Genomic DNA, 57,671 nt, shown 5'->3' with positions numbered 1-57,671 from the left:
GCGCGATGAACGTCCCGAGCCAGCTCTTGTAGGGGCGTTTGTCCGCCGAAAAGCGCGTGTCGCGGGCAATGCGGTAGGTGCAGTCCTGCGGACGAAGGCCCCGGACCGAAGGATCGAACGAGGCGACGCCCTCGATCAGTTCCGCCGTGAAGTCCGCCCACAGGCCCTTGACATGCGTCCACTCCGCCCGGTGGGCGTCGAACCACTCGCGGTCGTTGTTGTCGGACAACCGGCGCAGGAAATCGAGCACCTCCTCCATACGCATCCTACCAGGCAAAAAGCGGATAGTTCGCCATCAGCGCGTTCACGTCCCGGCGAACGGCGGCGATGTTCTCCTCGTTCTCCGGATCGTTCAGAACCCGGTCGATCAGTCCGACGATGTAGTCCATCTGCTCCTCTTTCAGACCGCGCGTCGTGATGGCCGGCGTACCGAAGCGGAGACCCGACGTCTGGAACGGCGAGCGCGTGTCGAACGGAACCATGTTCTTGTTCGTCGTGATGTCGGCGGCCACGAGGCACTTCTCGGCCAGCTTGCCCGTCAGCTCGGGGAACTTCGTCCGCAGGTCGACCAGCATCAGGTGGTTGTCCGTACCGCCCGAAACGATCTTGTACCCGCGTTTCGTGAAGGCGGCAGCCATGGCGGCGGCGTTCTTCTGGACCTGACGCTGGTACTCCCTGTATTCGGGTTGCAGCGCCTCGCCGAACGCAACGGCCTTCGCGGCGATCACGTGTTCCAGCGGTCCGCCCTGGATGCCCGGGAAGACGGCCGAATTGAGGATCTGCGACATCATCTTCACCGCACCCTTCGGCGTCGTCTGTCCCCACGGGTTCTCGAAGTCCTTACCCATGAGGATGATGCCGCCGCGCGGCCCGCGCAGCGTCTTGTGCGTCGTCGAGGTGACGATGTGGGCGTATTTAACCGGGTTTTCGAGCAGCCCCGCGGCGATCAGTCCCGCCGTGTGCGCCATGTCGACCATCAGCAGCGCGCCCACCTTGTCGGCGATCTCGCGCATGCGCTTGTAGTCCCACTCGCGCGAGTAGGCCGAAGCGCCGCCGACGATCAGCTTCGGACGGCATTCCAGCGCCTTGCGCTCCATGGCGTCGTAGTCGATCCGGCCCGTCGCCTCGTCGAGCTGGTACCCCACGGCCTTGAAGTACTTGCCCGACATGTTCACCGGCGAACCGTGCGAAAGGTGGCCTCCGTGTGCGAGGTCAAGACCCATGAAGGTGTCGCCCGGCTGCATGCACGCGAAGAAAACCGCCATGTTGGCCTGTGCCCCCGAGTGCGGCTGCACGTTGGCCCACTCCGCACCGTAGAGTTCGCAGATCCGCTCGATGGCGAGACGCTCCACCTTGTCCACCACCTCGCAGCCGCCGTAGTAACGCGCCGCGGGATAGCCCTCCGCATATTTGTTCGTGAGCACCGAGCCCATGGCCTCCATCACCTCTTCGCTGACGAAGTTCTCCGAGGCGATCAGCTCGATGCCGTGCATCTGACGGCTGCGCTCCTCGGCAATCAATTCGAAAATCCGGGAATCTCTTTTCATCTTTTATCTGGGTTATTGAATGATTTTTTGCAGTTCCGTGACGCCGGCCATATCCCCGAAGAGCGGAATCTCCTGACGCACAACTCCGATGCCGGGAACCAGCCACTGCGTCATGCGGCTCTCCACCGAAGAGTCCCCCATCGTCGTGGTCGTGCGGTATTCGATGCGCACGGCCTCGAACTTCCCGGCCGGGGTCTTGATCCGCTCCCGCCCGACCACACGCACGCGGTCCGAAACAACGGATACCGTGGAGCGCTCACCCTCCTTCCACCCCGAGAGCGTGAATCCGAAGCCCGGGAACTCGTCGCCGGGCGTCATCGTCGCGGGCAGGCTCTGGTTCCGCGTCGTGAACTCGATATCCTCCACCTGCATCGTGCGGAGCAGTTCGTACATCGGCTCCGGGGCCTCGATGTGCAGGACCGTAGAATCGGGATGGACCGTCCAGCGTTCGACGACCGGAAGCCCCTCCCGGGTATAGGTGAGAAGGATTTCGCCCTCGTCGCCCGTCGTGACGAGCTTGTCCAGCGTGCCTGTCGCACTCCCGCCGACCGACTCCTCGTAGATCAGTCGCGTCCCGTCGGCGGTGCAGATCCACGGCTCGGCGGCCGTCGCGGCGGCGGAAACCAGCAATGAGAGTAAAACAAGGCTTTTCATCGTGCAGGCATGCTTTCCGGCGGGTAAAGATAAGCAAAATTGCCGAATTTCGCGCCCCGCGCGTGCTTTTAAGATATTTTTCCTATCTTTGTGCCGGAAATTTGGCAGATATTACCTTAAAAATAGTCAGATTATGAAACTGCTCGAAGGAAAAGTGGCTGTCGTAACCGGTGCCGCACGCGGTATCGGAAAGGCCATCGCTCTGAAATTCGCTTCGGAAGGCGCCGATGTCGCCTTCACCGACCTGGTGATCGACGATAACGGAAAGGCTACCGAGGCCGAAATCGCCGCCCTGGGCGTCAAGGCAAAAGGTTATGCCTCGAATGCCGCAAACTTCGAAGAGACCCATCAGGTCATCGATCAGATCATGAAGGATTTCGGCCGCATCGACATCCTCGTCAACAACGCCGGAATCACCAAGGACGGACTCATGATGCGCATGTCCGAGGCACAGTGGGACGCCGTGCTCACCGTAAACCTCAAATCCGCATTCAACTTCATCCACGCCGTCACGCCGGTCATGGCCCGGCAGAAGAGCGGATCGATCATCAACATGTCGTCGGTGGTCGGTGTCAGCGGAAACGCCGGTCAGTGCAACTACTCCGCGTCGAAGGCCGGCATGATCGGCCTGGCCAAGTCCATCGCCAAGGAGATGGGACCCCGCGGAATCCGCGCCAACTGCATCGCCCCCGGATTCATCATCACCGACATGACCGACAAGCTCCCCGACTCGGTCAAGGAGGAGTGGTACAAGCAGATCCCCCTGCGCCGCGGCGGTACGCCCGAGGATGTCGCCAAAGTGGCTCTGTTCCTCGCGTCGGACCTCTCGTCGTATGTCAGCGGTCAGGTGATCCACTGCTGCGGTGCCATGAACTGCTAAATCGCTCCCCGGGCCCGAGGTCCCGAGCCGCGAACGCGAACAGGCCGTCTCCGGATGCAGGAGGCGGCCTTCTTCATACAGGGGGGGGGAAATCCCGGAAATGAGACCCTTTCGAGACCGCCCGATGCAAAAAATCCCGGAGGGTTTGCAGTTTTGGGCCCGATTTATATATATTTGCAAAAACAGGAGGCGGGTCGTCCCGGCCGAACCCGAAAGGTCCGTTTGCCGCTGCGACCGCCGCTCCGTATAATTTGCATTCATGAAACCGATCGTTGTTCTGTTGGCCGCCGCGGCCATGACCCCAGGAATCGCCGCCGCACAGGAGGCGACGCTCCCGACCCCCGATGCAAAGGTCCTCGGGATGGGAGGCGTGACGATGACCACGCTGTCCAGTTCGCACGTCATCTACAACAACTCCGCCTTCGCAGCCTTCTCGCGCTCGCCCCTCCACCTCTCCTCCTCCTACTACGGACAGAGCGATTTCGACTACTATGCCGTCTCGGGCGCATACCACATCACGTCGACAGGAACCGTACAGGCCGGATGGAGGCAGTATCTCCGCGAACGCGGGAACAACGACATGGCCGTCGACCTCGGCTACACGCACCGGATCAACGAAAAATGGGCCGTGGGAATCGTCGCACGGTATCTCCACCTGCAACGTCCCGATGCGTCGGCCGATGCCCTGGCCGCCGATTTGAGCGTCGCCTGTCAGCTGCCGCTCGAAAACGTCGGGTCGTTCTCCCTGCTGCGCATCGGCGCCAAACTGGCCAACCTCGGCGCCTACCTCGACAAGACGGATTACAGCATGCCCGTCGACCTCACGGCCGGCGTCGCACTCGATACCTTCCTCACCGACGCCCACGAAATCACCGTCGGTGCCGACTGGGGATACTATTTCCTGCCGAAAGAGGTCCGCGGGTTCCAGATGTCCGTCGGCGCCGAATACAACCTCATGCAGCTCGTGCAGTTCCGCGGCGGATACCACTTCGGGGAACGGCGTTACTACTACCCCAGCTACTGGTCGGCTGGTGTCGGCGTGCGGTTCCTCCATCTGCGGCTCGATTTCGCCTATCTCTTCGCCGCGAAGGATACGCCGTTGCGAAACACGTACAGCATCAGCTTCGGATTCGACTTCTGATCGCGGAGGAGACGGGTGATGAAAGGCATGACGAAGAGAAGGAGAGGAATGATTGCGGCAAGGATGCTGTTTGCCGGGGCCTTGCTGGCCCTGCTGCCGGGATGCTCGGCGGATTTCTCCCGCGAGGAGCGGCGGGTGATCGCCGCCGGGGAGGGGCCGATGCGGGTGTTGATCCTCGGAAACGGGGAGGATGAAGCGGTGTTGCGGTCGACGAGCCGCCCCGTAAACGGCGGAATGCTGCGCGGGAAGACGTATGCCACGCTGCGCCGACGCATGCTGGCCACCGTGCGGAATCCCGAAAACGAAGGCGTCGGAATCGCCGCCCCGCAGGTGGGGGTCCTGCGGCGGATCATTGCCGTACAGCGTTTCGACAAAGCGGGCGAGCCCTTCGAATTCTTCCTGAATCCCGAAATCATCGGCGTGAGCGGCGAAAAGCAGGCGGGCCGGGAGGGTTGTCTCTCGGTTCCGGACCGATATGGGGATGTGGAGCGCTGGCAGCAGATCCGGGTCCGCTACATCGACGAAGACGGCGAACCCCGGGAAGAGGAGATCGCCGGGTTCACGGCCGTGATTTTCCAGCACGAACTGGATCATCTGGACGGAATTCTCTATGTGGACCGGCTCGCCGCGGAACAGGGGTCCGGAGAAGCCGGGGCGTAAGACGGGGCCAAAGCATCGGGGCGGAACGGAGGAGGGAGGCCAAGACGCAAGGCGGGGCCGGAGCATCGGGGCGGCACGGAAAGCCGGAACGCAAGGCGGCTTCGGAGTGTCGGAGCGGAACGGAGGTACCGGAGTTCACACCGCATCAGGCCGGACGGGCGGTCACTCGTCCGGTGTCAGGCTCGCAAGGATCCCCTCGCAACCGTCTTCCAGCATATCCAGCACCAGTTCGAAACCTTCGTGACCTTCATAATAGGGGTCGGGGACATACGTCCGATCCGGATGCCGGCGGCAGAACTCCGTCATGCGGAAGATCCGGCGCGACGCCTCCCGCGAGGGGGCCAGGCGGTGGAGCGTCTCATAGTTCATGTCGTCCATCGCGATGATCCGGTCGAAGCGTTCGAAATCCTCCTCCCGGACCTGACGCGCCCGGTGGGTCAGCGCATAGCCGCGCCGCGAAGCCGCACTCCGCATCCGCGGATCGGGCAGTTCGCCCCGATGTCCGCCGTAGGTCCCCGCCGAATCCACCTCGATCCGCTCCGAAAGTCCCGAAAGCCCGGCCTTCGCTCGCAAAATGCCCTCGGCGGCCGGGGAGCGGCAGATGTTGCCCAAACAGACAAACAGTATACGTGTTTTCATCGCCCCAAAGATACACTTTGCCGGACTCCGTACCAAATTTCATCCGGAGAATTTCCGGACAAAATTCCGGAACGCATTTTGCATGGCAGGCCGGCATGGAAAAACTCGCCGGCAAAATTAGGGCATCCGCCGGAGAGGACCCGACCTCCGGAACAGTTTCCTTCCGATCGAAAAAAATGACGATTAGAACAATAATATAGGCTCCGAAGGCCCCTATGTTCAGAGAATTTGTCGTACCTTTGCCCCTGATTTTCGAAAAAACAGAGAATAAACCTATGAAAACGAAAATGATTGCGATGCTGATCGCCGGCACACTGACGCTGTCGACGGCCGCAGCCCAGGAACTCCCCCGGAAAATCCGGAATGTCGAGCTGCTCGATCTGGACGGGAATCCGACGAAACTGCCCTGCTTCGGAGAAAAGAACCTCATGATATTCTATGTCGACCCCGATCGCCACAAACAGAACGAAGAGTTTACCTTCGATCTCGAAAAAAACCACCGCGCACAGGGCGACAACATCTACGGTTTCGGCATCATGAACCTCAAGGACGCCCCCATGATCCCCAACGGAATGGCCCGCGCCATGGCCAAAAAACGAACCGAAAAGAACGGCGCCACGGTCCTCGCCGATCAGGAACGCACACTCTCTTCGGCCTGGGGCCTCGGTGACTGCAACAATCAGTTCGTGCTGATGATCGTCTCGAAAGAGGGTGAACTCGTCTTCCTGCGCAAGGGCGTCTTGTCCGAGGCCGACAAAGAGGCCTTCTACGAAACGATTGACAAGTACCGGTAAGCGAATGTCCCGCCGATTCGTCCTGTCATCTCTCCTCCTCCTTACGGCATTGGGCGCTGTCTCCCCAGGTTTCGCCCAGAAAGCCGACACCCTCGTCTCCGACCGGGATACGATCCGCTATACCTACACCCCGCTCCAACAGTCCGAAGCTCCGAAGAAAAACTTTTTCAGACGCATCGTGGACTATTTCGGGGAGTCGACCGTAGACCGCACCTTCGAAAAAAAAATCGACTTCACCTTCGCCGGAGGCCCCAGTTACTCGAAAAACACAAACTTCGGTATCGGAGTCCTCGCCGCCGGACTCTATCGCATCGACCGGACCGATTCGGTGACCGTGCCCTCCGACGTCTCGATCTTCGCAAACGTCTCCGTGTCGGGGTTCTACTCCGTCGGAATCTCCGGCAACAACATCTTCACGGGAAACAAACAGCGGATCTCCTATACGGCGATGTTCTCCTCCGCACCCCGCGACTTCTGGGGTATCGGCTACCGGAACGGACGCTACAACAAGGTGAGCACCTATTCCGAAAAACGAATCCAGATCGACGCCAGCTACCTGCGTGAGATCCTCCCCCACACCTACCTCGGAGGTGTCGCCAGCTTCGATTACGCGAGAGGTATCAAATTCTCGGAACCGAGCTACCTCGAAGGAGAACGGACCCAATATACGGCAACCGGAATCGGCATCGTCGCCGAGTACGACAGCCGGGACTTCATCCCCAATCCCTTCCGGGGCATCTACGTCAGCTTCCGCGAAACCGTCTACCCCAAGGCTCTCGGAAACTGCGGACAGACGCTCTGGCGGACCACCTTCACCGCGGATTTCTACCTGCCGGTCTGGAAAAACGCCGTCCTCGCCGCCGACCTCTACGGCGTCTTTAACTCCGACGGAGCTCCCTGGACCATGCTCGCCCGCATGGGCGACAACCAGCGCATGCGCGGATACTACCTCGGGCAGTACACCGACAACTGCATGATCACCTTCCAGACCGAACTGCGGCAACGCATCTGGCGTCGTATCGGCGGAGTCGTCTGGGGCGGGGCCGGAAACGTATTCCCGGCTTTCGACCGTTTCCGCTGGGACGAAACCCTCCCCAACTACGGCATCGGACTCCGATGGGAACTCAAAAAGCGCGTCAACGTACGTCTCGACTACGGCTTCGGCAAGAAGACCAGCGGCTTCCTGCTCAACATCAACGAAGCTTTTTAAGCCCGATCTGTCATGAGTGCCGATAAAAAAACAAGAAGCGTCAAAACCCGAAGCCGGTTCACCACGCTGCTGACCGTCTATTTCTTCGTCGCACTGATCATCCCCAACTGCGTCCTGGCAAACACCGAAGGATACTCGATCTGGTCGACCGAGGCGCTGATCCTCCTCCCGCTGGGATTCTACATGATGTGGAGCGTCGCCCTGCGGCGATCCGGCGTCATGATCTGGCTCGGGGTCCCGTTCATCTTCTTCTGCGCCTTCCAGATCGTGCTGCTCTACCTGTTCGGGAACTCGATCATCGCCACCGACATGTTCACGAACCTCCTGACGACGAACCCCGGCGAAGCCGGCGAACTCCTCGGGAACATATACCCCTCGGTCGTCCTCGTCTGCGCGATCTACCTCCCGCTGCTCTGGCTCGCGGCCCGCGAAATCGCTCACAAACGCTACATCACCCGGACCACCCGCATGAGCATCGGCCTGACCGGAGCCGCACTCTTCTCCGTCGGTCTGCTGGCTCTCTGGCCCGCCTACCACGTCAGCGAGGAGCGGCATGTCCTGCGCGACGAGATCTTCCCGCTGAACGTCGTCTACAACCTCGGATTGAGCGGCTCGGAATTCCGCAAGTCCTACAACTTCGAGAAAACCTCGCGCGATTTCACCTTCGAAGCCCATCGCTCGGCAGAGGCTCCCGGACGCGAAATCTACGTCTACATCATCGGCGAGGCGGCCCGCGCCATGAACTGGCAGCTCTATGGCTACAACCGCGAAACCAACCCCCGACTGGCCGAAGTCGACGATCTGGTCGTATTCCGCAACATGCTGACGCAGAGCAATACGACCCACAAGAGCGTGCCGCTGATCCTCTCGTCGGTGGCCACCGGCGAACACGAGGAGCTCTACCGCCGGAAGGGACTCCCGGCCCTCTTCAACGAAGCCGGGTTCGAGACCTGGTTCATCTCCAACCAGTCGCGGCAGGGCGCCATGATCGACCATCTGGCCCACGACGCCAAACACCTCGTATACATCCGCTCCCCGCGCCGCGACATGCAGCTGCTCGACGAAATGCGCCGGGTGATCGAACGCAGCGACAAACGCAAGTTCCTCTTCATCCTCCACTGCTACGGGTCGCATTTCAGCTACCACCAGCGCTATCCCCGGGAGTTCGCCCGCTTCCTCCCCGATGACGACGTGGCGATCGCACCCCAGCACCGGGAGATGCTCGTCAACGCCTACGACAACTCGATCCTCTACACGGATCATTTCCTGGCCGAGACCATCGGGTATCTGCAATCGCTGAACGGAACCGCCTCGGCGCTGCTCTACTGCGCCGACCACGGGGAGGATCTGATCGACGACCGGCGGGAGCGATTCCTGCACGCCTCCCCGACCACTACGGCCTATCAGCTCCATGTGGCATCGCTGGCATGGTTCTCCGAAGAGTACCGCCGGCTGTTCCCCGAAAAGACCGCAGCGGCGGCGGCCAACGGCTCCGCACCCGCCACGACGCATGCCCTGTTCCACACGATGGCCGACATGGCGTCGATCCGGGGACGGCACCTCTCGACGAAAGTCTCGCTCGTCAGCCCCGATTACGACCGGACGACACCCCGTTACTATCTGAACGACCACAACGAAGCGGTCCCTTATCCCAAAACGGGCCTCAAAGAGGAGGATTACGAGGTATTCCGTCGTTACGGCATCGAGTTTTAAGCCGGGGACGGAAGAATCAGCAGAAGACAAAATGACAGAGCCGCCTCCCCTCCCGGGAAGCGGCTCCTGTTTCGAATCGAATCCGAACTATTTCGCAGCCTCTACGGAAACCTTGCGGAACTCCTTCATCAGCTTCGAAAGTTCCAGAGCCGACTTGCGGGCACGCGTGCCGGCTGCCTTGTTGTTCTTCTCAACCTGTGCGGCAGCGTTGGCTGCGAATACCTCGAATTCAGCATTGATTTTTTCTACTAACTCTTTCATGGTTTTGTGAATTTAAAAAATAATTGGAGTTTTTGGGTTGTTATCATCGCAAAGATATAAAAATATTCTAAATAACGTTGTCAGGAGGCCAAAAAACGCGTTTTTTTACACGAAAAATGTAACTTTTCGGGGATCGGATTCCACATTTCGGGGCCCGCTGCCGCAAAAACGATTCCGAAGCCTCTGCAAATGGCACTCCGCAACCCGGAATGATCACGGAACGAACAGCTTTCGGGAGCCTCCTCCGCCTGCCGGTTCGCAGACCGGAAACAAAATCGAAGATACCTGCTATTCGGGATTGCCCATATCCGAATAAAATCGTATTTTTGGGCCTTGAAAAATTCGTAAAAAATGCGTCTTTCCGAACTCAAAAGCGGCGAGTCCGCCACGATCGTCAAGGTCGTGGGCCACGGCGGATTCCGACGCCGCATCATGGAGATGGGTTTCGTGCGCGGACAACGCGTCGAGGTGATCCTGAACGCCCCTCTCAAAGACCCCATCGAATACCGGATCATGGGATACGACATCTCGCTGCGACGATCCGAGGCCGAAATGGTCGAGGTCCTCTCCGACAGCGAAGCCGACGAATATCTGGCCCGACGGACCGAACGGATCCGACTGGCCGCAGCCGGAGATGAATCGCCACAAACCGATTCCGAAACACAAAAGACCGGCGACGACGGAAATGAATCCGACGACGGCTGCTCGTCGATCGAAGAGGTCCTCACGCGCCAGAGCCGGACCATTGCCGTCGCGCTCGTCGGGAACCCCAACAGCGGCAAGACGTCGCTGTTCAACGCCATCTCGGGCGGGCATGAGCACGTCGGCAATTATAGCGGCGTCACCGTCGGCGCCAAAAGCGGCTATTGCCGTTATCGAGGCTACCGCTTCGAGATCACGGATCTCCCCGGAACATACGCACTCTCGGCATACACCCCAGAAGAGCGCTTCGTGCGCCATCATCTCGCCACGAAAACCCCCGATGTCGTCATCAACTCCGTGGTGGCCTCGAACATCGAACGAAACCTCTATCTGACTACCGAACTGATCGATATAAACCCGCGCATGGTCGTGGCGCTCAACATGTTCGACGAGTTGCAGGCCAGCGGCGCACGGCTCGACTACGACAGTCTGGGGCGCATGATGGGTGTTCCGATGGTTCCGGTGGAGGCACGCAACAACAAGGGTATCAACGAATTGCTCGATACGGTGATCGACGTGTACGAGAACCGCGACGAGCGCGTACGGCACATCCACATCAACATGGGGCCGGTCATCGACGAGAGTCTCCGCAAACTCAACGGTGACATGAGTCTCCACCGCGAAGAACTGCCCAAGGCGTTTCCTCCCCGATACTGGGCCATGAAGATGCTCGAAAGCGACGCCCAGGCCGAAGAGATGCTCCGCGGCTGCGAACGATATCCCGTCTGGGCCGAGATCCGCGACCGTGAAGCCCGACGCATCGCCGAAGCCCTCGGCGAAGATGTCGAGACGGCCTTCGCCAACCAGAAATACGGATTCATCCAGGGGGCCCTCAAAGAGACCTTTACCCCCGGAAAAAGCGAGGAGGTATCCGCCACGGCACTGATCGACACCTTCGTGACGCACAAACTCTGGGGATTCCCGATCTTCTTCGCCCTGATGGGGCTCATGTTCTGGTGCACGTTCAGTCTCGGGGCATATCCGCAGGAGTGGATCGAGGCTCTGGTCGGATGGATCGGCGCGGGAGTCGACGCCCTGATGCCCGCCGGAGCGCTCCGCGACATGATCGTCGACGGAATCATCGGCGGCGTCGGATCGGTCATCGTCTTCCTCCCCAACATCATGATCCTCTACCTATTCATCGCCTTCATGGAGGATTCCGGGTACCTCGCGCGCGCCGCCTTCATCATGGACCGCGTCATGCACCGAATCGGCGTACACGGCAAGTCGTTCATCCCCCTTGTCATGGGATTCGGGTGCAACGTCCCCGCCATCATGGCCTGCCGCACCATCGAAAGCAGAAGCAGCCGCCTGATTACCATACTTATTACGCCGTTCATGTCATGCAGCGCACGAATTCCGATCTATATCCTGCTGACTACCACCTTCTTCCCGGCGAACGCCGGCGCCGTGATGCTCGGACTCTACCTGCTGGGCATCGTGCTCGCCGTCGTAACGGCCCGCCTCATGCGGCGATTCCTATTCCCCGTGGACGAAACCCCGTTCGTCATGGAACTCCCGCCCTACCGCCTCCCGACCTGGAAAACCACGCTCTCCCACATGTGGGACAAGTGTGCGCAGTATCTCAAAAAAATGGGAGGCATGATCCTCGTCGCGTCGGTCATCGTCTGGGCGTTGAGCTACTACCCCCGCACGGACAAGACCGCCGGAACCGAGGCCCACTACGAAAACTCCTACCTCGGAAGGATCGGAAAGGCCTGCGAACCGGTTTTCCAACCGCTTGGGTTCAACTGGAAGGCCGGCGTCGCCCTCCTGTCGGGTCTGCCCGCCAAAGAGATCGTCGTCTCGACGCTCGGCGTCCTCTATGCCGAAGGTCCGGAGGCCCCAGATGCGGCCGAACCGATGGTTGCCCGTGAGGACGCCGGAAGCGTTGCGGCGGTCGGCGGAGGTGCCGAAGTAGATACGGTTAAGGCCGGGATCGCAGCGGTTGGCGGAGAGACGCAGCCCGAGGTGATCGGCGGGGCGGACGGCCCGACGTCGATCGCGGTCGTCGAGGGCGCAACGGCGGACGGGCAGCCGTCGATTGCGGTCGCCGAGGGGGCGGCTGCGGCCGAAAAGCCGTCGGCGGAGCTCGCGGAAGAGGAGGAGAACGCCTCGCTGTCGCGGCGTCTGCTGGCCAGCGGCGACTTCTCGAAGGCCGCAGCGCTGGCATTCCTCGTCTTCATCCTGCTCTACGTCCCCTGCATCGCCACGGTCGTCGCCATCGGCACCGAAGCCGGCTGGAAATGGGCCGTCGCCTCGATCCTCTACAACACGGCCGTCGCCTGGATCGTCGCCTGGGTTGTCTATCACATCGCAAGCATCTTCTGATCGATGGACTGGCAGGAGTGGATCGTCGGAGCAATCCTCCTCGTCGCCGTCGTCCGGGCCGCCGTATGGGGATGGAGGCAGTTTTGCGGCCGCAAAAACGGCGGATGCGCCTCCTGCTCCGCAACGGAATGCCCGCTCAAAGCGAGAAATCGAAAATAAATTTGCGTTTGCGTTTCCCATGCGCTATCTTTGCCGCCCGAAAACGGCGGACCTACTCCCGAAGCCGGCTCCGCAGAGTCGGCTTCCGCGTTGACAAAGACCCCGTTCGTAACCAATTCGCGTTTTCATGACCGGACTCTTCTTCATCCTCTTCTTCTGGCTGCTGGGAAATGCGCTCTCCCTGCTCACCGGAGGCTATGTCTCCGGAAACATCATCGGCATGATCCTCCTCTTCGCATCGCTCTGCCTGCACTGGGTCAAGCCCGAAACCGTAAGACCCGCCGCAAAATTCCTCCTCGGAGCCATGGCCCTCTTCTTCGTCCCCTACGGCGTCGGACTCATGGACTCCTACCGCGTCATCCTCGAAAACCTCTGGGCCATCCTCGTCTCCGGAATCGTATCGACGATCCTCGTGCTGCTCGTCGCCGGAAAGACCTTCCAGAGCCTGAACCGAAGGGCCCGTCTCCGTCATATCAAACAACTCCGTCACGATGCTTGACCGTTCGTTCCTTACCTCGGACCTCTTTCTGCTGACGCTCACCGTCGGGCTCTACTGCCTCGGCGGGCTCGTCTACCGCCGCGTGCGGGTGCCGCTGCTCCACCCCGTACTGCTGACCTTCGTCGCCGTGATCGTCTTCCTGAAATGCACGGACATCGACTACCCCCGCTATCAGCAGGCCACCGGTGCGCTCAACTTCGCCCTCGGGCTCTCGGTCGTCGCACTCGGCTACCTCCTCTACGAGCAGGTCGAACGGCTGCGCGGCAGTCTGCTGCCCGTCGGTGCGGCAACCCTCGCCGGATGCGTCGTCGGCGTGTTGAGCGTCGTCTACATCGCCATGGCATTCGGTGCCGAACGGCAGATCCTGAACTCCATCGCCCCGAAATCGGTTACGGTGCCCATTGCCGTATCGGTCGCCGGACCCCTCGGAGGCAACGTCTCCGTCACCTCCGTCGTGGTCTTCTGCGTCGGAATCTTCGGCAGCATCTTCGGCGAATGGATCCTCCGCAAGTGCGGCGTCCGAGACCCCGAAGCCCGCGGATTCGCACTCGGCGCCGCAGCCCACGGAATCGGTACCGCACGCGCCATCGAAATCGGAGCCGTCGAGGGGGCGTTGAGCGGTCTGGCCATGGCCCTCATGGGACTGGCCACCGCCCTGCTGATGCCCCTCATGGAACGGCACCTCTACTGATCGGAAAAATCGGAGCGAAAAGTTTTTAAATTTCTGTCAAAACAACTACTTTTGCACCAATCCTCCACGAAACTAAACTCGTTCCGCCTCAAACTATGGATTGGTTGTACTCCCTGTTCTTCGGCAGCAGCGTCGCACACGCCGTGCTGACCTTCGCTCTCGTCATCACGGTCGGCATTCTCCTCGGCAAGATCAAAATCAAGGGCGTGTCGCTCGGCATCACCTGGATCCTCTTCGTCGGGATCATTTTCAGCCACTTCGGAATGACCGTCGACAACGACGTCCGCCATTTCGTCCAGGAATTCGGCCTGATCCTCTTCGTCTTCTCGATCGGATTGCAGGTCGGCCCCGGATTCTTCGCCTCGTTCAAACACGGCGGAATGACCCTCGTGGGGTGCGCCACGGCAATCGTCCTGCTCGGCGTGCTCACCGCCTACATCATCCACGTCGCAACCGGCACCCCCATTCCGACCATGGTCGGGATCCTCTCCGGAGCCGTCACCAACACCCCCGGACTCGGCGCCGCGCAGCAGGCATACGCCGACGCTTCGGGCGTCAACGACCCCTCGATCGCCCTCGGATACGCCGTCGCATATCCGCTCGGCGTCGTCGGAATCATCCTCTCGATGATCTTCATCCGCTATGCCCTGCGCGTCGACTTCAAGAAGGAGGACGAGGGGCTCGCCGAACTCGCCAACGAGCAGAAGCTCGCCGAAAAGGTCTCCGTCGAATTCACCAACCAGATCATCGAGGGCCGCAGCGTCGAGTATGTCCGCGATCTGGTCAACCGCCAGTTCGTCATCTCCCGCGTGATGCACCCCGACGGCTCCATCACGATGGCCGACACCGACACGAAAATCCACCTCGGCGACCGGCTCTGGGTCATCTGTCAGGCCGAAGATGTCGAAGCCGTCGTGGCATTCCTCGGACACCGCGTCGAGCTTACCGACGAGGACTGGGGAAACAACACCCCCAACGCCGAACTCATCTCCCGGCGCATCCTCATCACCAAATCGTCGATCAACGGCAAGAAATTCTCCGACCTCCGCCTGCGCACCAAATACGGAATCACGATCACCCGCGTGAACCGCGCCGGTATGGACCTCATCCCCTATCAGGGGCTCGAACTCCAGGTCGGCGACCGCGTCATGGTCGTCGGACCCGCCAAATCCGTGGCCAAAGTCGCCGACGTCCTCGGAAACTCCCTCAAAAAACTCGACCATCCCAACCTGATCACCATCTTCGTCGGAATCGCACTCGGCGTATTGCTCGGCTCGATCCCCCTGATGAACGTTCCCCAGCCCGTCAAACTCGGCCTCGCCGGCGGACCGCTCATCGTCGCCATCCTCATCGGACGCTTCGGAACCCACTTCCATCTGGTCACCTACACCACCGCAAGCGCCAACCTCATGCTCCGCGAAGTCGGCATCGCCCTCTTCCTCGCCGCCGTCGGAATCGGAGCCGGAGACGGATTCGTCGAAGCCGTCGTCAACGGCGGGTATCGCTGGATCGGATACGGGTTCATCATCACCGTCGTCCCGATCCTCATCGTCGCCATCATCGCCCGACTCCGGTTCAAAATGAACTACTACACCCTCATGGGTCTGATCGCCGGATCCACGACCGATCCCCCCGCCCTCGCATACGCCAACGCTACGGCCGGAAACGACATGCCCGCCGTCGGTTATTCGACCGTTTACCCCATGGTCATGTTCCTGCGAGTGCTCACGGCACAGATATTCATTCTCTTCGCCTTATGATAAAATTGCGGCTCCGGCCGCTTTTTTTATTCCTATAATTTTTTAATATCACCCGAATTCCCTATCTTTGCGCAAAGCGCATAATCCCAAAACAGAAACAGTATGGCAAAAGCAGTCAACATCGCCCGGTCGCACCGGCTGGACGGAATCGGAGAGTACTATTTCTCGCGCCGCCTGCGCGAAATCGCCGAAATCGAGGCGGCAACCGGTCGCCAGATCGTAAAACTTGCCATGGGTAGCCCCGACCTTCCGCCCCATCAGTCCGTCATCGACCGGCTGGCAAAAGAGGCCCAAAGACCCGATGTACACAAGTACATGTCCTATCAGGGTGAACCCATCCTCCGCAAAGCCTTTGCCGACTGGTATAAAAAATGGTATCACGTCGACCTCGACTTCAAGTCCGAAGTATATCCCCTGATCGGCTCCAAGGAGGGTATCATGCACATCTGCATGACCTTCCTCAATCCCGGCGACAAGGTCCTCGTCCCCAATCCCGGATATCCGACCTACTCCGCAGGCGTGAAACTCGCCGGCGGCGTCATGGTCCCCTACGCGCTCAACAAGCAGACCAACTTCTACCCCGATTTCGAGGCCATCGAAAAGGCCGGGCTCGACGGCGTGAAGATGATGCTCGTCAACTATCCCAACATGCCCACCGGTCAGGTCGGCTCCATGGAACTCTTCGAGAAGATCATCGACTTCGGCGCCAAGCACAATATCCTCATCGTCCATGACAACCCGTACAGCTTCATCCGCAACTCCGCAGGACCGCTCTCGATCATGGCCGTCGAGGGTGCCAAGGAGGTAGCGCTCGAACTCAACTCCCTCTCGAAGGGACACTCGATGGCCGGATGGCGCGTCGGCGTACTGGTCGGCAAGGCCGAGTGGCTCAAAGACGTCATGACCTTCCGCAGCAACATGGACTCCGGCATGTTCTACCCCATTCAGGCCGCCTCGGAAACTGCACTGTCGCTCGGCGAGGAGTGGTACAAGGAACTCAACGAGATCTACTACGGCCGCGAACGTCAGGCCTACGAACTGCTCAACGCCCTGGGGTGCCATTACCGCGAACATCAGGCCGGTCTGTTCGTCTGGGCCGAGCTCCCGGAGGATTACGAGGGCGACAGCTTCTCGTTCTCCGACGAGGTGATGGAGAAGACCGACGTCTTCCTGACCCCGGGTGCCATTTTCGGCTCGGAAGGCAAGCGCTACATCCGCATCACGCTCTGCTGCCCCGAGGAGTTGCTCAAAAAGGCTACCGACAAGATCAAGGCCGCGTTCGGAAAATAGACCCGGCCTTCGGGTTCCGATCATCCGTCAGCCGTCCTCATCCGGGACGGCTGATTTTTTTCGGAAGGGAAGGGAGGAAAGGGTGACGGAAGGGCCGGTCGGAAGAGAAGACCCGTAAAGAGTCGTCCGGAGGAGGTTGCGGTCGGCACGGATCCGAAAAAACACGAAGGTCCGAAAAGTGCATCCGGAGGGGTGTCACCGTCGGCCCGGGAACGAAAAAACCACCCCGATGCAATCGGAGTGGTCGCTATGCGGTCCGGAGTTCGGGGTTACTCCCGCACGATGCGGATCGTGAAGATCCGGTCGCCGCGCCGGATGTCGTCGATCACGTCCAGCCCCTCGACCACCTGGCCGAAGCAGGTATGCACGCCGTCGAGGTGCTGCGTGTTCTCCCGGTTCAGGCAGATGAAGAACTGCGAACCCCCGGTGTCCTTCCCGGCGTGGGCCATCGACAGCACGCCCCGGTCGTGGCGCTGACGCGGCGCCGAGGTCTCGCACTTGATCGTATAGCCCGGACCGCCCGTGCCGTCGCCCCGCGGGCAGCCGCCCTGGATCACGAAATCCGGGATCACCCGGTGGAAGGTCAGCCCGTCGTAGAAGCCGTGTTCGGCAAGGTCCACGAAGTTGGCCACCGTACCCGGCGTCGCGTCGGCGTACAGTTCGGCCTTCATCGTCCCCTTTTCGGTCTCAATGATTGCGTAGGTTTTCATGCGCTGTATCTGTTTAGAGGATTCGTTCGTCATTCGGTGACCTTCACCCGCTCGGCCGCAGCCTTCACCCGCGTGCGGAGCGCGTCGAGATCGCTCCCGTGCGGCTCGTAGCCCACGACAACGCCCATGCGGCGGTTGATGCGCGCCGAGGGTTTGCCGAAGATCCGGATATCGGTGCGCGGATTGTCGGCCAGGGCCGCCTCGATGCCCTCGTAGTGCGGCGTCTGCGTGGCCACCGGCGAGAGGATCACCGCGCTGGCTCCCATCCGCTCGAAGGTGATCTCCGGGATCGGAAGCCCCAGCACGGCCCGCAGGTGCAGCTCGAACTCATTGAGGTTCTGCGTCCCGGCCAGCGTCACCATGCCCGTATCGTGCGGGCGAGGCGACAGCTCCGAGAAGTAGACGCCGTTCTCGTGGCTCAAAAAGAACTCCACGCCCCAGAGTCCGGCCCCGGTCAGCGCCTCGGTCACCGCAGCGGCCATGCGCTGCGCTTCGGCCAGATGTTCCGGCGCGATGTGCGGCGACTGGAAGCTCTCGCGGTAGTCCCCGCCCTTCTGCACGTGGCCGATCGGCGGGCAGAAGAGCGTCGGACCGTTCTTCTGCGTCACGGTCAGCAACGTGATCTCGCTGTCGAAGCGGATGAACTCCTCGACGATCAACTCGCGGATGTCGCCCCGCGACCCCTCGCAGCCGTAGTGCCAGGCGTGTTCCACCTCTTCGGGGCCCTTCACGACCGACTGGCCCTTGCCCGAGGAGGACATCAGCGGCTTCACCACGCACGGATAGCCGATCCGGTCGGCCGCCGCACGCAGTTCGTCCAGCGTCGTGGCGTAGAAATAGCGCGCCGTCTTCAACCCCAGATCCCGGGCCGCCAGGTCCCGGATTGCCTTGCGGTTCATCGTGTAGTTCACGGCACGCGCGCTCGGCACCACCTGAATGCCCGCACGCTCGAAGTCGTAGAGCCGTTCGGTGCGGATCGCCTCGATCTCCGGAACGATCACGTCCGGGCGGTGTTTCGCCACGGCCGCAGCAAGCGCATCGCCGTCCAGCATGTCGAAGACCTCGAAGCCGTCGGCAACCTGCATGGCCGGAGCCCCGGCGTATTTGTCGCACGCTATGACCGTCTGGCCCAGACGCTGGGCCGCAATCATGAACTCCTTGCCCAGCTCCCCGGAGCCCAGCAACAATATTTTTTTCATCGGTACGGTAGTTTTTATGATTCGCAACGCAAAGATAGCATTTTTTCCCGATCGGCGGCGCCGTTTCGGGAAAATCCGGAATTCAGGCAGACCGCACGTAAAGCAAAAACCGGCATCCCCCTTCTGTTCAGGAAGATGCCGGTTTCGTTCGTGGAGGTGGCGGGAGTCGAACCCGCGTCCAAACAGGGAACCCGAAAGCTTTCTACACGCTTATCTGCCGTTTCGTCCTCCTCCCCGGGTCTGGCAGGCAGCAACCCAACCCGGAGCCCAGTCCCTTGATTTTCGCACACCGGCCGGGACTTCCGGTGCACTATCCCCAAATGAATGATACCCCGTATGGAGAGCCGTTAAGGAGCGGAACCGCCCTCCGGGATACTCGTCGCCAGAACTCCTGGGTCCCGGCGATTAAGCCAATTTTCCTGGAAAATTAGGCAGCGAGTGCGTAGCTGTTATTGCCATTTATAGTTCGAGCGTCGGGATTTACGAGCCGCCACACAGCGCTCGGCGTGCTTACAATCAAACTCTGCCTGCTGTCAAAACCGGGCACCCCCAGTTTCTCCGGACCGAAAGCCGACCGTAGACTCCGCAAAGATAATACATTTTTTCCGTTTTTTCCCGCCGCAGATCCCGTTCCGGATATTTTTCTTATCTTTGACTCGGAAAACCGATACTGTCATGGACAACCAATATGTCGTAAAACTCCGCGACGTGGCCATCTACCACGCCGACGATCCCTTCGGAAGCGTCTCCGAGAAAAAACTCCTCCAGCAGGGCGAGATGGTCCTCTCGGACGTAAACCTCACGGTCCGACCCGGAGAGTTCGTCTACCTGATCGGCCGCGTCGGAAGCGGGAAGAGCTCCCTGCTGAAAACCCTCTATGCCGAATTGCCGCTGCTGACCGGAAAGGGGTATGTCGCAGGGTTCGATCTGCGCGGACTCCGGCGCCGGGATATTCCCTATCTGCGCCGCCGCATCGGCATCGTCTTCCAGGACTACCAGCTCCTCACCGACCGCAACGTCTTCATGAATCTCTACTATGTGATGAAGGCCACCGGATGGAAACACGAACACGAGATTCGCGAACGCATCGACAAGGTGCTCGGACTGGTGGAACTCGGCGCCAAGAGCTACAAGATGCCCTTCGAACTCTCCGGAGGAGAGCAGCAGCGCCTGGTCATCGCCCGCGCGTTGCTCAACGACCCGCAGGTGCTGCTGGCCGACGAGCCCACCGGAAACCTCGACCCCGTGACGGCCGACGGCATCATGAAGCTCTTCCGCCGGATCGCCGAGAACGGATGCGCCGTCGTCATGTCCACCCACAACACCGCACTCATTGAGAACTACCCCGCCCGCGCCGTCCTCTTCGCGCAGGGAAAGATCCGCGAGGTCGATCTCGCTGCCGAACTGGCGTAATTTTAACCCCGCGGCGGCGTTCCGCTCTATTGGATTATCCGAAACTTTTTCGTACATTTGTACGATATTTCAAAACGACGAAATGAGTACCGAACAAGAAAACGTTAAGAAACAGGAAGAAGCATATTCCGCGTCGAACATCCAGGTCCTCGAGGGCCTTGAAGCCGTGCGCAAACGTCCCGCCATGTACATCGGCGACATCGGCGAGAAGGGGCTCCACCACCTCGTCTACGAAGTCGTCGACAACTCCATCGACGAGGCCCTCGCCGGATACTGCACCGACATCGACGTCACGATCAACGAGGACAACTCCATCACCGTCAAGGACAACGGCCGCGGTATCCCGACCGACTTCCACGAAAAGGAGGGCAAGTCCGCCCTCGAAGTCGTCCTCACGGTGCTCCACGCCGGAGGTAAGTTCGACAAGGGAAGCTACAAGGTTTCCGGAGGTCTCCATGGCGTCGGCGTATCGTGCGTCAACGCCCTCTCGACGCTCCTCATCGCCGAAATCCACCGCGACGGCAAGATCTTCCGACAGTCCTACTCCAAAGGCAAGCCCACGTCGCAGGTCGAGATCGTCGGAGAGTGCTCCGACCGCGGTACGATCGTCACCTTCAAGCCCGACGCCGAAATCTTCACCCATACCACCGAGTACAAGTACGACATCCTCGCCAACCGGCTGCGCGAGTTAGCCTTCCTGAACAAGGGAATCCGGCTCAACCTCTACGACCGCCGCCCCGACGAGGAGGGCAAACTCCGCGAGGACCACTTCCACTCCGAAGAGGGATTGAAGGAGTTCGTCAAGTATCTCGACGCCACGCGCGGAACCCCCATCATCGAGCAGATCATCTACCTCGACACCGAAAAGAACGGCGTACCCGTCGAGGTCGCCATGCAGTACAACGACTCCTTCTCCGAAAACGTACACTCCTACGTCAACAACATCAACACCATCGAAGGCGGTACGCACCTGACGGGCTTCCGCCGCGCCCTGACCCGAACGCTCAAAAAGTACGCCGAGGATTCGGGCATGCTCGCCAAGTTGAAGTTCGACATCAACGGCGACGACTTCCGCGAGGGTCTGACGGCCGTCGTCTCGGTGAAGGTCGCAGAACCCCAGTTCGAGGGGCAGACCAAGACCAAGCTCGGAAACGACGAGGTTTCGGCCGCCGTCGACCAGGCCATGGCCGCAGCCCTGGGAAACTACCTCGAAGAGAACCCCAAGGATGCCCGCGCCATCGTCCAGAAGGTCATCCTCGCAGCCACGGCACGCCACGCCGCACGACATGCCCGCGAACTCGTCCAGCGCAAGACCGTACTCTCCGGATCGGGACTCCCCGGAAAACTCGCCGACTGCACGAGCCGCGACCGCTCCGTCGCCGAGATCTTCTTCGTCGAGGGTGACTCCGCAGGCGGTACCGCCAAGTCGGGCCGCGACCGCAACTTCCAGGCCATCATGCCGCTGCGGGGTAAGATCCTGAACATCGAGAAGGCCCAGGAGCACAAGATGTGGGAGAACGAGGAGATCAAGAACATGTTCCTCGCCCTGGGCGTCAAGATCGGTACCGAGGAGGACTCCAAGGCCCTGAACCTCGAAGGGTTGCGTTACGACAAGATCATCATCATGACCGATGCCGACGTCGACGGAAGCCACATCGCAACGCTCATGCTGACCTTCTTCTTCCGCAAGATGAAGGAGCTCATCGAAAACGGCCACGTATACATCGCCACCCCGCCCCTCTACCTCGTCAAGAAGGGAAAGCAGGAGCGTTACTGCTGGACCGAAAAGGAGCGCGACGAAATCACCGCCGAATTCGGAAAGGGCGCCCACGTCCAGCGATACAAAGGTCTCGGCGAGATGAACGCCCACCAGTTGTGGGAGACCACGATGAACCCCGACACGCGCATCCTGCGTCAGGTGAACATCGAAAATGCCGCCGAAGCCGACCGCATCTTCTCGATGCTCATGGGCGACGACGTGCCGCCCCGCCGCGAATTCATCGAACGCAACGCCCATTACGCCAACATCGACGCTTAAACCTACGGAAAAGGACTGCCCCCGCTGCGGGCGGTCCTTTTTTAAACCATCAGACCACCCTAAAACCACAGACACCCCATGAAAGTTACGGTTATCGGAGTCGCCGGAGGTACCGGATCGGGAAAATCAACCCTCGTGAAACGCCTGCAAGAGGCATTCGAGGGCGACGACGTGGCTACGCTCTGCCACGACTACTACTACAAGGCGCATCCCGAACTCACCTACGAGGAGCGCACGAAGCTCAATTACGACCATCCCCAGGCATTCGATACCGAGATGCTCGTCGAGCACATCAAGGCGTTGAAAAACAACGTCCCGATCGAACATCCCGTCTATTCGTTCGTCGAGCACGACCGCATGCCCGAAACCGTCTGCGTGAAGCCCTCGAAGGTCATCATCGTCGACGGAATCCTCATCTTCGAAAACAAGGAGCTGCGCGACCTGATGGACATCAAGGTCTATGTCGATACGGATGCCGACATCCGGCTCGCACGGCGCATCCTGCGCGACGTCTGCGAGCGCGGACGCACCATGCAGTCCGTCATCACGCAGTACACCTCCACGGTGAAGCCCATGCACGACGAATTCGTCGAACCCTCGAAGAAGTATGCCGACGTCATCATCCCCGAAGGCGGGTTCAACTCCGTGGCCGTCACGATGCTCATCCAGAGCATCCGTTCGCTGATCGAGCGCAACAAATAGCGGAGACAGCCCCAAACAAGGAAAACCCCCATCCTGACGATGCAGGATGGGGGTTGTTTTTCAGCATGCGGAGCGTCCCGGCCCCCGGCGGAATCAGAGTCCCGTGATCTTCTTGATCTCGTTCAGCTTGTTCAGCGCCTCCAAAGGCGTCAGCGCGTTGATGTCGATCCCCTTGATCTGGTCCCGGATCTGCACCAGAACCGGGTCGTCCAGCTGGAACATTGACAGCTGCATGCTCTGCGGAAGACCGCTCTCCGCAGCCTCCTTCACCGCCTGCGCCGCCGACTTCTTCCCCCGATCCTTCAAACTGCGGCTCGGAACGATCTCGTTGTTGCCGTAGACCAGTTCCAGGTTCCGGAGAATCTCGTCCGCACGCGAAACCACCGACGCCGGCATGCCCGCCATCCGCGCCACGTGGATACCGAACGAGTGCTCCGTACCGCCCCGTTCCAGCTTCCGCAGAAAGACGATCCGGTTGCCCATCTCCTTCACCGAAACGTGGAAGTTCTTCACCCGCGGGCACATCTGCTCCATCTCGTTCAACTCGTGGTAGTGCGTCGCAAAGAGCGTCTTGGCACGCGCCGTCGGATGGTTGTGCAGGTACTCGACCATCGCCCACGCGATCGAAATGCCGTCGTAGGTGCTCGTCCCGCGGCCGATCTCGTCCAGCAGCACGATGCTCCGGTCCGAAATGTTGTTCAGGATGCTCGCCGATTCCAGCATCTCCACCATGAAGGTCGATTCGCCCTGCGAAATGTTGTCCGAGGCACCCACGCGCGTGAAGATCTTGTCCACGACGCCGATATGCGCCGACTTGGCCGGAACGAACGAGCCCATCTGCGCCATCAGGATGATCAGGGCCGTCTGGCGCAGCAGCGCCGACTTACCCGACATGTTCGGACCCGTGATCATCATGATCTGCTGCTTCTGGTCGTCCAGCATCACGTCGTTCGGGATGTACTCCTCGCCCACGGGCATCAGCGTCTCGATCACCGGGTGGCGCCCCTGTTTGATCTCGATCCGCTTCCCCTCGTCGAGTACCGGACGCACGTAGCGCCGCTCGACGGCCAGCCGCGCGAACGATTGCAGGCAGTCGATGCGCGCCACCACCGCGGCATCCCGCAGCATCGGCGTCAGCGACCCGCAGATGAAGGCCAGGATGTCGGCATAAATCCGCTGTTCCAGGATGAGCATCTTCTCCTCCGCGCCGAGAATCTTCTCCTCGTACTCCTTCAACTCCTCGGTGATGTAACGCTCGGCGTTGGTCAGCGTCTGCTTCCGGATCCAGGTCTCCGGGACCTTGTCCTTGTGTGCGTTGCGCACCTCGATATAGTAGCCGAAGACGTTGTTGTAGCTGATCTTCAACGACGGAATGCCCGTCGCCTCGCTCTCCCGCTGCTGGATCCGCGCCAGGTAGTCCTTGCCGTGCAGCGCGATGCGGCGCAGGTCGTCCAGTTCCGGATCCACACCGTCGGCAATCACGCCGCCCTTCTGGATCTGGTTGTTCTGCGGGTCGGGGTAGATCTCCCGCGCAATGCGCTCCCGGACATCCGCCAGCACGTCGATCCCTTCCGACAGGGTGTGCAGGCGGGCGTCGTCCGTGGAGTCCAGCGCGGCTTTCAGGGTCTCGATCGCCGCGAGCGAATTCTTCAACTGGACCAGCTCCCGCGGCGTGACGCGCTGCGCGGCGATCCGTCCCGCAATCCGTTCCAGATCCCCCACCAGCGACACCTGCTCGCGGATCACCTCCGACAGATCCGCATCCTTCGTGAAGCGCTCCACCACGTCCAGACGTTCGTTGATCCGGGCCGGGTCCTTGATCGGCATGGCGATCCAGCGCTTCAAGAGACGGCCGCCCATCGGCGTCAGCGTGCGGTCGATGACGTCCGCGAAACTGCACTTCTCGCGCGCCCCGTTCGAGGAGAAGAGTTCCAGATTGCGGATCGTGAACTTGTCGACCCACACGTAGTCCTCCTGGTCGATGCGCGAAATCGACGCGATGTGGCCCGTATCGCGGTGTTCGGTGAATTCCAGATAGTAGAGAATCGCCCCCGCAGCCGAGATGCCGCTCGTGAAGTGGTCGACGCCGAAGCCTTTGAGCGACGTCGTGCCGAACTGTTTGCACAGTTTCTCGCGGTTGACTTCCTCCGAGAAAACCCACTCGTCGAGTCGGTAGGTATAGAGCCGCGACCCGAAGGATCCCGTGAAACGATCCTCGTAACCGCGCTGATAGACAACCTCTTTCGGTTGAAGGTTCGACAGTAGCTTGTCCACGTAGGCGTCCGTGCCCTCGGCCACGTAGAACTCGCCCGTCGAGATATCCAGAAACGACACGCCCGTCGTCTGGCGGCCGAAGTAGATCGCGGCGATGAAGTTGTTCTCCTTGTTGGCCAGAATGTTGTCTCCCAACACGATACCCGGCGTAACCAGTTCGATGACGCCCCGCTTGACGAGCCCCTTCACCAGTTTCGGGTCTTCGAGCTGCTCGCAGATCGCAACCCGCTCGCCTGCGCGGACCAGTTTCGGAAGGTAGGTGTCGATGGCATGGTAAGGGAATCCCGCCAGTTCGACGTAGGAGGCTGCGCCGTTGGCCCGGCGGGTGAGCGTGATGCCCAGGATGCCGCTTGCCTTGATCGCGTCCTCGCCGAACGTCTCGTAGAAGTCTCCCACGCGGAAGAGCAGAATGGCGTCGGGATGCACCGCCTTGATCGAATAATACTGCTTCATCAAAGGCGTCTCGACGTATTTCCGGTCGATATTCTTATCTGTTTTCTTATCTGTGGCCAAAGCAAAGGAGTGTCTGTTTCTTCTACAAAGATAGGGCTTTTTCGGATGCCGTGCAAAGCCCCGGGGCGAATTTTTTTCGCTCCGAACGCCCTTGCGGATCCCGGGATCAAAAGATGCCGACAGAGGTGAAGAGACGCCGGTAGAACGCCGCCTTCCACTCCACCGGGCGCGGGAAGGCCCGCGACGTCGAGGGCATGCGCCAGATCTTCAACATCCGGCCCCCGAACCCGGTCTCGCACCACGCCCCGACCGCCGGAGGTTCGCATCCCAGAATCCGGCACAGTGTTTCGGCCGCCTTCCCGCCCGTGGCGGCGATCGTCCGGCAATCCGGAATTTGGGCCAGGAGCGTCCCGAGATCCACCTCGCGGACTACTTGAAGTGACGCGTCAGATGCATTATCGTTCAGTCGGATGATCTCTTCCGATGTGTCGTAGAGTGCGATCCCTTGCGTCCGGCAATAGGCCTCGATCCGCACCTGGTCGAAACGCCGTCCGTCCGCAGTCAGAAAGTGCCGCGGGTCGCCCGTCGCCAGGCAGCCCACGATCCGCCACATGTCGTTTTGGAGATTCGGGTAGAAAAACTCCATCGACCACCGTTTCCGCTGCGGAGGAAAACTCCCCAGCATCAGAAGGCGCGCCGTGGGCGGCAGAAAGGGCCGCAAGGGATGTTGTTCGCTATTCATAAAAGGTTTTGTCGAAATTGACCAGGTAGAGCCGCTCCGTCGCCCGCGTCAGCGCCGTATAGAGCCAGCGCAGCAGGTCCCGCGTCATCGGCTCCTCGCCGAACAGGCAACGGTCCACAAAGACCGCACGCCACTGGCCGCCCTGTGCCTTATGGCACGTCACGGCGTAGGAGAACTTGATTTGAAGGGCGTTAAAGTGCGGATTCTCACGTATTTCCCGGAACCGTTTCAACTTGCTCCGGATCTCCGTGTAGTCCTTCTCCACCTCGTAGAACAGTCGCGTGGACTCCTCACGCGTCAGCGACGGAGACTCCGACGTGAGCGTATCGAGCAGCAGCTTGCACTCGATCTCCGTATCCTCGTAATCCGGGAACTCGACCACCGCATCCGCAAACCGGAAACCGTAGAACTCCTCGAAACGACGGATCCGTTTCAGCCGCGCAATGTCGCCGTTCGCAATGAAGTTCATCGGGCAGTTCTCCGTATGTTCCGGAAAATAGTAGTTGTTCTTGACGATCATCAGCATGTCCCGGCTCTCGATCTCCTCCTCGGCGTAGAGCACGTTCCGGCGGATACCTTCATTATAACGGTTCGCTCGGCGGTTCGAGCGCGTGATGACGATCGTCTCGTCCCGTCCGTAACGGTCGTAGCAATCCTGCAACTTTTCCAGAAATTCCCCGCCTTCGAGCGCCTCGATATCCGGGTAGTTCAGGTCGAAGTGCGGAATCTCGCACAGACCGTTTTCCAGCATGCACCGAACGAGCGTCGCATTGAACAGGATCCCCGATTCCGACTCCTGGCGCACCACCTCGTCCAGCGTCGCGTACTCGACATCACCGTAGGCCGACAGCGTCGACGGGTCCAGCGCCGGGCTGAAATCGCTCCCCACGGGCGGCAACTGCGCACTGTCGCCGACCAGAATCAGCCGGCATCCCCGACCCGAACGCACGTAGTCCACCAGATCCGAAAGCAGGGACCCGCTGCCGAAAACCGCTCCGCCCGACGTCGTGTCCGAGAGCATCGACGCCTCGTCCACGATGAAGACCGCACCCCGTTCCGGATTCGGGTTGAGCGTGAATTTCGATTCGTAATCCGCATTCGTCCGCTCCCGGTAGATCCGCTTGTGGATCGTCAGCGCCTTCTCCCCCGCATACCGTGCAAGCACCTTCGCCGCACGCCCCGTCGGGGCCAGCAGCACAGGCTTGATACCCTCCTCCTTCAACGCGCCGACCACCGCCGCTATCAACGTCGTTTTCCCTGTCCCCGCATAGCCGTTCAACACGAAAATACGCGAAAAATCATCCCCCGAAAGGTATTCGGACAACTTTTCTATGATTTTTTTTTGCCCGGGGGTTGTTTCGAAACAAATTTTACCGTAAATTTGGGTCGCGATATGTGTGCTGAACATGTGTCGATGAGTTACGGTGCAAAATTAATAACAAATATCTTTTTTAAAATGAAAAAACTCTTTCAAATCATCCTTGCCGTTGCCATCATCGGACTGGTTTACGTCATCTACGACCAGATCGCTACTCCGATTCGGTTCGAACAGGAAACCAAAGACAAAAAAGCACAGGTCATTGAACGACTCAAAGACATCCGCACCGCTCAACGGGCTTTCAAAACCAAATATCAGCGCTTTACCGCCAGTTTCGACACCCTCGAGGCGTTCGTCCTGAACGATACCCTCGAACTCGAACGCAAGATCGTCGACGAGGATGACTCCGTCGCTATGGCCATGCTGAAAAAGTCCGGTCGCAAGAACGTCGAAAAGTTCAAGATCGCCGTGATCGACACCATCTTCGCGCCCAAGAAACTCTCGCGTGAAGAGGTCGAGGCATTCCGATACATCCCCGGAACCGACAACAAGGCACAGTTCATCATGGAGGCCGGTATCCTCACCACCGAATCCAAGGTCGTGATCCCCGTCGTGGAGTGCCGCGCTCCCTACAAGATGTTCCTCGATACGGTCGCATACCGGCAGGAGGTCATCAACCTCATCGACGACGAGGAGAACAATTTCAACCGTTATGCCGGTCTGAAATTCGGTTCCATGGACGGCGGTAACAATGAAGCCGGAAACTGGGAATAAGCCGATCCAGGCCCAAAACAAGGTGTCCATTCAGCTGTCGTTGGATGGACACTCTTTTTCACCCTCCCCGCTTCCCGAGCGGGCCGGGGGCGAGGATGGCGTATGGGTGGAACTGATCAGTCCCCGGACGATGCTGGTCCCGGAATCCCTGTTCGACCCCCAGACCGGCCGGGAACTGCTCGCCGCAAACGGAACGCCCGCAACGGCCGACGAGCGGATCGTATGCTCCGAAGTCCGGGAAGGTGCCGTGGCCGTCATGCCCGTAGCGGGTGAGGTGCTGCAACAGATCGAAGCAAAATACCCCGCAAATATCCGATTCACCTCTCCCCTGCTCCACCGCCCCGCAGAGAGCGGGAAGTGCGTCTGGATGGCCCGGTGGGGAAAAGTGCTCTATATAAAGATATATCGGGAAGGAGTGCTGCTCCTCGCCGAGGCAATCGAGGCGGAAACCGATGACGATCTGCGCTACTTCGTGGAGCGGCTCAATGGGACTTTCCCGCTGGCGGAGTTCGAACTCCGTGCGGCCGGAGAGGAGGCCGGGAAACTCCGGAAACGGATCGGTAAAATCTTTGCCCGGGCAATATGCGAATAATCAGCGGAAAATACAAGGGCCGGACCATCAATCCGCCCCGCAACCTGCGGGCAAGACCTACCACGGACTTCGCCAAGGAGAATCTGTTCAACGTATTGTCCAATCTGATCGATTTCGAAGAGTGCGACGTGCTGGATCTCTTCGCCGGGACCGGATCGATCAGCTACGAATTCGCCTCGCGCGGCGCACGCAGCGTGACCGCCGTGGAGATCAACCCCGTGCACTATCACTTCATCCGGCAGACGGCCGGAACGTTGGGATTCGAAAACTTCTATCCGGTCAAGGCGAACGTATTCCTCTATTTGAAGAGTTGCAGCAAACAGTTCGACGTGATCTTCTCCGACGCTCCATACGATCTGGAAGGCAGTGAACGGGTCATTCAGGAAGTGATGGAGGGCGATCTGCTGCGTCAGGGAGGGTTATTGATCTTCGAACACTCCAAGAAGATGGATTTTTCGGATTACAGGGGATTCTGGCAATTAAGAAGTTACGGAAGCGTGCAATTTTCTTTCTTCAAAAAAGCCTGAAACGCTTGTCAATTCAAAAAATTGCACTATCTTTGCACTCGCAATACCAGAAAACGGTGCGTTAGTTCAGCTGGTTAGAATACGTGCCTGTCACGCACGGGGTCAGGGGTTCGAGTCCCCTACGCACCGCTAAAATTAGGTGTAAATCAAGTAGTTACGAGATTTACACCCAATTTTTATGTCTTAAATCGTGAAACTTTAATTTATTTTCTCAAGTTTACAATCAAAATTCAGACACAACAATCGATCGCTATTTTGCTCTCTGAACAAATTGGATAAAATAGCGATCGATCTTTATTTAGGTGGTAGTGCGGAAAGTTCATATCAGAGGAAATCATTTTGAGCTATTTTAATACGACCATCGCTTTTCGGGCATCTACCGGCGTTAGGCCTGTTTCCGGATTTATTCGGACCAGCCGGGATGCCTGCCGCTGCAGGAAATCCTCCTCATCATCCAAAATGACATAAGATGCATCCGGCTCGGCATGTCGGGTCAGCCACTCGGCAATCTCAAGCCCCCGGCAACCCGGTGTGAACCCCATAAACGGTTCTTCCTGCGGAGAAGTGTGATAGGCGCCGTACATGTAAAACGGGGTTATGTCGGCAACCACTCCGAGGCTCTCTGGACAATGGTGTCAGCAATCATCTTGTCAAAGGTTCATTCTCATACAGAACCATAATAAAGACAAAACTGTTGCTTGACAGGATCGTAGACATGAGGCAGATATTGCGCACCATCTGTCAATGCCAATAGTTTGGGAGATTTACACCTTGGAATTCTGCCCCAAGGTGTACACGATCTTTATCTCGTATCATCCTCCATTTCCAAATCACAAAGGCGCTGGCCCTTTTCTAATCAAGGCAACCTGGCATCAATACATTATATGATGCACTTTAATATGTGGACAATATCCTGTTAGTTCCGAATCCTGTCGCTGCAAAAACCTTTTCGTCGGCATTTGCTGCAGTGGAGGCCGTGCCATACGGCATCAAACTGGTCTGCGGCAGCATCAACCAGCGCAGGGACGTCGGTCAGGATCCCCGCTTCGAAATTACGGGTTGTCGAGCCTTTCATGCCAAGTCCGGCTCCGGTCAGATTGGCCGAACCGATATAAGCCACTTCACAGTCAAAGATCAATATCTTGAAATGGACGCGCGGACACAGCTTCCGCTCCAATCGGCTCCACAGCAGCGGGTATTTGTCGAAATCGTCGGCAAAATTCCGACCGGGCTCTTTGGCATGAAGCAAGCGCACCTCGACTCTCTGGCGAATCTGACTTTCCAATACTTTCAGTAGAGGAACCGATGTCAAACCTTCTTTCACATATAGGTCTTTGATGTCGGCCGTACCTATCCAGAGGCATTGTCGGACACTGCGGATGCGTTCGACCACTTCGGCATAGTGGGCTTCATCTTGAATGTAACGGATCATGGAGAACTCTTATGAAATGCTTGTTCGTTCTTCGGCTTTCGCTATCCGAACCAGCCGTCTGAATCGGTTGCGATAACCGACGACAGTCGGATCCTCCCGCCCCTTGACCATGGCGAGGTAGTTGATTTTACCGTAGATGACCGTTTTCAGACTTTTGCCGGTTCCCTGGCTGAAGTCGCGACTGTAAATTAACCGGGCCTGTTCGTACCCGTAGTGCTCCCACAAGTGAAGCAGCGTGCGTAACCGCTTGATGTAGTTCTTCGGGACGTTTACTTTTTCGCCGACAGTCAGTCCAGTGACCTCCAATCGTTCGCCCTTGACGCTTACTTTCGTCTTGCGGTCGTTGATCTTCAGGCCGTACTCTTCGATGATCGTGCGAACCCGCTCCATAAAGAACGGGGAGAAACGGCGTATGGGACGGTCGTGGCTGAAGGTAATGTCATCGGCATAGCGCGTATAATTGTATCCGTGTGCCCCTGCAAATGCCGCCAACCGTCGGTCCAAACCCTTCAAGACGATATTCGACAATACCGGAGAGGTCGGAGCTCCCTGCGGCAGCACCTCGATCCCGGACTGGTTCGGTATGGTGCAGAGACTGCAAATCAGGCTGCGAACCTCGGACGAAGGAATCCGGTCGGCGAGTTCCCGCTCCAGTGCGCGGCGAACCCTTGCTTTCGTGATGCTCGGGAAGAAGTTTTCCAGATCGAGGTTGAGTACACAGTTCTGGTGCAAGTGACAGCGGGCATTGGTCGCGACGCTTCGGTCCGTCACGAATCCCATGGCTGCATCCGAGGGCTGGAAGAGTGTCTGCAACATCGTCCCAAGAGCCCGTTGTACTGCTTTCAGCGGTTGGACTGGCGCGCAGATCAACCGGGTGCCGCCGGTCTTCTTGGGGATGGTGAACTCCACATAGGAAGCTGCACGGACACGTGCGGGCAGAAAGTGTCGGACGGTCCGTTCCGGTCGATCGGTCATGGCCCAGCAATCATTTAAATAACCGCAAGTGTGCAGGATCTCGAAAAAATCGGGCAGATCATTTATTTTCGGCCACTCTTCGGCTGATACTCGTAGGCGAGCCATGGTGAATGATAAAAAGTCCCTTGAAAAATCCGATCCGCCTTTCGTGTGTGTCAGAGGTAAAGGCTGCGGCCAGGTGCGCACGAGGGAAGGAGTGCACTTTGCATCATGGACGGCAAAGCCGGAGATGATGTCCGTAGTGCATGACGACCGAGGGCGTGCATGGGCACAGCCGCAAAAACAGACTTTGGCGGCGTTCCGACCAAAGTCGGAACGAAGTCTGCCGGATACAGCAGACAGGTTGCAAAGTGTCGGATCGGATTTTCAAGGAACGGTTTAAATTTTTGTTATCCCTACAGGCAGGGTGTCAGTAGTTCGGCGGGTTATTTACCAGTCGGGGTGCCCGTCGTAGTATATCGTTCTGATACTTTTGTATATTAGGAGCAGGCTTCCATTTTTAAGCGAACTTCCGACTGCCGCAATATGCTCTGTTGTCGGCTCAACCTGGTTTTCAATCAAAAAGCACCGTTTCACTTGTTGCAGGGCCGGTTCATATCCGCGGATGCAGCTGCATGAATACCAGCGTGTTGCGATAGCGATTCGAGGCGAGCGGTTAGGGCGATTGTCATCCCATGGCAACAGGTCCCCGTAATTATGTTCCCAAAAATCGCCGCACATATAGGTACAAATTCCTATTACATCTTTTTTAATTCCCTTTTTCAAATACTTGAGCGCTGTTTTGAAATCGCCGGCATCCATGCATTGTTGTGCATATACAGCACACAGATATTCAACCGCTGCAGCATACCCCTGTTTGGCAGCAGCTTCCAGGTAGGTCCGGGCCTCTTCATAGTCATTGAACGATTCATATAGCCTTCCCAATGTATATTGTGCCGGCGCATAGCCGCCATTGGCACTTTGCGCCAATAGGCGAATTGCCTGCTCCGATTCCTCTTCGGTCTCATCATCATTGCCTGTTCGTATCCGATAGCATTCGTAGTATTCATACGCTGCTTCGACATAATTGCTCGCACGGAGAAAACACCGCTCGGCCTGCTTCAAATCGAGAGGCAACCCGCCTCGCCCCTCTTTGTAACAGAGCCCGAGATAATAGTCTCCCAGCGTATACCCATGCTCCGCAGCGCGTTTGTACCATATCACAGCCTGCGGTTCATCGAGATGTTCCTCGCAAAAATTGCCCACACAAACTTCTGCTTCGGAAAGCCCCTGCTCTGCCGCCTTACGAGCCCAATCAATCCAGTCGTAGGGTCTCCCCTCGTCGGGATGCTCGCAATAGTACAGCGCCAAATCCCATTGGGCGGCTGCATCACCCTGTTCGGCACGTTGTTTCAACAATTCGAATTGGTTTTCCATCATGCAGATATTAAAGAAACGCCCCGGGTACGGCTGGTGGGGTAGCCCAAGGCGGCTCCGAAGTTGCATCCTACCCGATCCTTGTCACATCGAGATAACCCATATGACAGGCTCCGGCCCGTTTCAGATCGAGTCCATAAATACGCATAAATGCCGCGGCGACATCATTGCCGCCATTCGAGGTCAGCGGGTTGTACCCCGTCGTCGGGATCTCGACGCTCATTCCTTTTTCCAAGCGAATGCCGCCTACATTGGCGCTTCGCTTTACCGTAACTTTGAACAGTGCCATAGCTCAATTATTTAAGTTAATTATTCGACTGATTTGTTTTTGCATTATTGAAGTCTTTTTTTGCAGAATCCAGGGTCTTCTTACCGGCAATAATAAGAATGATTGCAGTTGCAACCTTCATCACACCTTTTACAATGTCATTCATGGCCTGGAATTTTTATTGGGAATCATACTATCTACCAACCAGTCGATAGCTTTACATATATTATCGCCTAATTTTTCGCCGACACCGGTTAGTTTTTTTAATGCTTCGTTCCCTACAGTTTTGATTACATTTTCTGAATTTACCTCTTTAGGTAACAATTCATTTTCCATAGTTTTGTGGATTTATAGTTATTACGCAACTACCTTGTAAACCAATAAAGCGATGAGCACCAGAATCATCACTATTACTATCCCTCCGAAAAGAAGGATATATTTCAGTACCTTCAGTATGGCAGACAAAGTCGCATTGGATTCTGCGTATAAGTCTGCAATAGATTCAAAGCCGAGGTTCCCAGCACCAATATGTCGTCGGCCCAACCGGCAATTGGTAAAACATCGGGCGCTATATCGATGGGGGATAAACTGTACAATATCGCCAGTACCATCCATGCCCATGCCCATCCGCTTCCAGTCGATTTTTCTCCTACTTGATTATTCATCTTTAATTATTATTTGTTTTTACTCTTCTGCTTTTTTATGTGTTTCTCCAATTGGTTAGCGACATTTTCCAATAAAGCATTAGCTTTTTTTGTCAGTTTTTGTCTGCCAGATACTCTTGACAATTGTTCTCCACTTCCTATTTTTGCCGTTCCTTGTATCAAGTTTTTTTCCAACTCTTCGGCCCGAGACTTATCGATGTTGTATTTGATTCGGATGCGCTCCAACATGCGACGCTCCTTTTCATCGATTTGTCCATCGTCCTCCAGACAGAATCTTACCTCTTCCAGATATGCTGCTTCATCGGCTGTTTCGCAGTTGTTGTTTGAAGGTGTGTTTTCCGGTATCGTTGTCACACTCGGTTTTTCCTCGTTGCCCGAATCGTCGATCAATTGTTCCAAAGGTGCAAAGTCGATTTCCAGTTCCCAGGTAGCGGAAGCATTTTGTTCAAAAGTTTCTGTGGCTTCATGCTCCAACGATGCGTCGATATGAAGAATCAATGCCTTAAAGTCGGCCTTGAGTTTTTGCTCCTGTATCTTTGTTAGTGAAGATGAACTCTTGCTTGAGATTCTAAGTTTATGGTGCAAAAGTCCATCTTTGCGTTCATCAAAAAGTCGTTGCCAACTCGACTCATTTGGATACCACACCAAGCCATCAGGAATATAAGGTTTTTTTGTCGGCCCATAGGTAGACTCCGTACCATACTCGTTCAGCAGAGATTCGTAGCTTGACTCATCTCGTGTCAAGTCGGCATTCCCTTTCAACGAGTTGATTTTTGCATTAATGTTGGTGTCTATATTTGTATGAGACTTTCGGTTTGTAGAGTTCTCAAGATTTTTGGTGTCCGAAATGGTTATGCGCGTAGCTCCCATTGCCTGCAATACCCGACGCAATTCGTCCATCTTGTCCTTGAACAATTCGAATTCACTCGTCTCATAGGGAATATAGTAATCATCTATAAATGGATGCTTGATGTATAGAACATGTTCCTGAGGATGTCCCATCGGGAAATGAATGGTCTCCGGCAGCTCTTGAGGTAATACGATTATTGCATTGGACTCCAAATAAGACAATGAATCGTCAATCACAAGGAACTGGCGTTTTTTCGAAGGCATCGAAAGAAAGCTATCGGCAAAAGACAATGCTTTATTTTTCAGCTCATTGCGTAATCTATGATCGATTTTACTCTTCTCCGTATGATTCATGCTGGCGCGTATACAGCGAAGACTTTCGTATTTATCGTATACGTCGGACTTCTCTCCGAGCAACATGCCTTTGAGAAAATAAATCTCTGCAATATGCGCCCCTTCCGAATATCGTTGCAAATACGTTTCGCACATATTCATTGCGTATTCGCCGAGTTCCTTTGATGTTGAAGAATTATGGCCGGAAGTATTTTTTTCTGTTTCGTAAAAATCGAAGCACCTTTTTATTATTGCTTCAAGATAGAGTTCTTTTATTTCTTCGTTGGGGAGATTGGAGAGTATCTTCTCATATTGTTTATAGACTGACTGCATTTGTTCGATGCTTTTAATATCTCGTATTGTTTGAAGATATTGCATCTTCTGCTCGTCCGAATTCTCTTTAATTACCTCAACAAGCTCGTTTAAATTCTCTATAAAACTATTAGATATATCGTGATCATCATCATAGCGCGCTATTGTTGCTAATGGGATCCAAAAAGTATTTCCATCAACTAATTGTATCCTTCCTGACCATACTATATCAATGTCTTCCCATCGCACTCTTAAATGACGACCATCATTTGTACTAAAACAAATATAATGTGTACTAATTACGAAGTATACATACTTCAATTTTTTGCATTCAAGTCTAACATCTCGGTATGCCACATAATAAATAACCTCATTTTCATTAAGATTATAGAATTTCCTTGCTTGATTCTGTTTGTCAAGAGAAATTTTAGGGTATTCATATATATGAGGGTGAAAATCAAACAAACGTCTCCCTATATCAGATAAATAGCCTCCCCCAAATAAATAATCGAGAACACCAGTTCTACCCTCTATTAAACTATAAAAGAGCCATTCTTTTAAAATGTCGTCATTGGTCATAAAACTTATTATTTTGAAAGTTATTTAAGTTAGTAGTCGTATACGTCATTAGCTGTATTGGCTGATAGCTGTTTAATTAAATGTGCTAAAAAAGTGCGGTCCTACTTGTTCCCACTCGAACAACAGGCACCGCCAAGCGCCTTCCCTCAAAATGGAAATACAAGCAGTCCGCACCCATACGGATATGTGCACAGACCGTGCTTATTTTCCCTTGAGGCTGGCCTTCTGTCAGAATGACCAAACAAAATTGGCGGTTTCGTTGTTCAAGGAATCCTAAGATTCACGCATCTATTATCATGTCGCAGGCCCATCACAGGCTTGCTCTACAAAGGTAATAGAAATTTTCGCACAATCCGCAGGGTGCGGTGGGATAAATCAACTGCTTGTCAAATTTTTCATGACTTTCGCTCGCTTCTTCGAAGGCAAAAGTATAGTACGGAAAGCTCCTCTCCGTACTGCCATACGACCGGATTTCAGCCGGAATACCGACAAACTCCGCATCCCGTAAAATACGACTGAATACAGGCAAATAATGCGGGAACGAAACAAAGATTCATTCCGGATTTTTCCGTGGATTCCGAGAATTGGCTACCTTTGTTTCGAGAAAAACAGGCTCCGATGTCCACATATAATAACGACTACCGTACCATGTCCTGTGCCGACCGGCTCAATGCAATCCATCGCCTGCGTCTGCTACGCAATACGACGGGGGAATTGTCGGTTCACACCGGCATACAACTCCGCAACAACAGTTTCAGCAAAAAGGCGCCGTTCATTGCCCGCTGCATATACAGCGAGTTTTGCCGGGAGGTCCACGAGCGCACACATGCGGATCTTGAGGACTTGATGAACCGTTACTGTACTGCATCGCGCAGCTTTGAAAAGATTGCCAAGACGCGCAATGCCCAACCCGAGTTCTACCGCGAGGTGTTGCGATGTCTGCTCGATGAACGCTTTGCTGCTTCCGAAGCCGCAAAACCCTATCGCGCCGCAGCAGAATCTTTTCCCGATGTGGACACGGCGCTTTTTACCCTGCTGGTTCTGAACGTTATTCCTTCGTTTCAGGCCAAGAGCGGCGACGTTGACCCGAACATGCATCTGGGACACCTCATCCAACTGCGCGACTATTTCCAGCCTCTCTATGAAGGGAGTCGGGTCTTTGGATTTACGCCCTATCTGACGGAGATGTACCAGGACTCGGTACGACGCATCCGGAAGGGCGAACTGTACACGCGTCTGGAGCTTATTCACTTCACGGAGGAGATTATCGCCAATCTGGAAAACAATCTGATCCCTTCACGCTTGTTACAGGCCAACAGTTATTACGCCCAATACAAGATACAGCCCGATCTGACACAGGGCTTATGGGGTGAATATGGCCATTGCGGCACGAAAACCGTATATTGGACGTTTGAAACCCTGGGTAATGACTTCATTGTAACCCGAAGAGAATATGACCGGGCTGCCGAACGGATCACGGAAGCCCGTTATGAATTGATCTTATTTCGGGAAGAGGAGGATATCTTCTTCCGTCTGCTGCGCCAATCCGAAGTAGAGCATATCTGTAAGGGAATTCCCATCCCGGAACAATCCTATATGCAGGGTATTTGCAGGATTGACGATTGGCAGCACCCCATGTCAATCGAATGGATATTCGCGACAAACCGTTATGATAATTTCCCGACTCGGATGATTCGCACGGAGGATCCTGTCGTTGAATTGGCGGCCAGGGAGCATTGGAACATTGTATGCGTGACGGGCCATTACGAATATCTGTCGGTCGAACGGGTCGTATCATTCCAACATGTCTATGTCGAGCGTTCGAGCCAACTCACGGAATCGGACGGACGGAAGATTCTCTCCTGGTATAAAATACCACGCGAAGGCTTGCTGCTGGAAGAAGATCTCATGCAGTCGACCATCTCCCATATCCGACATGACAATCGCGACTATATCTGTTTTATCTCCCTGAATCTGTCATTGGATGTAACCGACCCGGAGACATGTGCAAGTGCCGGGATTGAGATAACGGATCATATAGAGGTGATTGCCCCGGTCGAAGAGGTGTGATGATACAGTTTTCATTCCATGCTGCCCTTCCCCTTTGGGCGCGACTAGCCGCAGTTGCCGGAGGGCCTTTGCGTGAGGGTTTACCTGTGGTAATTTGTCCTGACCTTGCGTTGTCCGTCCGGCGGCTTATCTTTGCGGCGTCATGTTTGAGTCGCTTCACCTCTTGGGCGTTCTGGCGTGCTTGTTCGTCGAGAGTCGATCTTTTGCGTGTCAGACGTCATACGCCTCGACATTCCTTTGCGTCGAGTCAATGCGCCGCTGGTTCCGTTCGAATTCTAACAGTTCCTCCAACTCCGACAGCCACCTCGGCGATACCTTGCCCTTCATCAGTACGTAGCGCTACTTCAGATCATTGTCATACCGGCCGCGATCACACCCTGGCCAACTCCGAGTGGAGCGTCTTGATGAGGGACTTGTTCAACTCCTTGTACATCTAAAAGAAAACATTGTTCCGGATGACTGGAGTGAAATTATTAAAAAAGGTGAAAAATAATAAACAGCAAATAAGGCAAATTTATTTCTTATAAATTTGCCTTATTTGGTGATATCAGATGCTTTACCGTTTACCTGGAATTGTTCCGTCTTCCGCCAATTTTGCGTCCCGCCAATTCAAGAGCAAGGTCTGCATCTACAATAATCTTTCGTCCAATTTGGGTTACAGCTTTGTCAATCCTGCCACTTTGTTTAATTCGGTTCGCTGTAGGTAAACTGCATCCAAACAACTCTGCGATACCTCGAAGTCCATATACATATCGCTTTGTTGCGACAGTCACGGTCTTAACTTGTGGTTCCACAGGGTTCCCGTACTGTTGAAGAAACAAAAATTCTTCTCCTGTCATTTGCCATAATGGCTTTGCTAACAATTCCTGAATATTCATAATTAGTAATGGTTTTGTTTAACAATAGATCGACTTTCGATCAATTGATGAACAAAAATAACTGAATAAGGCAAATCGCATATAATGATTTCTTGGGCTATTCTATTATTCATTAAACGCATATCAGAATCCTCTTTTAGGGCTATTAAATGCGTTTCCGCAATGAACTTTTTCCCTTTTTCGGTTCTCTAGTACAAGGTTGATCATATAAATGGATGCACCCAGAATTTACACCCAAATTCACACCCAAATTTTAAGTCTTCAAGTAATATTCTGCGATTATCCACTTTTCTTCAGATATGCAATATGCTACTAATTAACAGACAAATACAGCTGTATAGCATCTTGCAAAATTATAAGTACAAGTCCCCTACGCACCGCCAGGGACCGATAAGAGAAGCCGGGCAAAACCGGAAGAGAAGGTCCGAATGAAGCAAAAGCCTTGTAAACGATGAGTTTACGAGGTTTTTTGTTTTTGGATTATCTGCATGAGAAAGCAAAAAACAACCGGCAGCGGGTGTCCAAATCGGTGGACTTTTTCCGAGAGCCGAACCGTCCACCGAATAAGCGTTTAACTCATTGATTTGCATTGTATTTCATCTTGACGCAAAAGGCTCTTGAAAGTAATTTTGCAACCTGTAAATACGATGTTATGGAAAGGACAACCTGCACGCTGATTTACTACCTGCGCAAGACCCGAATCGACAAGGAAGGGAAAGCGCCGATTTATGTACGCCTCACAGTCAACGGCCAACGTGCCGAAGTTTGTGCCCGGGCCCGCATCTTGCCCCGGTATTGGAATCAAGCCCGTGGCAAGGCTGTGGAAAACAACCGGGAGGGCCGTGAGATCAACCGGCTGCTGGAGGCCATCTCGTTCAATATTGCGCAAACGCGACGCACGCTGGAGGCAGAAGGGAAAGAGATTACGGCTACGGGGATTATGGATCGCTACCTGGGCAAGGACCTTCCCGAACGCCATACCCTGATGGAGGTCTTTCGGGAACACAACAAACGGTGCCGGGCTTTGATCGGAATCGACTTCACCGCATCGACCGTACAGCGTTACGAGAGTCTGATGCGCATCACGGGGGAGTTTCTGCTAAAGGAGTATGGCTCCGAGGATCTCTATCTGGACGAATTGCCGGTCCATTTGGTCGAGGATTATGAGTTCTACATGAAGACCGAGAGACGATGCGTTCACAATACGGTGATGAAGAATCTGAAAAACTTCAAGAAGATCATCCGCATCGCGCAAAGCAACGGATGGGTTCCGAAGGACCCGTTTCACGGCAAACATATCCACATGGAGCCGGTCGACCGACCTTTTTTGGAGAAACAGGAGTTTTTGTCGATGCTTCACAAGGAGATCTCTATTCCCCGACTGGCGCAGGTCCGCGACATCTTCTGTTTCTGTTGTCTGACGGGGCTGGCCTTTACGGACGTGCAACAGCTCAAGGCGGAGCATCTCGTGGTGGACATCCACGGCAAGATCTGGATTCGCAAGGCGCGGCAGAAGACCAAGAACATGTGCAACATTCCGCTGCTTGACGAGGCGCAAAAAATTATCGACCGTTACAGGGATCACCCCTACTGCCAGACGCACGGCGTGCTGCTTCCCGTATGCAGCAACCAGAAGATGAACTCCTACTTGAAGGAACTGGCCGACATCTGCGGCATCCGCAAGAATCTGTCGACTCATTGTGCGCGCCATACGTTCGCAACCCTGACGCTGGCCAGCGGCGCGACGATCGACAACGTCGCCAAGATGCTCGGCCATGCCAATGTCAACATGACGCGCCGCTATGCGAAGGTCCTCGACTCGTCAATCATGCGTGACATGGAGGTCGTTGCTGAAAATATGGCGTTGTAACCCGTCGGAACATTTGAGGAATTTTCGGAACGCCCGGACAGCAAAAGAGACAAGGCGCCCTGTGCAAACGAGGACAAGAGCAGTTCTCTTGGCATCTTTGCATGGGGTGGCTATCTTGCTGGACCGGGCGGCAGTGACGGTGTTCATTGTGCCTGTGTAGTATAAAATGAGGTTGGATCAGTGCCGATTCATGGACCTTTTCTTCCTTTCCGAATCTGCTGTTGTTGCTCCTCGCAGGTTTGTACATTGGCTAATCCCAAAACCGCATCCAGCGGATGGATGGACGGCCCCGGCCTGCCCCCGGTTGACCTTCTCCTCGTTGTAGCGGATAGCGCCGCCGACAGTCGCTCCCGTCCTTATATTCGCAACCATCCTTCGGCCTGTTTGGTAAGATCACGAATCTCGATGCTCAACGCTTTCAGCTCGCGGGTATGCTGTTCCAACGCAGCAATCTGGCGCGGAATCGAGACATTGGAGAAGTGTGCGACTTGGGAGAACCCCGTCCGCCTCGCAGAGCGAGCGTTTTTGTCGGACAAACCGCCGGTGACAAAAACACAGCTCGCTCCCGTCAGGCGACGGGTACAGTTTCGGCATCCGTAGAGGACAATTCCTCTCCTGAAAAAGCAGATCCGAAACGAAAAAGCACGGGCGGATTCTCCGCTGCAATATTACGAGGATATTCAGGGATTGAAAAGCGCTGTTGGCGGCCATGCAAGACCTCCGGAGGACACCGGGAACCAATCCCCCGAAAACCGCATTACCTTGCGGGCAAACGTCCAACAATCCATCCATGAAACTGCTATTGTATTTGTTCATTGATCCTGTTTTTCAGGATTTCGGGAACAGTTTCCGGCATCTGTTCCTTCATGATGAAATGCTTCCCTTTGTTCGTGCCGGACCCTTTTCCTGAACGCACGAACCCGGAAGTTCGTGCGTGAGCGCTCTCTTGAACGAAGCTGTTATCTCTACGCTTTTCTTCTACATCAGCACAACAACTTATAACCGACGCCCCGGGCGTTGACGATCCGTACCGAAGGGTCGGCGGCCAACCGGCGGCGCAGCCGCGTGATGAAGACGTGCAGGCTGCGGGCGTTGAAGAAGGTGTCGTCGCCCCAGATGCGTTGCAGGATCAACGGCGTCGGGACGACCTCGTCCGGATGCTCGCAGAGCAATTTCAGAATGTCGGCTTCGCGGGCCGAGAGTTCCTGCGTATGGCTGCCGTCGTTGAGCCGCTGCCGGGCAACATCGAACGCGAAACGTCCGATCCGATAGTGTGTCGCGGGACTTGCATGTGCAATTCTCGAACGTCCGACCAGCGCCTTGACGCGCACGACCAGTTCGCTCATGCCAAAGGGCTTGCGCAGGTAGTCGTTGCCGCCCGCTTCGAATCCGTGGACCACATCATCGACGGCAGACCGGGCCGAGAGAAAGAGAATCGGAACATCGGCCGAGCGGCGCCGCAGCGCTTCGACAAACGTGAAACCGTCCATGCCGGGCATCATGATGTCGGTCACGACGACGTCGGGACGTGCCTCGTCGAAACGGCGCAGCCCTTCGACACCGTTGTAGGCCACCGAGACGTCGAACTCCTTCTCGCCAAGCGTGTCGGCGATGATGTCGGCCAGGGTCTGCTCATCCTCGACGAGCAACATGCGGATCTTATCGTTCATCATCGGAAAGCGTCAGGTTAAAGGTGGAGCCGCGGCCCGGGACGCTCTCCACCGTGATCTCGCCGCCGTGCTTGCGGGCGATCAGCCGCACATAGTAGAGCCCCAGTCCGAAGCCCTTGACGTCGTGGCGGTCGCCGGTCGGCACGCGGTAGAACTTTTCGAAAATATGGGCCTGTGCCGTGCGGTCGATGCCGATGCCGTCGTCCGCGACGCGCAGTTCGACCCCTTTTGCAGTACGTCGGGCCGAGAGGCGGATCCGCACCTTCCCGCCGGAGTATTTCAGGGCATTGTCCACCAGATTGTCCAGCGCATGCGTGAGGTGGAAACGGTCGGCCGAAACCTTTAATTCAGGGGGTACGACCTCTACGGAGATCATGGCCCGGGGTCCGCCCTTCATGCGGAAGCGGCCAGCAACCTCTTCCAGCAGCGGCCGAATTTCCAGTTCTTCGCGGCGGAGCGAGATTTCGCCGCGCTCCTCGACGCTCATCGTCAGGATGCGCTGCACCATGCCGCCCAGGGCGGCCAGCTGCTCGCGGATGACCGTGAGGTACCGTGTCCGTTTGGCCGCATCGTCCGCCGCCCCGAAGTCGAGCAGAGCGTCGTTCGCAGCGTTGGCCACGGCGATCGGGGTTTTCAACTCATGGGTGATGTTGTGCGTCAGGTCGAGGCGCATCTCTTCGAGCGTTTTCTGCCGGAAGAGCGTCCGCAGCAGGTAGATCAGCGCCCCGGCCACCGCCGCGAGCATCAGGAGCGACGAGCCGATCACTCCGGCCATGTCGCGCACAAGCTGCCGGTCGGGATTCTCGATGCGCAGGCGGAAACAGAGCTCTTCGTCGGTCGTGAGCGAAGTCGTGAAGGTGAGCGGGTCCGTGAGCCGCAACGAGTCGTTACGCGCGGCAAGCACCACCTCCGGATCCGTCAGCGGCTTCGTCGTAAAGAGCTTCACCAACGTCGTGCTGTCGGTGGGGCCGCGCACGACATCCACCTTGTGGGGCAGGTCGATGCCCGCCGCCGCAAGGTTGCGCGTGAGCAGCGAGTCGTAGCGCGCCATATTGAGCCGCAGGACATAGACGGGCGGGATGCGGATCTCCTGCCGGATGTGGCGGGTCGTTTCGCCGTTCGAGATGCTGATATCGTGGTGGATCGTATCGGTTTTGGGCGTGAAAGAGAGGCTCTTGCCCGCTCCGGCGAGGTTCTTTACCGCAATCTCCTGAATCATGTCCACCCGGATCGAGTCGATGTTGCCCGACGAGGAGAAGGTGATATGGCTCTTGTGCCCGGAGGGTTTGTTGCCCAGCAGCAGGTCGTCGTAGGCGGCGCGGGTCATGGCCTGCATGACCTGCCGCGAGAACTCCTCACGGCGAGTATGGTACATGTTCACAAGGCTCCACACCTGCACGGCGACGAGCACCGCCAGCGTGGCGGTAACCAGAAGCGATATGCGGCCGAAGCGACGTTTGTTCATCCCGATGCGGCGTTTTGTGCGAAACAAAGGTACGCATAAAAACGCCACGGCCGACGGCGTTAAGACTATTTAACACTCCTTAACGGAGCATTAACCATCGCCTGCCGGATTTCCTCCGACCTTTGTCTCGGAACCAAAAACAATCCTGCCATGAAAAGATTTGCGTGCTTCGTCATCGCATTGTTTGCGACGATCTGGGCGCTTCGGGCCCAGCAGACCATCGTTACCTATACGCCCGACGGCGTCAAGACCTACGACACGGCCGAACCGCCCAGCGAACTGCTCGACACGACGCAATTCGTCGTCAGCTACCGCATGCTCTACCGCCAGCGCCCCGAGAACGAGCACCCGATGGAAGACCTCCTGCTGCTCCAAATCGGGCGCAACGTTACGAAATTCTACTCCTACAAGACGTGGCAGACCGACTCGCTCGTGCGCGTCACGCCGCCCGAGCAGGTGATGGCCAACCTCGGAAGTTTCCACGGCGGCGTGCAGGACGTCCTCTTCCGAAATGCGGCGGCCGGCCGGCTGACCCACACCGACCAGATCGGCATGGATCATCTGCTCTACACCGAGCCGCTGCCCGACTGCGGGTGGGAGCTTACCGACGGCGAGCGGACGATCCTCGGCTATGCGTGCCGCCGGGCCGCCTGCACCTTCCGCGGCCGCAATTACGAGGCGTGGTACACGCCCGAGATCGCCGTGAGCTGCGGACCGTGGAAGTTCGGCGGGCTGCCGGGTCTGATCCTTGCCGTCCGTGACGCCGCCGGGGTGCTCGAACTGGAAGCCACGGGTGTGGAGCAGCGCGTCGAGCCCATCTGCATGACCGACCGCAACTACATGAAAACAAACCGGAAAAAGTACCTTGAACTCAAACAGAAGGTGATGACCGATCCGGTCGGCTACCTCGCGGGCAACTCCAACGTGCGGATGACGATCAAGTCGGAGGACGGCACGCCTCTCAACCCGGGCGACCTGCTGCGCGGCTACAACGCGATCGAACTCGAATAACCTGCCGTAACGCATGAAGTGGATCGCATTTTTCGTTGTGTCGCTGATAGTTGCCGCAACAGCATCGGCGCAGGGACTGACCGGGCGGATCGTGGATGCGGCCGACGGGCGGCCCCTTGCCGGGGCCATCCTGCTGGCCGCCGACAGCACGGGCCGGCAGGCGGGTTACACGACCTCGGCCGCGGACGGCAGCTTCCGTCTCCGCCCGCGTCAGGGGATGCGGGCCGCATGGATCGACGTCTCGATGATGGGCTACCGCGCCCAGCGGTTCGACGCCGCCCGCCTGCCGCAGGAGATCCGTCTCGAAGCCAGTGCCGTGGAGATCCGCGAGGTCGAGATCCGGGCCCCGCGCCTCTCGCTGCGGGGCGACACGGTGAGCTACAACGTCGCGGGCTTCACCGAGGCCCAGGACCGCACGATCGCCGACGTGCTGCGCAAGATGCCGGGCATTGAGGTCGAAAAGACGGGCGAGATCCGCTACAACGGCGAAGCGATCAACAAGTTCTACATCGAGGGAATGGACATGCTCGACGGCCGCTACTCTCTGGCGACGAACAACATCGCCCCGCAGGATGTGGCCAGCGTCGAAGTGATGGAAAACCACCAGCCGATCAAGGCGCTGCGCGACGTGCTTTACAGCGACCGTGCGGCCCTGAACCTCCGCTTGAAGAAACAGGCCCGATCGCACTGGACCGGAACGCTTCGCGGTGCGGGCGGCTGGTCGCCCGACGAGGCGTTGGGCAGCGGCTCGGTATTCGCCATGCGTATCGCCGCCCAAAGCCAGACGATGTTCAACCTCAAAGGCGACAATACGGGCGAGGACCCGACGTCCGATCTGCACCAGCTCACGGTCGAGGAGCTGCTCAACAGCGCCGACAATCGCTGCGAGACTCCCGAGTGGTTCTCGACGGGGCTCTCCGAGGCGCCGCTCGACGATCGCCGCACGCGGCTGAACCGTTCGGCGATGGCCAGTGCCGACCACCTGCGCAAACTCACGGACGACTGCCAGTTGAGCGGCCATGTCGCCTACGGCTACGACCGGCTGGCTTCGGACTACGCCTCGCGGATCGTCCGCTACCTCTCCGACGGGGAGCTGGCCGAAGAGCTCGCGGAGCAGGCCCGGCTGACCGACCGGCAGCTGGCGGCACACGTGAAGTTGTTGGCCAATACCGAGCGTTTCTACCTCATGGACCGCCTTTCGGCCGACCTTGCGTGGAGCGACTTCGACGCCGCCACGACGGGCAGCTATCCCAACCGCCAGCAGGCCGAGGCTCCGGCGCACCGCGTGGAGAACGACCTCAATTACATCCGCCGCACGGGGCATCGCACGCTGACCGTGACGTCGAACCTCTTGTGGCTCACGCAGCCGCAGCGACTGGATGTCGTGCGCGAGGGCTCCGCGCAGCGGCAGCGGCTCGACATCGACCTGCTGCGCATGAACCACAACGTCGCCTGGGGGCTGGGGGCCGGGCGCCGCTGGTCGTTCCAGTTCAAGGGAGGCCTCGCAGCCCTCTGCCGGCGGTTCGACAGTTCGTTGAGCGGCCTCGGGGTCGAGACCTCCGCACCGCCTGCCGCCGATACGCGCTTCGGCTACGGGAGCCTCTACCTGCGGCCGACGGCCACCTGCCGCACGCAGCGGCTGCGGCTCATCCTCGCCCTGCCGGTCGACTGGCGCTGTTACCGCTATACGGGCGGCAGCAGCACGCCGCTGCTCTGGTCGGCCAACCTCTCGGCCCGCTGGACTCCATCGGCCTGCTGGGCGCTCTCGGCATCGGGAGCCGCAGGCGAACAGGGGGCTGCCGACGCGACGATTTACCCTGCCGTCCTGCTGCGCGACTACCGTACGCTGGTCTCCGGGGTCGCATCGCCCGTATCGACCCCCGTGCGGATGCTGACGGCCGGCGCCAACTACAAGAACCCGCTGAACGGAATCTTCGCCCACCTCTTCCTCCAACGCTCGTGGTACGACCTTCCGTGGCTCGCCACGCAGGATTTCGAGGGCGACTACATCGTCTCGGGACAACTCCGCGAGACGAACCGCATGGTGTCGTGGAGCCTCGCGACGGGCGTCAGCACCAACATCGATGTCCTGCACGGTCAGGCCGGGGTCGACCTCGCGTGGAACGACACACGGATGGAGATCAGCCAGCAGGGGGTTCGGATGCCCTACCGCTCGGGGGTGCTGACCCTCTCGCCGCGCGTGAACCTCCGTGCGGCCCGCTGGCTCAATGTCGAATATACGTTCAACTACCGCTACACGCAACTGCGGATCGAATCCGCCGCCCCGACCGACCGCCATGCGTTCGACCAGCGGCTGCAACTCAATCTGACGCCGGCCAAGAATCTGCTCCTGCAACTGACCGGTGAGCACTACCGCACGCAACTCTCCGACACGCGGAGCAAGCACCTCGTGCTGCTCGACGCCTCGGTACGCTGGAAGGTGGGCGAGCGATGGGAACTATGGGCTTCGGCTGCGAATCTGCTCAACGAGAGGGAGTACGCCTACACGCTCTTCGACGGGTTGAGCTCTTCGGCGAGCCGCTACGCCATTCGGCCGTGCAACCTGCTGCTGGGTGCAAGCTGGAAATTCTGAAAAGGGGCCCTTGCAAGAGTCCTTTTTCAATTCTTTTGCCGTCCGATTTTCCGTGTTTTCATGAAAGAGTAGTTCGGAAGTCTCCCGCGCTACGATCACCGATCGCCGGACAACGTTTTACAACCGCGCATCATGCTGATAACCCTTACGGCACCGGACGGATACCCATCTCCCCTGCGTACCGCAAACATGTTGCAAATCAAACAGCCATATTTTATTCTTGAATTAATATCAGGGGCCCGTTCGATCGCTATGTCATCGTAAGAACAAGAGTGCGATCGTTCTGTTATTCGCCCGATCGACAAGACGATACGAAGGAACGAGTATTACACACTCCGCATTGCCGGATGTGGAAGCGCTACAATTCAGAGAGGATTGCAGCCGGTCGTGCCGGGCAGGCCTCACGCCCGCAACCCGAAAAAGACAGCCGGAACCCGAAGGTCCCGGCTGCCGCTTCATCCGTGAAACAAGGTCCCGACACTAAGGCAGGCTCATCTCCACGTAGTGCATACCCGGATCGCCGACCTGCTCGCCGTTCTGGCTACGGACGTTGATCTGACCCGTCATGTGGTTGCCCGAAGGTGAGGAGTCGATCACCGTGTTGCCCGAACCGCCGTCGAGCTTCCAGTAGCCCACCAGACCTTCGGAGTTAACCGGAACCGAATAGAAGTGATTCTCGGAGTTGATCTCCGCCTTCGAGAGGGCGCGATTCCAGATGCGGACCTCGGACATGTATCCAGGGAAGTAACGATCCGCATTGTACGAATATCCGATCCAGAAGGCCCGGGAAAACTTGCTCTCGTTACCCGTGAAGGTCGACCCCAGGTTCACACCGCGATTCAGCGCAAGCGAGGCACTGTGAATGAATTTTCCGTCGATGTAGAACGAGACGCTGGAGGGGGTCCACGTCACGGCAATATGATACCAGCGGTTCAACTCGGAGAGAGTCAGCTTCGCATTCGTCCGGTTGCCGCGGGAGGTCGCCACCTGGATCTGGTTCCAGGGCACCCCGACATCGCCCAGACGAAGCAGGAACTTGTCCTCGATACCCATGATGGTCGAGATGCTCCCGGCAGTGCGCGTCTCCTGGATGTTGACCAGCGCCTCCATCGTCCCGGCAGTCAGATTGTTGAGCGCCGCAGCGTTGCTCAACGTCGCGAAATAGCAGCGCGATGCCCGCATGTCGGCCACCTTCTCGATCAGACCTTTGGTCTTCTGCGTGATCCGGACGACATGCTTGACGGGTTCGGCATTGTCCGGAGCGTTCTTCTCGGTGAGCGTCACCTCGCACTCGCGTGCGGAGCCGCCGTTCAAGGCCCCGACCGAGAAGTGCAGCACCCCGTCCGCATAATTCTTATAGGTCAGCCACCCGTCGCCCGACTCGCCCAGCGCAACGTCGAACTCGATATTGGCCGTCACCGGAATATCGAGCGTCTGCTCCTCGACTCCGACGAAATAGGCCTGTTTCTCTGCCGTCAGCTGCGGTTTGACCAGCTGCGTGACCTTCAGCGTCGCCTCGCCCTTTTTCAGGCCCTTGATCTTCACCAAGGCTTCGCGCGAAGTCTCTCCGTCGTTCTGGCGCACGCTGAAATAGGCCGTCACCATGTTCCCGCCGCTCTCCGAGGGGCGAGCGATCGACCACGTCAGCCAACCGTCGTCGGCTCCGGTAATCTCGGCCGAAAGGTCGCGCGGATCGACATTCGTCGTCAGCTTCACGGCCACCCGCTCGTCCTTCGTGTAGGCCAGACGCAGTTCGGGCTTCGAGGTGATCTCGATGCTCTCGGGAATGCCGCCCGCAACCGTGATGCGGAAGGGAACCTGCTTGTCGTCCATCCTGAAGGTGTAGTCGGCGATCTTCTCCGCATCGGTCTCGTTGGCCTTGACATCGAAGACAACCTCGGCTCCGTCCTCGCCGCTCAGGGCCGAAGGCGTCACGAAATCCGACTCCCCTTCGAGCGTCCAGGCTTTCGAACTGGTCACCAGCACCGTCACCTTGCCGCCCTCGCGGGGCAGGTTGTTCGACAATTCGGGATAGTAGATCTCAAGCTGGGCCTCGGCTTCGGGGGCCTTCTTCTTGAGGGTGATCTTGAGCGGCACGCTCTTCTTGCCGCAGGTGAAGGTGTAGGTGAAGAGACGGTCGACCTCCTGGTCGTTGGCCTTGATCTTGAACGAGACGATGTCGCCGTCCTTGCCCTTCATCGCGGAAGGGGTCACCAGATCGTTCCCTTCACCCGAAAGGCTCCAGGCCCCGCTGCTGGTGACCTGGACAGGCACGTCGCCGCCCTTGCTGCCGACGGTCGCCGTCGACGGATTGATCGAGATGGCATCCTCGACGATCCGAGGCTCCACTTTCTTGTCTCCCTTGTCGCAGGCGCCGCAGAGAAGAAGCGCCGACGCGGCACAGATAAATAGACTGTTCAGTTTCATGTTCCTGTTGAATTGACAATGGTTGGTTGCGACCGGATCCGCCCGGTCGTTTTCCCCCGCGGCGGAAGCTCTCCCGGACATGGCCGGAAGAACCCTCCGCAGGAAAAGGTTCGGTTAGTTGATCGGATGGGGCTTGGGATCGTAGCGGCCCTCGCCCAGTTTGTTATAGACGTTCTTCGGATCCTGGACTCCCTGGCCGTAGCAGCCCTGGGCCATGTTGCGGAACTGTTGCAGCGAATGGGTGCGGTTGTTCTTGATGCTCCCGGTTCCGGAGGGGTCGAAAGCGAACCACATGACCCAGCCGTAGCCCTGATCCATGTATCCCTTGGCCTGCTCCGACGAGAGGGACATGCCGTGGTTGAGTTGGATGGAATTGCCCGCACAGCCGCTCAGGGTCATGCCGGTAACCGGACGTGCAGCACCTCCGTAGTCGGCGCAGACGTTGTCGATGAACTCGACGGGCTTGTGCTCCTGGCCATCGATGGTCACCGAAGGCAGCCTCGAAGAGATCTTGCCCAGGTAGTAGAGGTGCACCCAGGTCTCCCACGGGCAGAGCTCCTTCATGGCCTTCTTGGTCTCATAGCAGAGGCGTGCAGCCTGCTGCGAGGTGGCGGAACCCGAAATCCACTGGTTGGTCAAGGAGCCGTACCTCGAGTACTCGTCGTCGAAACCGATGCCGTCGAGTTTGTAGTCGAGGCAGATCTGGGCCAGTTCACGCCCGAACTGCTCGCAGCCCCAGTCGGTCAGACCGGCCACACCGGCGGCATCGTGGTTGCCCAGGATGTCCAGCAGCACCTTGATGCCCTTCTTGCGCAGGGGCTGGAGATAGACCTCCGACTCGTCGAGCAGCGCCCGGACGTTGGGATTGGCGTGCATGTAGACCTTCTGCTTCGAAGCGTCCCAGTTGATGTTGCCGGCGAAGAGCACCACGGCATCGAAGAAGGGCTGTCCGTCGTCGAGCAGATACTCCAGGGCGTTGAGCGGGTTGCAGTCGTTGATCTCGAAGTAGCAGATGTTGCGGATCTTCTTCGAACTGCCCTTCGAAACGAAGAGCTCGACATAGCGTGCGCTGTTCTGGACCGCCACGCCATCGCTCTTGGCCACGACCAACAGCGGAATCATGTAGGTGGTCACGTAGGCAAGCTCCTCGCTCGGGCTGATCGTCACCTCGACCGAAGCGGAGGTGTCGCCAGCCTTGACCGTCACCAGACCGTTGCCGGCGATCGTGCACGCCGAGGCCGGGAAGAGTTTGTAGTCGGTGCTGTTGTCGAAGTTGTACTCGTCGACGTGGCGCGCGTCGAAACGAACCTCGACCTGCACGTCTTTGGCCGCAGCCTTCTCCAGCGTGAAGGTCAGCGTCTTCTTCACGGCCTCGGCACCCTCGGCCGGGAACTCGATGCTCACCTCGTCGGAAGTCGCGAGCGAACCGGTCACCGTTTCTCCGGGTGCGGGCTCCTCGTCCGAAGCCTTCTGCGTCACGGCGATACGCACCGACTTGTCACCTTCGCTCGACTTCACGACGATCTGTCCCACGCGGGCTTCGCCCGTGTTGTCCTTGGCGTTCACGATGAGTTTGTCCCCGCTCTTCTCGGCCGTCATCCACTCCTCGGGATAGGTGAAGCTCCAGTCCGCCGCGTTGGTCTTCACGGTCAGCTCGACGGCCTTGTTGCCCGCTGCCTCGAAGGCGATGGGGTCCGAAGGCGTGACGCCCAGCACGATCTCGCCCTCCTCGGCGGCCGCCTGCGTCACGTTGATCCGCACGGGCTGCGCATTGCCCGCCGAAATGGTGATACGTCCCGGGCGCACCGACTCGGCCGTATTGGTCTGCGCATTGACCTTCAGCATATTGCCCTCCTTCTTGGCCGTAATCCAGTCGTTCTTCTCGACGTTCCACGACTCGGCATCGGTCATGATCGTCAGAACGACGTCCTCGTTGCCGTCGGCCTTGAACGAAATGTCCGAAGCAGGTTTCACACTCAACGTGTTCTGCTTGTCAACCTTCTCGGACTTCTTGCACGAGACAAGGCTTCCCGATGAAATGGCGAGCATTCCCGCCAAAAGCATCCAAATTGATCTTTTCATGTCTGTTTTGGTAATTAAAGGTTAGTGAATATGCATTCTGCGTGTCGGATCGGATCAGTTTTCGGGCAGCGAGACGCTCTGCCAGTCGATCTCGCGTTCGGTTTTCAGGTCGAACCCGTTTCCGGTATAGTCCCGGACAACCTTGCCCGTGGCGTTATCGTCGAACTTCCAGTAGGCAACCAGCCCCTCCGACTGCGGGTCGATCTTGTAGAAATGGTTCTCCGACGCAATCTCCTCGGCCGAAAGTGCCCGGTTCCAGATGCGCACTTCGCTCATCTGTCCGTCGAAACGACGCTCGTAGAAATCGTCTCCGTCGGTTTGCAGCCGGTACGAATGGCCGATCCAGAAACATCGGGGCTTGCCTGCGGTCTCGTCCGAATGCGGAATGGCGAAGTTCACTCGGTCGATCAGAACAGGCTTGCCGTCAGGACCCGAAACCTCGGCCCGGGACGACTCTTTGAGCTTGCCGTCGATGTAGACCCCGACCGTCCCGCGATCGAACGTCACGGCGATGTGGTACCAGCGGAACGCTTGGAGATCAAAACGACGGTCGGGATCCCCGGGAATCTTGCCCCGGGAGGGTGTGGTCGCCTCCTCCGAAACCTTCTTGGCGAAGGCTACCTGCAACTGGTTCGAGGGCCCGCTGTCGCCCAAACGAACCAGGAAGAGGTCCTCGACACCCATGATCGTCGAAATATCCCGGTTGAACGAATTGGCGTAGACGAGCGCTTCGAGCGTGAAGCTCTCCATATCCTGCACCGCCAGTGTATCCTCCGTCCACTCGGGCCATGCACAGTTGTTCTCCATCCCCGCGACAACGTTGATCAGTGCCGCCTTCGTGAAGACAAAGTAGACCGTGCGGGCACTTTCGAGTACCGGCATGCCGTCGGAGCCCGAAATCGTCACGGGAAGCACATAACGCTGACGTTCCTCGATGGGAAGCCGGTCGAGGTGCCCGAAGTCGAAGTCCAGCGGCTCGCTCTCGACCAACCCCGCAGGTATCGTGACCGAAACATCCGAAAAAACGTAGTAACCCCCATCGGCCGGAAGAAGTTCGGCCGCAGGATCCTCGTAAAACATCCGGTAGCGGTCGAGCAGCTCGGGGGCCAGAGAAAAGGTAACCGTGACATCCCGAGACTCCGGCTGGGCCATGCCGACCCTGACCTCGCAACGATGCGTCTCGGTGACATCGAGATTGTCCCGCTTGATGAAGACCTTGTCGGCAAACGACGACCCCGAAACGAAGACCTTGTTGTCGAAGTGGTATTTGCCCTCCTCATCGCCCCGGCAGGAGATCAATGCAAGGAGAACAAGAAGGATGCCTGCCAATGCAAATCTGTTTTTCATAATCAATGCCTGTTTTCGGTGTTGGAGTCAGAAATCGAAGGATGCAGAATCGCCAGCGCCGCCCGGATCCGTTTGTAGGTCGGCATGTTGAAGTAGTCCTCTTGTGCGTTCGAGACGGCAAGCCCCTGCTTGTCGCACTTGACCGTGGACGCCGTATTCGGGTCCATAACCCAGTCGGCTGCAACCTGAACCGTGGCGCCGACCTGCGCATCCTCGCCGCCGTCCGCCAGGGACGGCACCGAGGCCTCGAGGATGATCCGGTCGCTCGGAACGCCCTCGACCAGCTGATCGCGGACCTGACGGGAGATCGAAACCGAAGCCTTCGCATCTTCCGTCAGAATCAGGATATACCTGCTGCGCGATACGAGTGTCTGATCCGTGAGCCGGATAACATAGGCCGGATAGCCCCGGAAGAAAAGAAGCTTGTCCGGATGGGACTGCGCCCAGGAGTCGATGGCCTGAACGAAAGGAGCGGCGGCACTGCTATCGAAACCGCCCAGGTAGGAGGCCACGATCCCGTCGAAACCATAGGCCGCACTGGCCGACAGCTGCCGCTCGGTCTCCGCCTTGCAGTAGGCGGCAAAAGACGATTCCGTGTAATCCCCGCCCTGGCCCGAATCCTCGGCTTCCTCACGGAGCGCCTCCCACGACGTGCGGATCGTGGTGTAGTCCACAACGTTGAGCGTGCGCGTGCCCTTTAAGGCCCGAACCTCGCCAAGCTCGGACACAAAGGTCGGATGCAGATCTTCGATTCCGCTTATGAGCAGGTAGTCCACACTGTCCGGCATGGACATCGGATGCTGGTTCTGATGGCTCGGGGCCGAAGAACTACCTTCGATGTGCATCATCAGCAACGGATGTGCCGAGGCCTTGAACGCGCGGAGACCCGCCAGCGTGGCCGCATCGTGCTGCAACATGCCCGGAAGAAAATCCTTGTTGTCCGGGTCCGTCCAGTCGCTGCACGAAACCAGCAGCAGCGACGCGGAGAAAACCGGGATCAGTATCTTGTTCATTTTCATATATTCCTGTTCTTATGCTTGTTCTTGTTCCGTTTTCGTATCGCTTGCCCCCAGACCTATTGGATCGCAGGATTGCAGTCCCACCACATGCGGGTTGCCATGTTGTCCGAACCGCCCAGCAAATCCACGGCGCGGAGATAGTTCTCCGCATTGTTCGTAGCCTCGTCGGCCGGATAGGGCATCCGACGGGCTCCCAGACGCAGATTGCGGACTCCCTGGGTGTTGTTGCTCACAACGCTCTCCACGGCTGGAATCAGGTGCGGAAAGCCCGTGCGGCGAAAATCTGCCCACGCCTCGTTGCCCAGGTGGAAGTTCGCAATCCACTTCTGGATGATGATCCGCTCCTGCATCTCCTCCTTCGATGCCGAATCGTTCCAGGCTACACACAGCGACGAGAGCTGCGTGGTGTAGGTGTTCAGTCCGCCATTGGGGTCAGAGTATGTCTCGGGAAGATGAGTGCCCGACAGATACTCGTCGACTCCCCCCACGCCCCACTGCTCGAACGACAGACGTACGCCCTGCTCGTAGAAGCTCTTCGCATCGCCGCCGACCTCCCAGCCGAAAACTCCGGCGGCCTCCGCCCGAAGAAAGAACACCTCCGCGGCATTCATCCATTGCAGCGGCGTGGACATGCCTTCGACGAAGTTGACGCCCGAATAGAGCAGACCGACGGTGCTCAACGCCGGAATGGCTATACCGCGCCGCAACCCTACATACTCCGGGGCGTTATCGCCCGTAAACTGCGCCTTCGTGAAGTACTTCTCTCGGCGTGGATCTCCGTAACCGTTCATGTAGCAGATGATGTCGGCCGCAGCGTGGGAGTCGCCCCCCGTCTTCGAGCCCGCGGGTGTATTGTACATGCAGGCCGTATAAAGGGAATTGCCATCCTTGCCGAAGGCCTTTGCTGAAAGACGGGCATTGTCGTCGTTCGTCTGCATGACTCCCACGGGATGCGACACGGCCGCCTCGCCCAACTCCTGCGGTGTAAGACCCTGCGAACTGCGGAAATCGGTGTAGACGATGCGCATCGCAAGGCGCAGCTTCATCGAATTGGCGAAACGGCACCATTTGCGGGCCGTGCCGTCGAAAACCTGATCGGTGGTGGTCGTGATGCTCCGGTCGATGTTCGCGTCGAGAAGGGCGATCGCCTCGTCCAGATCATCGAACATCTGCCGGTAGACATCCGGCTGGTCGTCGTAGCCCACCTGGATCTTGCCCGTGCTCCCGATCTCCGAATAAGGTATCGGCCCGTAGGTGTCGGTCACACGGCTCAAAACGCAAACCTTGACGATCTTCATGATCGCATGCACCAGAGGATCGTCCGAGATCCCCTCGACGTTCGACATGTTGCTGTAAAGCTGCGGTATGACCTTGTCGCTGTACAGAAACACGCGCGTCCAGTCGTCCGTGGGATTGTATTTCGAGATGGTATTCGTCCACCCGTTGTTCGCATCGGCATAGTAACCGCCCTGCGTCCCGCCCAACAGACAGTCGGTGAACTGCGCCGTGTTGACGTCCGTGGAGATCACGCTCCCGAACATCGCGGACAGACCCGAGGCGACGGCATAATCCCTGACCGCCATCTGATCCCTGGTCACCTCATACGGGTTGCTGTTGATGGAAAGGTAGTTGCTCGTGCAGGAGCACTGAAAGACCGCAGCCGCAAAAAAAAGGTAAAACTTTATCGTTTGCTTGTTCATCGCTGGGAAGTTTTAAAATTTGAGTCGCAGATTGAAACCGACGCTGCGCAACGACGGCATCATGAAGTAGTCGATACCCTGATAGTAGTTCCTCGTGGTGGCGATAGACTCCGGATCGAACGGTGCCTTGTTGTAGATCATCCAGAGATTGCGACCCACGAGAGAAAGGGTGATATCGCAGACGTTGCGGAGTCTCTTCTTCGGAATCGTGTATCCGATCGAGGCCTCCTGCAAACGAACGTTCGTGGCAGAATAGGTGTAGAACTGCGGGATCGAGTTGCCCCCGGCAATGGCAGAGTACCACGTGTAGGCATCAACGCGGTCGCCGCCGTTGATCCACACGCCCCCGGCATCCCGCGCCGCGGCCGTGGCCTCCGAAACGCCGTACTGGTCGAGCATCGCCTGCGTGCGCGAGTAGACGATACCGCCGACACGTGCTGTAACCATAAACCCGAAGGTGAGATTCTTCCAGCGAAAATCGTTGCGCCACGACAGATTGGCATCGGGGAGCACCGATCCGAGCTTGATGTACCGGTTCACGTCTTGAAGAGTCTCCGTAGAAACCGATCCGTTCTCGTCGATGTAGATGGCATTGTTCTCGTCGTAGCGAAGGTCGCGACGTGAGTAGAGATCCCCCAGCGTCCCGCCCTCCTGCAACAGAAACTGGGCATCGCCCAATCCGCCCATGTTCAACCGCTCGATCGAAAAACGCTCGCCCGTGGCGTAGTTGATGACGTTGTTGGCCAGCGAGAGGATCTTATTGCTGTTGGTCGAGAAGGTGAAGTTCGAGTCCCAGGTGAAGTCGCGCCACGTATTCTTGTATCCCAGTGCGAGTTCCACGCCGCGGTTGCGGACGTTGCCCGACTGGATGATGATCGACGAGAAGCCCGTGCCTCCCGACAATTGCGGGTCGAAGGTCTGGTTCGAGGTATGGGAGTTATAGTAGGTCACATCGAGGTTGAAGTGCCGGAGAAAGCGCATCGTCAGGCCCAACTCGACGGATTTCGTCCGTTCGGGTTTGAGGTGGAAGGCCGGAT

50 protein-coding genes, 1 tRNA gene and 1 other RNA gene (2 of these 52 cut by a window edge) are annotated in these 57,671 nt (G+C 57.6%); 23 read left to right on the top strand and 29 right to left on the bottom strand.

From position 1 onward, the window contains the following. The 3 genes in view from B5G16_RS05400 to B5G16_RS05390 are tightly spaced (at most 12 nt apart) and all read right to left on the bottom strand, a layout consistent with a single transcriptional unit that may run on beyond the window. Window positions 1-259, bottom strand: partial view of a DUF2461 domain-containing protein gene (locus B5G16_RS05400; protein ID WP_087262101.1) — the 5' end (the start) only. The gene continues 419 nt to the left of window position 1, outside the view; only the first 259 of its 678 coding nucleotides appear in the window; its start codon is at window positions 257-259; the stop codon falls past the left edge of the window. Between the two features lie 7 nt (window positions 260-266). After that, window positions 267-1,547 carry a serine hydroxymethyltransferase gene (glyA, locus tag B5G16_RS05395; RefSeq protein WP_087261988.1) on the bottom strand — a complete coding sequence of 427 codons (1,281 nt, stop codon included), beginning with the start codon at window positions 1,545-1,547 and terminating at the stop codon, window positions 267-269. Between the two features lie 12 nt (window positions 1,548-1,559). Further along, the gene (locus B5G16_RS05390; RefSeq protein ID WP_143260836.1) at window positions 1,560-2,201 is read right to left on the bottom strand and encodes a TapB family protein; all 642 of its coding nucleotides are present in this window, start codon (window positions 2,199-2,201) and stop codon (window positions 1,560-1,562) included. 133 nt (window positions 2,202-2,334) lie between these two features. Between B5G16_RS05390 and fabG the strand changes: the two genes are divergently transcribed. From fabG to def, 3 genes are all read left to right on the top strand, one after another. Continuing rightward, window positions 2,335-3,081 carry a 3-oxoacyl-[acyl-carrier-protein] reductase gene (gene fabG / locus B5G16_RS05385; protein ID WP_087261984.1) on the top strand — a complete coding sequence of 249 codons (747 nt, stop codon included), beginning with the start codon at window positions 2,335-2,337 and terminating at the stop codon, window positions 3,079-3,081. A 259-nt stretch (window positions 3,082-3,340) separates the two neighbouring features. Continuing rightward, window positions 3,341-4,222, top strand: a complete 882-nt coding sequence (locus B5G16_RS05380; RefSeq protein WP_087261982.1) for a PorV/PorQ family protein — start codon at window positions 3,341-3,343, stop codon at window positions 4,220-4,222. Between the two features lie 48 nt (window positions 4,223-4,270). Then, window positions 4,271-4,882, top strand: a complete 612-nt coding sequence (gene def, locus B5G16_RS05375) for a peptide deformylase (RefSeq protein WP_087261981.1) — start codon at window positions 4,271-4,273, stop codon at window positions 4,880-4,882. A gap of 162 nt (window positions 4,883-5,044) precedes the next feature. Here the strand turns inward: def and B5G16_RS05370 are convergent, their stop codons facing one another. Beyond that, window positions 5,045-5,521 carry a low molecular weight protein-tyrosine-phosphatase gene (locus B5G16_RS05370; RefSeq protein ID WP_087261979.1) on the bottom strand — a complete coding sequence of 159 codons (477 nt, stop codon included), beginning with the start codon at window positions 5,519-5,521 and terminating at the stop codon, window positions 5,045-5,047. Between the two features lie 275 nt (window positions 5,522-5,796). Between B5G16_RS05370 and B5G16_RS05365 the strand changes: the two genes are divergently transcribed. From B5G16_RS05365 to B5G16_RS05355, 3 genes are read left to right on the top strand one after another with little or no spacing between them, the layout of a single operon-like run. After that, window positions 5,797-6,315, top strand: a complete 519-nt coding sequence (locus tag B5G16_RS05365; protein ID WP_087261977.1) for a hypothetical protein — start codon at window positions 5,797-5,799, stop codon at window positions 6,313-6,315. 4 nt (window positions 6,316-6,319) lie between these two features. Beyond that, window positions 6,320-7,525 (top strand): BamA/TamA family outer membrane protein, encoded by a 1,206-nt coding sequence (locus B5G16_RS05360; protein WP_087261975.1) that lies wholly within the window; start codon window positions 6,320-6,322, stop codon window positions 7,523-7,525. Window positions 7,526-7,537: 12 nt separating this feature from the next. Next, the gene (locus B5G16_RS05355; protein ID WP_087261974.1) at window positions 7,538-9,238 is read left to right on the top strand and encodes a phosphoethanolamine transferase; all 1,701 of its coding nucleotides are present in this window, start codon (window positions 7,538-7,540) and stop codon (window positions 9,236-9,238) included. A gap of 87 nt (window positions 9,239-9,325) precedes the next feature. Here the strand turns inward: B5G16_RS05355 and B5G16_RS05350 are convergent, their stop codons facing one another. After that, entirely contained in the window at window positions 9,326-9,499 is a 174-nt protein-coding gene (locus B5G16_RS05350) for a histone H1 (protein WP_087261971.1), read from the bottom strand. 351 nt (window positions 9,500-9,850) lie between these two features. Between B5G16_RS05350 and feoB the strand changes: the two genes are divergently transcribed. The 6 genes from feoB (at window position 9,851) to B5G16_RS05320 (ending at window position 16,931) form a co-directional block, all read left to right on the top strand. Further along, the gene (gene feoB / locus B5G16_RS05345; protein ID WP_087261969.1) at window positions 9,851-12,532 is read left to right on the top strand and encodes a ferrous iron transport protein B; all 2,682 of its coding nucleotides are present in this window, start codon (window positions 9,851-9,853) and stop codon (window positions 12,530-12,532) included. Between the two features lie 3 nt (window positions 12,533-12,535). Next, the gene (locus B5G16_RS13015; protein ID WP_143260835.1) at window positions 12,536-12,691 is read left to right on the top strand and encodes a FeoB-associated Cys-rich membrane protein; all 156 of its coding nucleotides are present in this window, start codon (window positions 12,536-12,538) and stop codon (window positions 12,689-12,691) included. A 127-nt stretch (window positions 12,692-12,818) separates the two neighbouring features. Further along, window positions 12,819-13,190 (top strand): CidA/LrgA family protein, encoded by a 372-nt coding sequence (locus B5G16_RS05335; protein ID WP_087261965.1) that lies wholly within the window; start codon window positions 12,819-12,821, stop codon window positions 13,188-13,190. Continuing rightward, window positions 13,183-13,881 carry an LrgB family protein gene (locus B5G16_RS05330; RefSeq protein WP_087261963.1) on the top strand — a complete coding sequence of 233 codons (699 nt, stop codon included), beginning with the start codon at window positions 13,183-13,185 and terminating at the stop codon, window positions 13,879-13,881. The genes B5G16_RS05335 and B5G16_RS05330 overlap by 8 nt, the downstream gene beginning before the upstream one ends. 95 nt (window positions 13,882-13,976) lie before the next feature. Next, window positions 13,977-15,641 (top strand): putative transporter, encoded by a 1,665-nt coding sequence (locus B5G16_RS05325; RefSeq protein WP_087261961.1) that lies wholly within the window; start codon window positions 13,977-13,979, stop codon window positions 15,639-15,641. A 102-nt stretch (window positions 15,642-15,743) separates the two neighbouring features. Then, complete coding sequence (locus tag B5G16_RS05320) at window positions 15,744-16,931, top strand: pyridoxal phosphate-dependent aminotransferase (RefSeq protein ID WP_087261960.1); 1,188 nt, start codon at window positions 15,744-15,746, stop codon at window positions 16,929-16,931. A gap of 269 nt (window positions 16,932-17,200) precedes the next feature. Here the strand turns inward: B5G16_RS05320 and B5G16_RS05315 are convergent, their stop codons facing one another. From B5G16_RS05315 to ssrA, 3 genes are all read right to left on the bottom strand, one after another. Continuing rightward, window positions 17,201-17,641, bottom strand: coding sequence for a peptidylprolyl isomerase (locus B5G16_RS05315; RefSeq protein ID WP_087261958.1), 441 nt, complete (start codon window positions 17,639-17,641; stop codon window positions 17,201-17,203). 29 nt (window positions 17,642-17,670) lie between these two features. Then, complete coding sequence (gene purT, locus B5G16_RS05310; protein ID WP_087261956.1) at window positions 17,671-18,840, bottom strand: formate-dependent phosphoribosylglycinamide formyltransferase; 1,170 nt, start codon at window positions 18,838-18,840, stop codon at window positions 17,671-17,673. A gap of 148 nt (window positions 18,841-18,988) precedes the next feature. Further along, window positions 18,989-19,391, bottom strand: a transfer-messenger RNA (tmRNA) gene (gene ssrA, locus B5G16_RS05305). A gap of 124 nt (window positions 19,392-19,515) precedes the next feature. Between ssrA and B5G16_RS05300 the strand changes: the two genes are divergently transcribed. The 3 genes from B5G16_RS05300 to udk all read left to right on the top strand — a co-directional run bounded on the left by B5G16_RS05300 (window position 19,516) and on the right by udk (window position 22,993). Continuing rightward, window positions 19,516-20,253 carry a cell division ATP-binding protein FtsE gene (locus tag B5G16_RS05300; protein ID WP_087261954.1) on the top strand — a complete coding sequence of 246 codons (738 nt, stop codon included), beginning with the start codon at window positions 19,516-19,518 and terminating at the stop codon, window positions 20,251-20,253. 82 nt (window positions 20,254-20,335) lie between these two features. Next, window positions 20,336-22,291, top strand: a complete 1,956-nt coding sequence (gene gyrB, locus B5G16_RS05295) for a DNA topoisomerase (ATP-hydrolyzing) subunit B (protein WP_087261951.1) — start codon at window positions 20,336-20,338, stop codon at window positions 22,289-22,291. 78 nt (window positions 22,292-22,369) lie between these two features. After that, on the top strand, window positions 22,370-22,993 hold the full coding sequence (udk, locus tag B5G16_RS05290; protein ID WP_087261949.1) for a uridine kinase: 624 nt from the start codon (window positions 22,370-22,372) through the stop codon (window positions 22,991-22,993). Between the two features lie 93 nt (window positions 22,994-23,086). Here the strand turns inward: udk and mutS are convergent, their stop codons facing one another. The 3 genes from mutS to B5G16_RS05275 form a co-directional block, all read right to left on the bottom strand. Next, window positions 23,087-25,750, bottom strand: coding sequence for a DNA mismatch repair protein MutS (gene mutS / locus B5G16_RS05285; protein WP_442856538.1), 2,664 nt, complete (start codon window positions 25,748-25,750; stop codon window positions 23,087-23,089). Window positions 25,751-25,886: 136 nt separating this feature from the next. Beyond that, window positions 25,887-26,462, bottom strand: a complete 576-nt coding sequence (locus tag B5G16_RS05280; protein ID WP_087261944.1) for a uracil-DNA glycosylase family protein — start codon at window positions 26,460-26,462, stop codon at window positions 25,887-25,889. Next, complete coding sequence (locus B5G16_RS05275; RefSeq protein WP_087261942.1) at window positions 26,455-27,870, bottom strand: ATP-dependent DNA helicase; 1,416 nt, start codon at window positions 27,868-27,870, stop codon at window positions 26,455-26,457. Before B5G16_RS05275 ends, B5G16_RS05280 begins: the two co-directional genes overlap by 8 nt. A 48-nt stretch (window positions 27,871-27,918) precedes the next feature. Between B5G16_RS05275 and B5G16_RS05270 the strand changes: the two genes are divergently transcribed. The 4 genes from B5G16_RS05270 to B5G16_RS05255 all read left to right on the top strand — a co-directional run bounded on the left by B5G16_RS05270 (window position 27,919) and on the right by B5G16_RS05255 (window position 29,802). After that, entirely contained in the window at window positions 27,919-28,554 is a 636-nt protein-coding gene (locus tag B5G16_RS05270; protein WP_087261940.1) for a hypothetical protein, read from the top strand. Window positions 28,555-28,576: 22 nt separating this feature from the next. Then, entirely contained in the window at window positions 28,577-29,146 is a 570-nt protein-coding gene (locus B5G16_RS05265) for a hypothetical protein (RefSeq protein ID WP_239405980.1), read from the top strand. After that, window positions 29,137-29,673 carry an RsmD family RNA methyltransferase gene (locus tag B5G16_RS05260; RefSeq protein ID WP_087261938.1) on the top strand — a complete coding sequence of 179 codons (537 nt, stop codon included), beginning with the start codon at window positions 29,137-29,139 and terminating at the stop codon, window positions 29,671-29,673. The genes B5G16_RS05265 and B5G16_RS05260 overlap by 10 nt, the downstream gene beginning before the upstream one ends. A gap of 55 nt (window positions 29,674-29,728) precedes the next feature. Continuing rightward, window positions 29,729-29,802, top strand: a tRNA-Asp gene (locus B5G16_RS05255). 215 nt (window positions 29,803-30,017) lie between these two features. Here the strand turns inward: B5G16_RS05255 and B5G16_RS05250 are convergent. From B5G16_RS05250 to B5G16_RS05220, 9 genes are all read right to left on the bottom strand, one after another. After that, window positions 30,018-30,257, bottom strand: a complete 240-nt coding sequence (locus B5G16_RS05250) for an HAD domain-containing protein (protein WP_143260834.1) — start codon at window positions 30,255-30,257, stop codon at window positions 30,018-30,020. 332 nt (window positions 30,258-30,589) lie between these two features. Continuing rightward, window positions 30,590-31,105: a phospholipase D-like domain-containing protein gene (locus tag B5G16_RS05245; RefSeq protein WP_087261934.1), complete on the bottom strand. Its 516-nt coding sequence runs from the start codon at window positions 31,103-31,105 to the stop codon at window positions 30,590-30,592. Between the two features lie 9 nt (window positions 31,106-31,114). After that, window positions 31,115-32,080 (bottom strand): reverse transcriptase family protein, encoded by a 966-nt coding sequence (locus B5G16_RS05240; protein WP_239405984.1) that lies wholly within the window; start codon window positions 32,078-32,080, stop codon window positions 31,115-31,117. A 429-nt stretch (window positions 32,081-32,509) separates the two neighbouring features. Next, on the bottom strand, window positions 32,510-33,496 hold the full coding sequence (locus B5G16_RS05235; protein WP_162612025.1) for a tetratricopeptide repeat protein: 987 nt from the start codon (window positions 33,494-33,496) through the stop codon (window positions 32,510-32,512). A 70-nt stretch (window positions 33,497-33,566) separates the two neighbouring features. Beyond that, window positions 33,567-33,785 (bottom strand): DUF6140 family protein, encoded by a 219-nt coding sequence (locus tag B5G16_RS05230; protein WP_087261928.1) that lies wholly within the window; start codon window positions 33,783-33,785, stop codon window positions 33,567-33,569. Between the two features lie 16 nt (window positions 33,786-33,801). After that, window positions 33,802-33,930 carry a hypothetical protein gene (locus B5G16_RS12950; protein ID WP_262481316.1) on the bottom strand — a complete coding sequence of 43 codons (129 nt, stop codon included), beginning with the start codon at window positions 33,928-33,930 and terminating at the stop codon, window positions 33,802-33,804. Further along, on the bottom strand, window positions 33,927-34,100 hold the full coding sequence (locus B5G16_RS12725; protein ID WP_162612024.1) for a hypothetical protein: 174 nt from the start codon (window positions 34,098-34,100) through the stop codon (window positions 33,927-33,929). Before B5G16_RS12725 ends, B5G16_RS12950 begins: the two co-directional genes overlap by 4 nt. Window positions 34,101-34,213: 113 nt before the next feature. After that, window positions 34,214-34,375 carry a YkvA family protein gene (locus B5G16_RS13010; protein WP_442856537.1) on the bottom strand — a complete coding sequence of 54 codons (162 nt, stop codon included), beginning with the start codon at window positions 34,373-34,375 and terminating at the stop codon, window positions 34,214-34,216. 63 nt (window positions 34,376-34,438) lie between these two features. Further along, a complete protein-coding gene (locus tag B5G16_RS05220; RefSeq protein ID WP_143260833.1) occupies window positions 34,439-36,502 on the bottom strand; it encodes a hypothetical protein in 2,064 nt (687 codons plus the stop codon). A 618-nt stretch (window positions 36,503-37,120) separates the two neighbouring features. Here B5G16_RS05220 and B5G16_RS05210 point away from each other — a divergent pair. Then, window positions 37,121-38,572, top strand: coding sequence for a hypothetical protein (locus B5G16_RS05210; RefSeq protein ID WP_143260832.1), 1,452 nt, complete (start codon window positions 37,121-37,123; stop codon window positions 38,570-38,572). Window positions 38,573-39,135: 563 nt separating this feature from the next. Here B5G16_RS05210 and B5G16_RS05205 read toward each other — a convergent pair. After that, window positions 39,136-39,450, bottom strand: coding sequence for a DUF3853 family protein (locus B5G16_RS05205; protein ID WP_087261918.1), 315 nt, complete (start codon window positions 39,448-39,450; stop codon window positions 39,136-39,138). Between the two features lie 652 nt (window positions 39,451-40,102). On the opposite strand from B5G16_RS05205, the gene B5G16_RS05200 reads away from it, so the two are divergent. Further along, window positions 40,103-41,320: a site-specific integrase gene (locus B5G16_RS05200; RefSeq protein ID WP_087261916.1), complete on the top strand. Its 1,218-nt coding sequence runs from the start codon at window positions 40,103-40,105 to the stop codon at window positions 41,318-41,320. Between the two features lie 983 nt (window positions 41,321-42,303). Here B5G16_RS05200 and B5G16_RS05190 read toward each other — a convergent pair. Then, on the bottom strand, window positions 42,304-42,990 hold the full coding sequence (locus B5G16_RS05190; RefSeq protein ID WP_087261914.1) for a response regulator transcription factor: 687 nt from the start codon (window positions 42,988-42,990) through the stop codon (window positions 42,304-42,306). Further along, window positions 42,980-44,455 carry a sensor histidine kinase gene (locus B5G16_RS05185; RefSeq protein WP_087261912.1) on the bottom strand — a complete coding sequence of 492 codons (1,476 nt, stop codon included), beginning with the start codon at window positions 44,453-44,455 and terminating at the stop codon, window positions 42,980-42,982. Before B5G16_RS05185 ends, B5G16_RS05190 begins: the two co-directional genes overlap by 11 nt. Window positions 44,456-44,605: 150 nt before the next feature. Between B5G16_RS05185 and B5G16_RS05180 the strand changes: the two genes are divergently transcribed. Beyond that, entirely contained in the window at window positions 44,606-45,466 is an 861-nt protein-coding gene (locus B5G16_RS05180) for a GLPGLI family protein (RefSeq protein ID WP_087261911.1), read from the top strand. Window positions 45,467-45,479: 13 nt separating this feature from the next. Continuing rightward, window positions 45,480-48,059 carry a TonB-dependent receptor gene (locus B5G16_RS05175; RefSeq protein ID WP_087261909.1) on the top strand — a complete coding sequence of 860 codons (2,580 nt, stop codon included), beginning with the start codon at window positions 45,480-45,482 and terminating at the stop codon, window positions 48,057-48,059. Window positions 48,060-48,539: 480 nt separating this feature from the next. On the opposite strand, the gene B5G16_RS05170 is transcribed toward B5G16_RS05175, so the two are convergent. From B5G16_RS05170 to B5G16_RS05145, 6 genes are all read right to left on the bottom strand, one after another. Further along, entirely contained in the window at window positions 48,540-50,486 is a 1,947-nt protein-coding gene (locus B5G16_RS05170) for a LamG-like jellyroll fold domain-containing protein (RefSeq protein ID WP_162612023.1), read from the bottom strand. Between the two features lie 114 nt (window positions 50,487-50,600). After that, window positions 50,601-52,568, bottom strand: a complete 1,968-nt coding sequence (locus B5G16_RS05165; RefSeq protein ID WP_087261904.1) for a BT_3987 domain-containing protein — start codon at window positions 52,566-52,568, stop codon at window positions 50,601-50,603. A 54-nt stretch (window positions 52,569-52,622) separates the two neighbouring features. Then, window positions 52,623-53,915 (bottom strand): DUF1735 and LamG domain-containing protein, encoded by a 1,293-nt coding sequence (locus tag B5G16_RS05160; RefSeq protein WP_087261902.1) that lies wholly within the window; start codon window positions 53,913-53,915, stop codon window positions 52,623-52,625. 2 nt (window positions 53,916-53,917) lie between these two features. Then, complete coding sequence (locus tag B5G16_RS05155; protein WP_162612022.1) at window positions 53,918-54,928, bottom strand: glycoside hydrolase family 18; 1,011 nt, start codon at window positions 54,926-54,928, stop codon at window positions 53,918-53,920. A 62-nt stretch (window positions 54,929-54,990) separates the two neighbouring features. Beyond that, window positions 54,991-56,634 (bottom strand): SusD/RagB family nutrient-binding outer membrane lipoprotein, encoded by a 1,644-nt coding sequence (locus B5G16_RS05150; protein WP_087261898.1) that lies wholly within the window; start codon window positions 56,632-56,634, stop codon window positions 54,991-54,993. Between the two features lie 12 nt (window positions 56,635-56,646). Next, window positions 56,647-57,671, bottom strand: partial view of a SusC/RagA family TonB-linked outer membrane protein gene (locus B5G16_RS05145; protein WP_087261896.1) — the 3' end only. The gene runs 2,347 nt beyond the window's last position; the window shows 1,025 of its 3,372 coding nt (coding positions 2,348-3,372); its start codon lies beyond the right edge, outside the window — the gene reads right to left on this strand; it ends in the stop codon at window positions 56,647-56,649.

It is taken from the genome of Alistipes sp. An66, from assembly GCF_002161445.1.
Classification (GTDB): domain Bacteria; phylum Bacteroidota; class Bacteroidia; order Bacteroidales; family Rikenellaceae; genus Alistipes; species Alistipes cottocaccae.
This window is presented reverse-complemented; position numbering and strand designations above follow the sequence as displayed.

Coding starts and splice junctions, on each gene's coding strand:
- glyA (WP_087261988.1), bottom strand. CDS start 1,547: ATGAAAAGAGATTCCCGGATTTTCGAATTGATTGCCGAGGAGCGCAGC.
- B5G16_RS05390 (WP_143260836.1), bottom strand. CDS start 2,201: ATGAAAAGCCTTGTTTTACTCTCATTGCTGGTTTCCGCCGCCGCGACG.
- fabG (WP_087261984.1), top strand. CDS start 2,335: ATGAAACTGCTCGAAGGAAAAGTGGCTGTCGTAACCGGTGCCGCACGC.
- B5G16_RS05380 (WP_087261982.1), top strand. CDS start 3,341: ATGAAACCGATCGTTGTTCTGTTGGCCGCCGCGGCCATGACCCCAGGA.
- def (WP_087261981.1), top strand. CDS start 4,271: ATGATTGCGGCAAGGATGCTGTTTGCCGGGGCCTTGCTGGCCCTGCTG.
- B5G16_RS05370 (WP_087261979.1), bottom strand. CDS start 5,521: ATGAAAACACGTATACTGTTTGTCTGTTTGGGCAACATCTGCCGCTCC.
- B5G16_RS05365 (WP_087261977.1), top strand. CDS start 5,797: ATGAAAACGAAAATGATTGCGATGCTGATCGCCGGCACACTGACGCTG.
- B5G16_RS05360 (WP_087261975.1), top strand. CDS start 6,320: ATGTCCCGCCGATTCGTCCTGTCATCTCTCCTCCTCCTTACGGCATTG.
- B5G16_RS05355 (WP_087261974.1), top strand. CDS start 7,538: ATGAGTGCCGATAAAAAAACAAGAAGCGTCAAAACCCGAAGCCGGTTC.
- B5G16_RS05350 (WP_087261971.1), bottom strand. CDS start 9,499: ATGAAAGAGTTAGTAGAAAAAATCAATGCTGAATTCGAGGTATTCGCA.
- feoB (WP_087261969.1), top strand. CDS start 9,851: ATGCGTCTTTCCGAACTCAAAAGCGGCGAGTCCGCCACGATCGTCAAG.
- B5G16_RS13015 (WP_143260835.1), top strand. CDS start 12,536: ATGGACTGGCAGGAGTGGATCGTCGGAGCAATCCTCCTCGTCGCCGTC.
- B5G16_RS05335 (WP_087261965.1), top strand. CDS start 12,819: ATGACCGGACTCTTCTTCATCCTCTTCTTCTGGCTGCTGGGAAATGCG.
- B5G16_RS05330 (WP_087261963.1), top strand. CDS start 13,183: ATGCTTGACCGTTCGTTCCTTACCTCGGACCTCTTTCTGCTGACGCTC.
- B5G16_RS05325 (WP_087261961.1), top strand. CDS start 13,977: ATGGATTGGTTGTACTCCCTGTTCTTCGGCAGCAGCGTCGCACACGCC.
- B5G16_RS05320 (WP_087261960.1), top strand. CDS start 15,744: ATGGCAAAAGCAGTCAACATCGCCCGGTCGCACCGGCTGGACGGAATC.
- B5G16_RS05315 (WP_087261958.1), bottom strand. CDS start 17,641: ATGAAAACCTACGCAATCATTGAGACCGAAAAGGGGACGATGAAGGCC.
- purT (WP_087261956.1), bottom strand. CDS start 18,840: ATGAAAAAAATATTGTTGCTGGGCTCCGGGGAGCTGGGCAAGGAGTTC.
- B5G16_RS05300 (WP_087261954.1), top strand. CDS start 19,516: ATGGACAACCAATATGTCGTAAAACTCCGCGACGTGGCCATCTACCAC.
- gyrB (WP_087261951.1), top strand. CDS start 20,336: ATGAGTACCGAACAAGAAAACGTTAAGAAACAGGAAGAAGCATATTCC.
- udk (WP_087261949.1), top strand. CDS start 22,370: ATGAAAGTTACGGTTATCGGAGTCGCCGGAGGTACCGGATCGGGAAAA.
- B5G16_RS05280 (WP_087261944.1), bottom strand. CDS start 26,462: ATGAATAGCGAACAACATCCCTTGCGGCCCTTTCTGCCGCCCACGGCG.
- B5G16_RS05275 (WP_087261942.1), bottom strand. CDS start 27,870: ATGTTCAGCACACATATCGCGACCCAAATTTACGGTAAAATTTGTTTC.
- B5G16_RS05270 (WP_087261940.1), top strand. CDS start 27,919: ATGAAAAAACTCTTTCAAATCATCCTTGCCGTTGCCATCATCGGACTG.
- B5G16_RS05260 (WP_087261938.1), top strand. CDS start 29,137: ATGCGAATAATCAGCGGAAAATACAAGGGCCGGACCATCAATCCGCCC.
- B5G16_RS05250 (WP_143260834.1), bottom strand. CDS start 30,257: ATGTACGGCGCCTATCACACTTCTCCGCAGGAAGAACCGTTTATGGGG.
- B5G16_RS05245 (WP_087261934.1), bottom strand. CDS start 31,105: ATGATCCGTTACATTCAAGATGAAGCCCACTATGCCGAAGTGGTCGAA.
- B5G16_RS05240 (WP_239405984.1), bottom strand. CDS start 32,080: ATGACCGATCGACCGGAACGGACCGTCCGACACTTTCTGCCCGCACGT.
- B5G16_RS05235 (WP_162612025.1), bottom strand. CDS start 33,496: ATGGAAAACCAATTCGAATTGTTGAAACAACGTGCCGAACAGGGTGAT.
- B5G16_RS05230 (WP_087261928.1), bottom strand. CDS start 33,785: ATGGCACTGTTCAAAGTTACGGTAAAGCGAAGCGCCAATGTAGGCGGC.
- B5G16_RS12950 (WP_262481316.1), bottom strand. CDS start 33,930: ATGAATGACATTGTAAAAGGTGTGATGAAGGTTGCAACTGCAATCATT.
- B5G16_RS12725 (WP_162612024.1), bottom strand. CDS start 34,100: ATGGAAAATGAATTGTTACCTAAAGAGGTAAATTCAGAAAATGTAATC.
- B5G16_RS13010 (WP_442856537.1), bottom strand. CDS start 34,375: ATGGTACTGGCGATATTGTACAGTTTATCCCCCATCGATATAGCGCCC.
- B5G16_RS05220 (WP_143260833.1), bottom strand. CDS start 36,502: ATGACCAATGACGACATTTTAAAAGAATGGCTCTTTTATAGTTTAATA.
- B5G16_RS05210 (WP_143260832.1), top strand. CDS start 37,121: ATGTCCACATATAATAACGACTACCGTACCATGTCCTGTGCCGACCGG.
- B5G16_RS05205 (WP_087261918.1), bottom strand. CDS start 39,450: ATGAATATTCAGGAATTGTTAGCAAAGCCATTATGGCAAATGACAGGA.
- B5G16_RS05200 (WP_087261916.1), top strand. CDS start 40,103: ATGGAAAGGACAACCTGCACGCTGATTTACTACCTGCGCAAGACCCGA.
- B5G16_RS05190 (WP_087261914.1), bottom strand. CDS start 42,990: ATGAACGATAAGATCCGCATGTTGCTCGTCGAGGATGAGCAGACCCTG.
- B5G16_RS05185 (WP_087261912.1), bottom strand. CDS start 44,455: ATGAACAAACGTCGCTTCGGCCGCATATCGCTTCTGGTTACCGCCACG.
- B5G16_RS05180 (WP_087261911.1), top strand. CDS start 44,606: ATGAAAAGATTTGCGTGCTTCGTCATCGCATTGTTTGCGACGATCTGG.
- B5G16_RS05175 (WP_087261909.1), top strand. CDS start 45,480: ATGAAGTGGATCGCATTTTTCGTTGTGTCGCTGATAGTTGCCGCAACA.
- B5G16_RS05170 (WP_162612023.1), bottom strand. CDS start 50,486: ATGAAACTGAACAGTCTATTTATCTGTGCCGCGTCGGCGCTTCTTCTC.
- B5G16_RS05165 (WP_087261904.1), bottom strand. CDS start 52,568: ATGAAAAGATCAATTTGGATGCTTTTGGCGGGAATGCTCGCCATTTCA.
- B5G16_RS05160 (WP_087261902.1), bottom strand. CDS start 53,915: ATGAAAAACAGATTTGCATTGGCAGGCATCCTTCTTGTTCTCCTTGCA.
- B5G16_RS05155 (WP_162612022.1), bottom strand. CDS start 54,928: ATGAACAAGATACTGATCCCGGTTTTCTCCGCGTCGCTGCTGCTGGTT.
- B5G16_RS05150 (WP_087261898.1), bottom strand. CDS start 56,634: ATGAACAAGCAAACGATAAAGTTTTACCTTTTTTTTGCGGCTGCGGTC.